This is a genomic window from Novosphingobium sp. DS6-6, from assembly GCF_057784975.1.
This window is the reverse complement of record NZ_JBYNTS010000009.1, coordinates 57,672-114,699: the sequence shown is the minus strand read 5'-3', so window position 1 is coordinate 114,699 and position 57,028 is coordinate 57,672. Positions and strand designations below refer to the sequence as shown.

General features: G+C 63.9%; 53 protein-coding genes (2 of these 53 only partly in view). 32 read left to right on the top strand and 21 right to left on the bottom strand.

Annotation, left to right across the window (positions count from 1 at the left end; all coding sequences use genetic code 11):
- The 3 genes from AC3EDY_RS12240 to AC3EDY_RS12230 form a co-directional block, all read left to right on the top strand.
- On the top strand, positions 1-736 hold the 3' portion of the coding sequence (locus AC3EDY_RS12240; RefSeq protein ID WP_488572782.1) for an MFS transporter. It extends 497 nt beyond the left edge of the window; the window shows 736 of its 1,233 coding nt (coding positions 498-1,233); the start codon falls outside the window, past its left edge; its stop codon occupies positions 734-736.
- A 249-nt stretch (positions 737-985) separates the two neighbouring features.
- The gene (locus AC3EDY_RS12235; protein ID WP_488572781.1) at positions 986-3,271 is read left to right on the top strand and encodes a TonB-dependent receptor; all 2,286 of its coding nucleotides are present in this window, start codon (positions 986-988) and stop codon (positions 3,269-3,271) included.
- 76 nt (positions 3,272-3,347) lie between these two features.
- Positions 3,348-5,327, top strand: coding sequence for a beta-galactosidase (locus AC3EDY_RS12230; protein WP_488572780.1), 1,980 nt, complete (start codon positions 3,348-3,350; stop codon positions 5,325-5,327).
- Between the two features lie 15 nt (positions 5,328-5,342).
- On the opposite strand, the gene AC3EDY_RS12225 is transcribed toward AC3EDY_RS12230, so the two are convergent.
- Both AC3EDY_RS12225 and AC3EDY_RS12220 read right to left on the bottom strand, forming a co-directional pair.
- Positions 5,343-6,602: an MFS transporter gene (locus tag AC3EDY_RS12225; RefSeq protein WP_488572779.1), complete on the bottom strand. Its 1,260-nt coding sequence runs from the start codon at positions 6,600-6,602 to the stop codon at positions 5,343-5,345.
- The gene (locus AC3EDY_RS12220) at positions 6,599-7,576 is read right to left on the bottom strand and encodes a nuclear transport factor 2 family protein (RefSeq protein WP_488572778.1); all 978 of its coding nucleotides are present in this window, start codon (positions 7,574-7,576) and stop codon (positions 6,599-6,601) included. Before AC3EDY_RS12220 ends, AC3EDY_RS12225 begins: the two co-directional genes overlap by 4 nt.
- 102 nt (positions 7,577-7,678) lie before the next feature.
- Here AC3EDY_RS12220 and AC3EDY_RS12215 point away from each other — a divergent pair, with 102 nt between their 5' ends.
- Both AC3EDY_RS12215 and AC3EDY_RS12210 read left to right on the top strand, forming a co-directional pair.
- A complete protein-coding gene (locus tag AC3EDY_RS12215; protein WP_488572777.1) occupies positions 7,679-8,743 on the top strand; it encodes an ester cyclase in 1,065 nt (354 codons plus the stop codon).
- Positions 8,743-9,603: an ester cyclase gene (locus AC3EDY_RS12210; RefSeq protein WP_488572776.1), complete on the top strand. Its 861-nt coding sequence runs from the start codon at positions 8,743-8,745 to the stop codon at positions 9,601-9,603. The genes AC3EDY_RS12215 and AC3EDY_RS12210 overlap by 1 nt, the downstream gene beginning before the upstream one ends.
- Positions 9,604-9,633: 30 nt before the next feature.
- Here the strand turns inward: AC3EDY_RS12210 and AC3EDY_RS12205 are convergent, their stop codons facing one another.
- Together AC3EDY_RS12205 and hisD are read right to left on the bottom strand one after the other, a co-directional pair.
- Positions 9,634-10,398 (bottom strand): SDR family NAD(P)-dependent oxidoreductase, encoded by a 765-nt coding sequence (locus tag AC3EDY_RS12205; RefSeq protein WP_488572775.1) that lies wholly within the window; start codon positions 10,396-10,398, stop codon positions 9,634-9,636.
- Positions 10,395-11,720: a histidinol dehydrogenase gene (gene hisD / locus AC3EDY_RS12200; protein WP_488572774.1), complete on the bottom strand. Its 1,326-nt coding sequence runs from the start codon at positions 11,718-11,720 to the stop codon at positions 10,395-10,397. Before hisD ends, AC3EDY_RS12205 begins: the two co-directional genes overlap by 4 nt.
- A gap of 124 nt (positions 11,721-11,844) precedes the next feature.
- On the opposite strand from hisD, the gene AC3EDY_RS12195 reads away from it, so the two are divergent.
- Positions 11,845-12,828: a cupin domain-containing protein gene (locus AC3EDY_RS12195; RefSeq protein WP_488572773.1), complete on the top strand. Its 984-nt coding sequence runs from the start codon at positions 11,845-11,847 to the stop codon at positions 12,826-12,828.
- Between the two features lie 51 nt (positions 12,829-12,879).
- On the opposite strand, the gene AC3EDY_RS12190 is transcribed toward AC3EDY_RS12195, so the two are convergent.
- Genes AC3EDY_RS12190 through AC3EDY_RS12175 form a run of 4 tightly spaced genes read right to left on the bottom strand, consistent with a single transcriptional unit; the run spans position 12,880 to position 16,510 of the window.
- Positions 12,880-13,632: an HpcH/HpaI aldolase family protein gene (locus AC3EDY_RS12190; RefSeq protein WP_488572772.1), complete on the bottom strand. Its 753-nt coding sequence runs from the start codon at positions 13,630-13,632 to the stop codon at positions 12,880-12,882.
- Positions 13,629-14,774 carry a cobalamin-independent methionine synthase II family protein gene (locus AC3EDY_RS12185; protein ID WP_488572771.1) on the bottom strand — a complete coding sequence of 382 codons (1,146 nt, stop codon included), beginning with the start codon at positions 14,772-14,774 and terminating at the stop codon, positions 13,629-13,631. Before AC3EDY_RS12185 ends, AC3EDY_RS12190 begins: the two co-directional genes overlap by 4 nt.
- Complete coding sequence (locus tag AC3EDY_RS12180; protein WP_488572770.1) at positions 14,756-15,484, bottom strand: alpha/beta fold hydrolase; 729 nt, start codon at positions 15,482-15,484, stop codon at positions 14,756-14,758. Before AC3EDY_RS12180 ends, AC3EDY_RS12185 begins: the two co-directional genes overlap by 19 nt.
- 6 nt (positions 15,485-15,490) lie before the next feature.
- The gene (locus tag AC3EDY_RS12175) at positions 15,491-16,510 is read right to left on the bottom strand and encodes a LacI family DNA-binding transcriptional regulator (RefSeq protein WP_488572769.1); all 1,020 of its coding nucleotides are present in this window, start codon (positions 16,508-16,510) and stop codon (positions 15,491-15,493) included.
- 272 nt (positions 16,511-16,782) lie between these two features.
- On the opposite strand from AC3EDY_RS12175, the gene AC3EDY_RS12170 reads away from it, so the two are divergent.
- The 3 genes from AC3EDY_RS12170 to ribH all read left to right on the top strand — a co-directional run bounded on the left by AC3EDY_RS12170 (position 16,783) and on the right by ribH (position 19,063).
- Positions 16,783-17,289, top strand: coding sequence for a homogentisate 1,2-dioxygenase (locus AC3EDY_RS12170; RefSeq protein ID WP_488572768.1), 507 nt, complete (start codon positions 16,783-16,785; stop codon positions 17,287-17,289).
- Between the two features lie 84 nt (positions 17,290-17,373).
- A complete protein-coding gene (gene ribB, locus AC3EDY_RS12165) occupies positions 17,374-18,639 on the top strand; it encodes a 3,4-dihydroxy-2-butanone-4-phosphate synthase (RefSeq protein ID WP_488572767.1) in 1,266 nt (421 codons plus the stop codon).
- Between the two features lie 4 nt (positions 18,640-18,643).
- A complete protein-coding gene (ribH, locus tag AC3EDY_RS12160) occupies positions 18,644-19,063 on the top strand; it encodes a 6,7-dimethyl-8-ribityllumazine synthase (RefSeq protein ID WP_488572766.1) in 420 nt (139 codons plus the stop codon).
- Positions 19,064-19,104: 41 nt separating this feature from the next.
- On the opposite strand, the gene eno is transcribed toward ribH, so the two are convergent.
- Positions 19,105-20,388 (bottom strand): phosphopyruvate hydratase, encoded by a 1,284-nt coding sequence (eno, locus tag AC3EDY_RS12155; protein ID WP_488572765.1) that lies wholly within the window; start codon positions 20,386-20,388, stop codon positions 19,105-19,107.
- 263 nt (positions 20,389-20,651) lie between these two features.
- Between eno and AC3EDY_RS12150 the strand changes: the two genes are divergently transcribed.
- From AC3EDY_RS12150 to AC3EDY_RS12130, 5 genes are all read left to right on the top strand, one after another.
- Positions 20,652-21,278, top strand: a complete 627-nt coding sequence (locus AC3EDY_RS12150) for a hypothetical protein (RefSeq protein ID WP_488572764.1) — start codon at positions 20,652-20,654, stop codon at positions 21,276-21,278.
- Complete coding sequence (locus AC3EDY_RS12145; RefSeq protein WP_488572763.1) at positions 21,271-21,678, top strand: phage holin family protein; 408 nt, start codon at positions 21,271-21,273, stop codon at positions 21,676-21,678. Before AC3EDY_RS12150 ends, AC3EDY_RS12145 begins: the two co-directional genes overlap by 8 nt.
- Positions 21,675-22,031 carry a hypothetical protein gene (locus AC3EDY_RS12140; protein WP_488572762.1) on the top strand — a complete coding sequence of 119 codons (357 nt, stop codon included), beginning with the start codon at positions 21,675-21,677 and terminating at the stop codon, positions 22,029-22,031. Before AC3EDY_RS12145 ends, AC3EDY_RS12140 begins: the two co-directional genes overlap by 4 nt.
- Positions 22,015-22,569, top strand: a complete 555-nt coding sequence (locus tag AC3EDY_RS12135; RefSeq protein WP_488572761.1) for a hypothetical protein — start codon at positions 22,015-22,017, stop codon at positions 22,567-22,569. The genes AC3EDY_RS12140 and AC3EDY_RS12135 overlap by 17 nt, the downstream gene beginning before the upstream one ends.
- Positions 22,570-22,697: 128 nt before the next feature.
- Positions 22,698-22,913 (top strand): DUF4170 domain-containing protein, encoded by a 216-nt coding sequence (locus AC3EDY_RS12130; RefSeq protein WP_488572760.1) that lies wholly within the window; start codon positions 22,698-22,700, stop codon positions 22,911-22,913.
- A 74-nt stretch (positions 22,914-22,987) separates the two neighbouring features.
- Here the strand turns inward: AC3EDY_RS12130 and greA are convergent, their stop codons facing one another.
- The 3 genes from greA to carA all read right to left on the bottom strand — a co-directional run bounded on the left by greA (position 22,988) and on the right by carA (position 28,157).
- The gene (gene greA / locus AC3EDY_RS12125) at positions 22,988-23,464 is read right to left on the bottom strand and encodes a transcription elongation factor GreA (RefSeq protein WP_488572759.1); all 477 of its coding nucleotides are present in this window, start codon (positions 23,462-23,464) and stop codon (positions 22,988-22,990) included.
- A gap of 118 nt (positions 23,465-23,582) precedes the next feature.
- A complete protein-coding gene (gene carB / locus AC3EDY_RS12120; protein ID WP_488572758.1) occupies positions 23,583-26,897 on the bottom strand; it encodes a carbamoyl-phosphate synthase large subunit in 3,315 nt (1,104 codons plus the stop codon).
- Positions 26,898-26,981: 84 nt separating this feature from the next.
- Positions 26,982-28,157, bottom strand: coding sequence for a glutamine-hydrolyzing carbamoyl-phosphate synthase small subunit (gene carA / locus AC3EDY_RS12115; RefSeq protein ID WP_488572757.1), 1,176 nt, complete (start codon positions 28,155-28,157; stop codon positions 26,982-26,984).
- A 159-nt stretch (positions 28,158-28,316) separates the two neighbouring features.
- Between carA and AC3EDY_RS12110 the strand changes: the two genes are divergently transcribed.
- From AC3EDY_RS12110 to AC3EDY_RS12065, 10 genes are all read left to right on the top strand, one after another.
- Positions 28,317-28,769 carry a GatB/YqeY domain-containing protein gene (locus tag AC3EDY_RS12110; RefSeq protein ID WP_488572756.1) on the top strand — a complete coding sequence of 151 codons (453 nt, stop codon included), beginning with the start codon at positions 28,317-28,319 and terminating at the stop codon, positions 28,767-28,769.
- Between the two features lie 8 nt (positions 28,770-28,777).
- Positions 28,778-30,646, top strand: a complete 1,869-nt coding sequence (dnaG, locus tag AC3EDY_RS12105) for a DNA primase (RefSeq protein WP_488572755.1) — start codon at positions 28,778-28,780, stop codon at positions 30,644-30,646.
- Between the two features lie 97 nt (positions 30,647-30,743).
- Complete coding sequence (rpoD, locus tag AC3EDY_RS12100; protein ID WP_488572793.1) at positions 30,744-32,744, top strand: RNA polymerase sigma factor RpoD; 2,001 nt, start codon at positions 30,744-30,746, stop codon at positions 32,742-32,744.
- A 237-nt stretch (positions 32,745-32,981) separates the two neighbouring features.
- Positions 32,982-35,294: a TonB-dependent receptor gene (locus AC3EDY_RS12095; RefSeq protein WP_488572754.1), complete on the top strand. Its 2,313-nt coding sequence runs from the start codon at positions 32,982-32,984 to the stop codon at positions 35,292-35,294.
- Between the two features lie 167 nt (positions 35,295-35,461).
- Complete coding sequence (gene rpiB, locus AC3EDY_RS12090; RefSeq protein WP_488572753.1) at positions 35,462-35,899, top strand: ribose 5-phosphate isomerase B; 438 nt, start codon at positions 35,462-35,464, stop codon at positions 35,897-35,899.
- 15 nt (positions 35,900-35,914) lie between these two features.
- The gene (gene glyA, locus AC3EDY_RS12085; RefSeq protein WP_488572752.1) at positions 35,915-37,228 is read left to right on the top strand and encodes a serine hydroxymethyltransferase; all 1,314 of its coding nucleotides are present in this window, start codon (positions 35,915-35,917) and stop codon (positions 37,226-37,228) included.
- Between the two features lie 4 nt (positions 37,229-37,232).
- Positions 37,233-37,706 (top strand): transcriptional regulator NrdR, encoded by a 474-nt coding sequence (gene nrdR, locus AC3EDY_RS12080; RefSeq protein WP_488572751.1) that lies wholly within the window; start codon positions 37,233-37,235, stop codon positions 37,704-37,706.
- A gap of 1 nt (position 37,707) precedes the next feature.
- Positions 37,708-38,451 (top strand): RNA methyltransferase, encoded by a 744-nt coding sequence (locus AC3EDY_RS12075; protein ID WP_488572750.1) that lies wholly within the window; start codon positions 37,708-37,710, stop codon positions 38,449-38,451.
- Positions 38,452-38,628: 177 nt separating this feature from the next.
- Positions 38,629-39,243 carry a 30S ribosomal protein S4 gene (rpsD, locus tag AC3EDY_RS12070; RefSeq protein WP_488572749.1) on the top strand — a complete coding sequence of 205 codons (615 nt, stop codon included), beginning with the start codon at positions 38,629-38,631 and terminating at the stop codon, positions 39,241-39,243.
- Positions 39,244-39,460: 217 nt separating this feature from the next.
- Positions 39,461-39,649, top strand: a complete 189-nt coding sequence (locus AC3EDY_RS12065; protein WP_488572748.1) for a hypothetical protein — start codon at positions 39,461-39,463, stop codon at positions 39,647-39,649.
- A gap of 23 nt (positions 39,650-39,672) precedes the next feature.
- Here the strand turns inward: AC3EDY_RS12065 and AC3EDY_RS12060 are convergent, their stop codons facing one another.
- Both AC3EDY_RS12060 and tgt read right to left on the bottom strand, forming a co-directional pair.
- Complete coding sequence (locus AC3EDY_RS12060) at positions 39,673-41,544, bottom strand: alpha/beta hydrolase family protein (RefSeq protein ID WP_488572747.1); 1,872 nt, start codon at positions 41,542-41,544, stop codon at positions 39,673-39,675.
- Positions 41,545-41,784: 240 nt separating this feature from the next.
- A complete protein-coding gene (gene tgt, locus AC3EDY_RS12055; protein WP_488572746.1) occupies positions 41,785-42,912 on the bottom strand; it encodes a tRNA guanosine(34) transglycosylase Tgt in 1,128 nt (375 codons plus the stop codon).
- Between the two features lie 66 nt (positions 42,913-42,978).
- Here tgt and AC3EDY_RS12050 point away from each other — a divergent pair, with 66 nt between their 5' ends.
- Positions 42,979-43,800, top strand: a complete 822-nt coding sequence (locus AC3EDY_RS12050; RefSeq protein ID WP_488572745.1) for a TSUP family transporter — start codon at positions 42,979-42,981, stop codon at positions 43,798-43,800.
- A 9-nt stretch (positions 43,801-43,809) separates the two neighbouring features.
- On the opposite strand, the gene queA is transcribed toward AC3EDY_RS12050, so the two are convergent.
- The 5 genes from queA to AC3EDY_RS12025 all read right to left on the bottom strand — a co-directional run bounded on the left by queA (position 43,810) and on the right by AC3EDY_RS12025 (position 47,407).
- Entirely contained in the window at positions 43,810-44,838 is a 1,029-nt protein-coding gene (gene queA / locus AC3EDY_RS12045; RefSeq protein ID WP_488572744.1) for a tRNA preQ1(34) S-adenosylmethionine ribosyltransferase-isomerase QueA, read from the bottom strand.
- Positions 44,839-44,895: 57 nt separating this feature from the next.
- A complete protein-coding gene (locus AC3EDY_RS12040) occupies positions 44,896-45,612 on the bottom strand; it encodes a peptidylprolyl isomerase (protein ID WP_488572743.1) in 717 nt (238 codons plus the stop codon).
- A 123-nt stretch (positions 45,613-45,735) separates the two neighbouring features.
- Complete coding sequence (coaD, locus tag AC3EDY_RS12035; protein ID WP_488572742.1) at positions 45,736-46,248, bottom strand: pantetheine-phosphate adenylyltransferase; 513 nt, start codon at positions 46,246-46,248, stop codon at positions 45,736-45,738.
- Complete coding sequence (locus tag AC3EDY_RS12030; protein ID WP_488572741.1) at positions 46,248-47,165, bottom strand: polyprenyl synthetase family protein; 918 nt, start codon at positions 47,163-47,165, stop codon at positions 46,248-46,250. Before AC3EDY_RS12030 ends, coaD begins: the two co-directional genes overlap by 1 nt.
- Positions 47,162-47,407, bottom strand: a complete 246-nt coding sequence (locus AC3EDY_RS12025) for an exodeoxyribonuclease VII small subunit (protein WP_488572740.1) — start codon at positions 47,405-47,407, stop codon at positions 47,162-47,164. The genes AC3EDY_RS12030 and AC3EDY_RS12025 overlap by 4 nt, the downstream gene beginning before the upstream one ends.
- 118 nt (positions 47,408-47,525) lie before the next feature.
- On the opposite strand from AC3EDY_RS12025, the gene purL reads away from it, so the two are divergent.
- Positions 47,526-49,667 (top strand): phosphoribosylformylglycinamidine synthase subunit PurL, encoded by a 2,142-nt coding sequence (purL, locus tag AC3EDY_RS12020; protein WP_488572739.1) that lies wholly within the window; start codon positions 47,526-47,528, stop codon positions 49,665-49,667.
- Positions 49,668-49,683: 16 nt separating this feature from the next.
- On the opposite strand, the gene AC3EDY_RS12015 is transcribed toward purL, so the two are convergent.
- On the bottom strand, positions 49,684-50,490 hold the full coding sequence (locus tag AC3EDY_RS12015; RefSeq protein WP_488572738.1) for a Coq4 family protein: 807 nt from the start codon (positions 50,488-50,490) through the stop codon (positions 49,684-49,686).
- Positions 50,490-51,374 carry a phosphoserine phosphatase SerB gene (gene serB / locus AC3EDY_RS12010; RefSeq protein ID WP_488572737.1) on the bottom strand — a complete coding sequence of 295 codons (885 nt, stop codon included), beginning with the start codon at positions 51,372-51,374 and terminating at the stop codon, positions 50,490-50,492. Before serB ends, AC3EDY_RS12015 begins: the two co-directional genes overlap by 1 nt.
- Between serB and miaA the strand changes: the two genes are divergently transcribed.
- From miaA to AC3EDY_RS11980, 6 genes are all read left to right on the top strand, one after another.
- A complete protein-coding gene (miaA, locus tag AC3EDY_RS12005; protein WP_488572736.1) occupies positions 51,367-52,347 on the top strand; it encodes a tRNA (adenosine(37)-N6)-dimethylallyltransferase MiaA in 981 nt (326 codons plus the stop codon). The two genes, serB and miaA, sit on opposite strands and share 8 nt — an antisense overlap.
- Before the next feature lie 164 nt (positions 52,348-52,511).
- Entirely contained in the window at positions 52,512-54,263 is a 1,752-nt protein-coding gene (ilvB, locus tag AC3EDY_RS12000) for a biosynthetic-type acetolactate synthase large subunit (RefSeq protein ID WP_488572735.1), read from the top strand.
- 10 nt (positions 54,264-54,273) lie between these two features.
- Entirely contained in the window at positions 54,274-54,792 is a 519-nt protein-coding gene (gene ilvN, locus AC3EDY_RS11995) for an acetolactate synthase small subunit (protein WP_488572734.1), read from the top strand.
- A 101-nt stretch (positions 54,793-54,893) separates the two neighbouring features.
- Positions 54,894-55,913 carry a ketol-acid reductoisomerase gene (gene ilvC / locus AC3EDY_RS11990; protein WP_488572733.1) on the top strand — a complete coding sequence of 340 codons (1,020 nt, stop codon included), beginning with the start codon at positions 54,894-54,896 and terminating at the stop codon, positions 55,911-55,913.
- Between the two features lie 193 nt (positions 55,914-56,106).
- Positions 56,107-56,487, top strand: a complete 381-nt coding sequence (locus AC3EDY_RS11985; protein ID WP_488572732.1) for an I78 family peptidase inhibitor — start codon at positions 56,107-56,109, stop codon at positions 56,485-56,487.
- A gap of 116 nt (positions 56,488-56,603) precedes the next feature.
- Positions 56,604-57,028: the 5' portion of a YceI family protein gene (locus AC3EDY_RS11980; RefSeq protein WP_488572731.1), read on the top strand. The gene runs 229 nt beyond the window's last position; only the first 425 of its 654 coding nucleotides appear in the window; the start codon lies at positions 56,604-56,606; its stop codon lies off the right edge, out of view.

The following is a 57,028-nucleotide window of genomic DNA, read 5'->3' as shown; positions in this document are numbered from 1 at the left end:
GGCAGGGCGCTACCTGCTCGATCGGGACTGGAAATTGCTGCTGTGGGTCGGGCTCGTCCCAGTCGTGATCGCGCCCCTCGCGTTCCTGTTCGTGCCGAACGACCGGCGCACGGTTCCGTGGGGCGGCGCCAGCCTCGGGGCACCGTCAAAGTTGCCGATCGCCCAGCTCCTTGTGCCCGGGTTGCGCCGGCAGACGATTTGCATTGTCGCCATGACCGGCATGTCGTTCTTTGCTTATCAATCGTTTATCGGCTGGCATACGACTTACCTCAAAGATACGCTGGGCCTGTCGGGAAACGTGATCGGCCGGCTGGTGACGGCAAACTTTGCCGGCGGCCTGGTCGGCAGCCTGTTCTGGGGCATCGTCGCCGACAGGACCGGGCGCCGGATGAACGCTTTTGCCTATGTTGCCGGGGCGGCGGCAATGCTCTTTTACCTGACGATGCCGCTTGGGATCGGCGGCAGGCAAGCCGTCATCTTCCTGTGCGGTTTCTTCATGGCAGCGGGCGTGATCTGGGGGCCATGGTTTGCAGAGCTTTACCCGACTCATCTCCGCGCCACGGCCGCCTCGCTGTTCAACTATGGGCGGATCATCAGTTTTGCGGCGCCGCCCGTTACCGCCTCGATATCCAAAGTCGCCGGCCTGGCGCCGACCATGATGATCGGCATTCCCGCCTGCCTGCTGGTGGCATTCTTTTGGCTGCGGCTGCCTGAAACGCTCTCACGCAAAAGGTGACGGGCCGCGCCCTAAACCGTTTAGCCGGGTTCCGGGCCGGCTGGCGAAGGGCATAAGGTCATTTCCTTTTTTGTGATCGTCACACAGATTCCGGGGCGCAAAGCGCCTGTGACTTTTGCGCAACAGCGGTATTATCGTGCAGGATCGATCACAAAACAGTTGTCGTTGCATTCGAAGTCAGTCACACTCTGGCAATAGCGAAGACGACAGGGGAGTATAAGAATGAGGGATAGCGCAAAGCGTCGTTGCATGGCTGCGATGTGCATCGGGGTTTCGGCCCTGGCACTGGCTGCCATGCCTGCGGCAGCCCAGACGGCCACCGCGACGGCCACCGCCGCGCAGGACGGCGCAGCAGCGGCGAACGATGGCGGCGTGGTCGATATCGTCGTAACGGCGCAGCGGCGCGAGCAGCGCCTGCAGGACGTGCCGATCGCGATCACCGCTTTCGGCCAGGATCAGCTGCGCAGCACCGATACCAACGACCTCAGCCGCCTTGGCCAGTTCACCCCCGGTTTCAACTTCGGCAAATCGGGCTTCGATGCCCGCCCGGCGATCCGCGGCGTGCGCACCGAGAACGTCGGCGGCAATGGCGATCCGACAATCGGCTTTTATGTCGATGACATCTACCAGAGCCGCGCGGTCCAGGCCGGCCAGCCGTTCGTGGACTTGCAGCGCGTGGAAATCGCGCGCGGGCCGCAAGGCACGCTTTTCGGCCGGAACACTTTCGGCGGTGCAATCTCGGTGGTGTCGGCCCTTCCCGGCGACACCCCCGAATACGCGGCGGAAGCCACTGTCGGCAACTATTCGCGCGTGCAGGCGCAAGGCCATCTCAGCCTGCCGCTTACCAAAAACTTCGGCATCCGCATCGCCGGCTTGAAGGAAGTGCGCGACGGTTTCGTCAGGAACATCGCGCTGCGCGGCAACGATCTTTACAGCAAGGACACCGGCTTCGCCCGCGTGACCGCCCGCTGGACGCCGACCGACAGCCTCGAAGTCATCATCCGCGGCAACTACTGGTCGGAAGGCGGCACCGGCGGCCAGGCCTTTGGTTACAAGCCGGCGGGCATTCTCTATGATCCGGTCAACCGTCGCCGCGATCTGTCCGGCACCCCTGTCTACAACGTCAACACGGTGCCGCTCGATGGCGTTCCGGATATCAACGGCATCGACGTCGGGACGGTGGTCAATTCCGATCCCTACGTGACGCAGACGCAGTTGCCGGCGCGCGCCGACCTGAAGCAGTACGCCACCTCGGCCCAGATCAAGTGGAGCGACGATAACATCTTCATCCGCTCCATCACCAGCTATCAGGATTTCAAGTACCTGAGCAATGCTGGGGACCCCGTGGGCGTCAGCGCTGCCGAAACCCTGCAGCGGCGCAACGCACAGTCGTTCAGCCAGGAACTGCAGATCGGGGGCGTGGAAACCAAGCCGTTGCAGTGGATCGGCGGTCTGTTCTTCTTCGATGACAAGGTCTTCGACGAATTCCGCTCCAATCGTCTGAACATCAATGACGGCGTAAACGGCAGTGCCTTCCCGGTCAATGCCAAGGTCAAGAGCTATGCGGCCTATGCCCAGGGATCGCTTCTGGTTACCGACAAGATCCGTCTGACCGCCGGTGGCCGCTATACCATCGACGACAAGACCTTTGTGTCGGACAACTACAACCTGGTGGTCGGCGTGCCGGTGCGTACGGGCGGCCTCAATACTTCTCGAACGTTCCGCAAGTTCACCTGGCGGCTTGGCGCGGATTACTTCCTGGCGCGCGAGAACATGCTTTACGCCAACGTTTCCACCGGTTTCCGTTCGGGCGGGTTCAACAGCGGCGCTGGCACCAATCCGCTCATCCCCGCGTCGTTCGAGCCGGAAACGGTGACGGCCTACGAAATCGGTTCGAAGAACCGGTTCGCCGACGGCAAAGTTCAGCTGAACATAGCAGCCTATCGCAACGACTTCCGCAATTTGCAGATCCAGAACCAGTTCCTGGTCAATGCCACGACGGTCTCGGCGATCCGCAATGCGGGCAAGGCCTATGCAACCGGCATCGAAGTCGAGGCGATTGCCCGGCCGACCCCGGCGCTGATGCTCAACGCCACGGCCAACGTGGTGCGCTCGCGTTATCAGGAGTACAGCACCGCTCGCCCGTCGGGCTATCCGACCCCAACCGGCGGAAACCCGATCATCAGCCTTGCCGGCAAGGAAATCCCTTACACGCCAAGACTGAAGTTCACGACCGGCGCGCGCTATGAAATCGCGACTCCGATCGGGACATTCACCCCGCAGGTGGACGCGATCTTCTCGGGCCGGTACTTCAATACCGACTACAACACAGTGCTCGACGTGCAGAAAGCTTACACCAAGGTCGACCTGCGGCTTGGCTGGCTTTCGACGAACAAGCGTTATGGCATCGACGCTTTCGTCACGAACGTTGGCAATATCGCTGTTGCCAACCGTGGCGTGTTCGGCTCTCAGGGCCTGAACAAGAGCTATGAAGAACCGCGGTTCTTCGGCGTGCGGTTCAGCGTCCAGAACTGAGCCGATCGATAATGACGGGGCGCCGGCACATGCCTGGCGCCCCGCTTTTGTTTGAATAGTGAAAGAGAACGCGGTCTTGTCCGAGCCACTCGATCCAGCGATCCGCTATGGCACGGCCTGGTATCCCGAACAACGCGCGGAGACGACCTGGGACGCTGACCTTTCCCTGATGCAGGCCGCGGGGTTCAACTTCGTGCGTATGGCGGAGTTCGCGTGGAGCAGGCTGGAGCCGGCCGAAGGGCAGTATGACTTCGCGTGGCTCGATCGGGCAATCGCGCGCGCGCGGGCCTATGGGCTCGATACCGTGCTCGGTACACCCACGGCCACCCCGCCGGCGTGGTTGACCACCCGCTATCCCGATGTCCTGCTCGCAGATGCGCAGGGACGGCCGGCGCGCCATGGCTGGCGGCGCCAATTTTCCGTTTGCAGCTTGCGCTATCGCGCCAAGGGCGCCGAAATCGCGGCCCTGATGGCCGCGCGTTACGGCTGCGCGCCCTCTGTCCTGGGATTCCAGATCGACAACGAATATGGACGAATGACCTGGGACACGGCAACGCGGCGTACGTTCCAGGATTGGCTGCGGGCAAGATATAACGAAATTTCAACGCTGAACGCGGTCTGGTCGACGATGGTGTGGAGCCAGGTCTATGATGACTGGTCGCAGATCGAAATTCCCGACACGACCGACAATCCGGGCCACTACCTCGACTGGATGCGCTTCTGGAGCGAAACGTGGCGGGACTATCAGCAGGTGCAGATCGATGCCATTCGCCCCCATCTTGGCGAAGGCAAATTCATCACGCACAATTTCACCGGCCCCTACGACAATTTTGATTTCAGCGTTCCGGCCGCCCGGCTCGATCTCGTATCGTGGGACTGGTACGTCGAAACACCCCGGCTCGATCCCGCAGAAGGGGGTCTCCAGCACGACCTTTATCGCGGATTCCTGGGGCGCAATCCGTGGGTGATGGAAACCGCCCCGGGACATATCAACTGGTCGGCCCGCAACTATACCATGCCGAAAGGGCAGGTCCGCGCGATGGCATGGCAGGCCGTGGGCCATGGCGCAGACGGCTATGCCTTCTGGGCCTGGCGGCCGTCCGAAAACGGGCTTGAGCAGTTCCACGGATCGCTGGTCGATGCCGGCGGGCGCCCGTTTCCCATCTATTCCGAAGCGGCGCAGGTCGGCCAGGAGTTGATGGCGGCAGGGCCCTGGCTTGCCGGCACGGCACCGTCTGCCGACGTGGCCGTCCTGCACAGCTATCCCAGTCGCTGGATGCTCAAACGGCAGCCGATGCATGCCGATTTCGATCCCTGGCGCCTCCATATCGATTTCTACCGCGCCGCCCGGCCAACGGCAGGCGATCTTGCCGTGTTGCGCGAAGACGGAAACCTGCCGCCCTACCGCCTGGTCATCGCGCCCAGCCTGTTCGTGCTTGCCGAGGCGGATGCGGAGCGCCTGTCGGCGTGGGTCCGCGAGGGCGGGCATCTGGTGATCGGGCCGCGATCAGGGGTCAAGGACGAGCACAGCCGTCTTTGGGAAGCGCCGCCGCTGGAGAGCCTCATCGGTGCCCGGGTCGATCAGGCGAACGTACCCCCTCCTGGCCCCGTCGCGCTCGAGGGAGATCTCGGCCCCGCAGAAGCCGCGCTCTGGGCCGAGCGGCTGGCGATCGAGGCGGACGATGTCACGACTCTGCTGCGTTATGCCAGGTCGGCCGGCGGCTGGCTTGCCGGCATGCCGGCTGTCGTCACGCGGCGATTTGGCGAGGGGCGGGTCACTTATGTCGGCGCGTGGCTGGATTCGCCCTCGCTTGCCAAAGTCATGCGCTGGGTGGCCACCCAGGCGGAGGTACGGCCGCGTCTTGCCGACATTCCCGACGGGGTGGAAGTCATGTCGCGCGTCGGGCCGGTAGGGCGCGTGCTGGTGGCGATCAACTGGTCGCAAACGACACAGCAGCTCGCCCTTCCCCGCCCGATGCACGACCGCCTGACCGGTACCACGGCCGCATCGTTTGACCTTCCCGAATTCGGCGTGGCGGTGTTCTCCGAAACCTAGCCGCTGCCCCAGCGGCTAAGCCCTGGGCTTCACCGTTTCAGGAATGCGCAACCAGACGAAGCCGGCGATGACGAAAGATACGCTGGCCAGCGCCATGCCGATGCCCAGCCCGAAATGATCGGCGACCGAGGCTGTTACCAGCGGCGCAAAGAAACTGATGATGCGCCCCCAGTTGAAGATCGAAGCGGCGGTCGAGCGCAGATGGGGCGGATAGAGTTCGGTCAGCCAAGGCCCCCAGACCACGCTGGACGAAATGGCAAAACCGTAGGCAAAGCCCGATGCGCCGAGGATCGCGACCGATCCCGGCACCCGTAGATACGCAATCACAATCAGGGCCGCGATGAAGAACCCGATCGCGCCCAACCGCCGGCCATAGCGATCGGCAAGCCAGCCCCAGGCAAAGCCGCCCGCGCAGCTCCCCCAGAATTGCCAGGAGACGATGACACCGATCGCTGTCCCGTCGAGCATCCGCACCGATTTCAGATAAGTCGTCACCCAGCCGGTAAAAGCCTGATAGGCAAAGAAGTTAAGCCCGCACATCAGGACCAGCAGCAGCGTCTGCCCTCTCACCTCGCGGGCGAACAGCTCTGCCACGGGCAGGCGGCCGGGCCTGGCCGGCGCTTCCTTGGCGCTGTGAGGAATAAGATGGCGGTCATCGGGCATCAGCGGGATCGCGGCAAACGCAAGGAGTGCCGGCACCGCACCGACATAAAGCAGGATGCGCCAATCGTGATCGAGCACCAGGGCGCCAGCCGCGCCAAGCAGGGCCACGGCGGCATTGTAGACACCCAGTGCCACACCGGCGAGGCGCCCGCGAATGGCAGGCGGAAACAGCGTCACGTAAATGCCGACGGTGATCGGATACATCGTGCCGGTGAAATAGCCCAGGGCGAACCGCTGCACGATCACCTGGACATAGCTCGTGACGAAAGCACCGCTGACAAGCAGACCGCCATAGGCCAGCATCACCACGACCAGCGCATTGCGCCGCCCGAACCGGTCGGCAAGCTGGCCGTTGATGAAGGCTCCCAGCAAAGCGCCCGCTGCCTGCGCGCTGTAAAGCGATCCGGCCTGGGTCAGCGACAGCTTCAGATCGGCGGCGATGTAGGGCCGCAGCACGTCAACCGTGTTCCATGTCCAGGCATAGCAGAAATACGCCGTCAGCAGGAACAGGAATGCCGGAATGCGGCGCGCCAGCGGCAGGGATTCGGCCCGGATGGCGGGCGTTCCCGCGATCACCGTGGTGCCTTCGGCAGGTCGACCGACGGCATTCATGCGCGGACGGGGGCCGGCGCCAGTTCGGCCATGCGCGCGAATATATCGACGCCCATCTGGAGCAGCAGGTCCGGGATATCGATGAACACCCAGTTTTCCACCAGCCTATCGCCCTCGCGCCGCCAGAAATCCATCACCCGCATGCCGATGCGCTTATCCGTCGGCGGCAACCCGAGCCAGCCGCCGCCGGTGTGGGTGGCACGCACGCTGGGCCAGCCGGTTGAGGCGACATAGCCGCGCTCGCCGATGCGGCACTTGTGATCGCCGCCGCGGCGATCGGGAAAGGCTTGCAGGAACGGACGCTGATGGCCGCGCTCGTAATCGGCATGGCCGCAAAAACTGCCGATCGGCGCCGGACCGAACCACCAGAAATCGTCAGACCAGAAATCGACCATGCGCATGCTGCCCAGCGATTGCCCGTCATAGCGCATGAGGCCCGCGATCATCGCCTCGACGAGATCGAGACTGCGGCGCGCTTCGGCCGGATCGCCCGGATCGGCCGCAACGCCATCGCGCGATGCCGGGCCGGGCGGCACGATGAAGGCACCCATTGGCCGGGCCAGGGGCCAGACACCCGCCTGGATCATCAGGCCGGGCAGATCGACAATGAGATAGGTTTCGGCGATCCGGTCACCTGTCCAGCGATCGAACCGTCCATAGCGCAGGAACGCGGGCAGGCCCGTTGCCGGAATGCCCCACAGCGGCCGCGAAAAGATGCCCGCGATGTGCCCGGTGCTGGCAGTCCACTGGTGATCGGCAAACCCGCCGCCGATCATGATATCGAGCCGGTCGCGCGCCAGGGAGAAACTGGCCGCCAAAGGCGCGAGCAGGGCATCGGCAAAAGCATCGCGCCCCTCCACCCGGTTCAGCGGATGCGGCCCGTTGAGAGCATAATCGTCGGCAAAAGCACCAGCCGCAGCCCGCAGTCCAGAGGCGTCAAGGCCCAGCGTCAGCCGTCGTGCACGAATGTCCATTGCCTTTGCTTCCTCCTCGCGTCACAATGATGACTTCGAATGCAATCGGCGGCAAGCGCTAAATGTTTTGCCGGCACGCCTGCGCAGATCGAGGATGCAAGAATGATGACGATACCGGGCGTTGACGGGCGCGACATCGCCGATCTGCTGGCGCCACAAGGGCCGCGCCGCCAGGCGATCGATGGCTTTGATCAGGACTATGCCGATATTGTCGATTATATCATCCGCTGTACCCATCGCATCTGGGAGCAGAAGGATATCGGGCTGATCGAAACGCATTATGCGCCCGATTGCCTGATGCACCTGATGACCGGCCCGATCCGTGGCGCGGCCGGCGTGATTGCCAATACCGCGCGCACTTTGACGGCGTTTCCCGATCGTACTTTGATCGGTGAGGCGGTGATCTGGTCCAGCCGGCCTGACGGTGCCTATCTCAGCTCTCACCGCATCACCAGCGTCGGCACCAACACGGGCACGTCGGAATTCGGCGCCGCGACAGGCCGCGTCGCGACGTTCACGACCATTGCCGAATGCGTTTGCGCGCGCAACCTGATCGTCGAGGAATGGCTGGTGCGCGACAACAGCGCGCTTGTCCTTTCCCTGGGCCAATCGCCGCGTGCGGTTGCGCGGGTACAAGCCGCGGCCGACCGCGCCGCAGGCTCGCCGGCCGAATGGCGCAGTGCTGCGATCGAGACGATCCGGGCCCGCCCGGCAACGCCCTTTCCTGACGGCGCCCTGCCCGATCCGGTGGCCGCACCCCATGAATTCGCCCATGCTTTCATCGACCAGGCCTGGAACCATCGGCGCATAGCGCGAGTCCATCTGGCCTATGCACCGGCGGCGCGCTGGTTTGGGCCGGGCGGGCGCGATCTGTTCGGCCGGGGCGAGATAGCCGGCTGGCTTATCGCCTTGATCGGCACGTTCGGCGACGCCCGCTTTTCAGTGGACCATGTCGCCGCAACCCCATGCGAAGACGGCATGGACATTGCTGTGCGATGGACAATGGCGGGGCAGCATGACGGCGGCGCGCTTTATGGCCCGGCCACGGGCCGTGACGTCTTCATACTGGCAGTCACCCACTGGCGCGCGCGGCACGGCCAGATCGTGGAAGAAGTGACGGTGTTCGATGAAGTCGCGCTGCTGCGCCAGATCGAAGGAGGATTGTGATGACCACGGCCACGACGCCTTCGAGCCCGGCAACACTGGCCGATCTCCTGATGCGCATAGAAAGCGCACAGGATCTGGCGGGGGTCGACGAAGCGTATCTCCATCGCATCGTTCGCGAGGATTCGCTGGGCCGGTTGCGTGGCAGGGACAGGCTGCGGGCCCAGCTGATCCGGGAACGGGCGTTTGCGTCTTTCGGCAAGGCACACATTCGTCACGATCTGGGCGACATGGTCGTGGTGGAGACAGCCGGCGGCTGGACAGCGCATCATTGGGCCACACGGCAGGGTGGCCGGATCCTGCACGAGACCGTGATCGCCGACGGCATTGCGCGGGCGGGTGCACTTGGCCTTGAAATCGACAGCGCGGCGGCCGAGTTGGCGGCAGGCATGCGGGTTCACGCCCCGCTCGGCGAACTGCGGCCGGGACAGGGACAACTGCCCATTGCCGATATGCCCGATCTGGCACCCGATTTTCCCGATGCGGCAAAACCCGCCGCGCGCTATCTCCATCGCTTCTGGAACATGCGTGCGCTCGCCGAAACGGCCGAAACCTGGCGCGGGCCGAGTGACGCAACCGACCAGCGCCGCTTCGCCATAGGCGTGCTGAACGCCCTGCCCGATGCGGTGCTGATGATCGAGCGGGCCATCGTCGCGCCGCACGCGGTAGCCGTGCTGTGGCGGTTGCACGGTCATCATCTGGGAGAGGGCCTGGGTCTGGCGCCTACCGGCCGGCGCGTGCGCGCGATCGGCAGCAGCGTGCTCACCCTGGACGACGGGCGCGTGACCGCGGAGGAATTGCTTATCGACATGCTGGCCATCCGCGCGCAGGTGCTTGCGCGGCCGGTCGATTACGGGCCTTGAACGCGGCGAGCGGCCAGACGGGGCGCCCGATCAGTCCGCCGTCCAGCCCCCATCGACCACCAGGCTCGTCCCGGTCATCAGGGCCGATGCGTCGGAGGCAAGAAACACGGCGGCCCCCATCAGATCCTCGACCGAGCCCAACCGCCCGAGCTTGATCTTGGCAAGCACGCTCGCCTTGAATGCCGCGTCAGCAAAGAAAGGCCGGGTCATCGGCGTTTCGATAAAAGTCGGGGCTATGGTGTTGGAGCGGATGCCATGCCCCGCAAGATCGAGCGCGAATGCCTTGTTCATGCCCTCTAGCGCCCACTTCGACGCGCAGTAGAGCGACCGGTTCGGCCCGCCGACGTGCCCCATCTGGCTGCCAATGTGGATCAGGCTGCCGGCAATGCCCTGTGCGATCATCGCGCGCACGGCCGCCTGCGCCACGAAGAACGCGCTTCTAAGGTTAAGATCGATCACGGCGTCGAAGTCCGCCTCGGTCACGTCCTGCATGGGCTTGGGCCGGTTCGTGCCCGCGTTGTTGACCAGCACGTGGAAGGCCGGCCTGGCGGCGAAAAAATCGGCGACCGCTGCCAGATCGCCGACATCGAGCACCGCATGGTCGGCGGCCCCCCCGCGAGCGCGGATCGCAGAGGCGGCGGCCGCTATTTCGTCTTCCGTTCGCGCCACAAGGGTTACGGCAGCGCCCGCATCGGCAAGCGCCGCCGCAAGAGCCAGGCCGATGCCGCGCCCAGCGCCGGTCACCACTGCATTGCGGCCGTCGAGCCGAAAGCTGGGCGTTGCCGGCAGGCTCATTCGGCCACGGCCCGTGGTTCCACTGCGCCGGCATAGGGCACGTTGCGCCCGCCATAGCGCCGCACGCGGATATTGGCCTGCTCGCCATGGCCGGCAAAGCCTTCGAGCGCGCAGAGCCGGCTGCAATATTCGCCGATCAAGGTCGTCGCTTCGTCGGTCAGGACCTTCTGATACGTGCAGGTCTTCAGGAACTTGCCCACCCACAGGCCGCCGGTATAGCGCGCGGCCTTCCTGGTCGGCAGGGTATGGTTGGTGCCGATCACTTTGTCGCCATAGGCCACATTGGTACGCGGCCCCAGGAACAGCGCGCCATAATTGGTCATGTTATCAAGAAAATAGTCCGAATTCGCGGTCATTACCTGAACATGTTCGTTGGCATAGAAATCGGCAACCTCGCGCATTTCCTCATAGCTGTCGCAGACGATGACTTCGCCATAATTGGCCCAGGCCTGCGCCGCGATCAGGGCCGTCGGCAGAATGGCAAGCAGCCGCTCTACTTCGCGCATCGTGTCCTGCGCCAGCTTGCGGCTGTTGGTGATCAGGATGGCCGGGCTTTCCGGCCCGTGTTCGGCCTGGCCGAGCAGGTCGGTCGCGCAGATTTCGCCATCCACCGTATCATCGGCGATGACCATCGTTTCGGTCGGTCCGGCGAACAGATCGATGCCGACCCGGCCGAACAACTGCCGCTTGGCTTCCGCCACGAAGGCATTGCCGGGGCCTACCAGCATGTCGACCGGCTTGATGCTCTGGGTACCGAGCGCCATGGCGCCGATCGCCTGGATTCCGCCGAGCGCATAGATCTCGTCGGCGCCGGCCATGGCCTGCGCGGCGACGATGGCCTTGGCCGGCTTGCCTTCGAACGGCGGCGCGCAGGTGATGACCCGCGGCACGCCTGCCACCTTGGCGGTGATGACCGACATGTGGGCGCTGGCCAGCAGCGGGTACTTGCCGCCCGGAACATAGCAGCCCGCACCGTTCACCGGGATATGCTTGTGCCCCAGGATCACGCCGGGCAGGGTTTCGGCCTCGACATCCTTCATGCTGTCGCGCTGGATCCGGGCGAAATTGCGCACCTGGGCCTGGGCAAATTCGATATCCTTTATGTCTTGCGGAGTCAGGGCATCGATGCAGGCCTCGATCTCCGCCGGGCTGAGGCGGTAATCTTCGCGATCCCAGCCATCGAACCGGATTGACAGGTCACGCACCGCGGCATCGCCGCGCGCTTCGATATCGGCAAGTGTGGCCTCGACCACGTCACGCACTTCGCGATCCGCTTCGGCGCGCACGTCGGCGGTTACCGCCCGCTTCAACCATTCCGCCATATCAGCACTCCATCACGTTCACCACGAGGCTGGCGCTACCGCCCTCTTCCCACGATAATTTGACTTCGAATGCAAAATGGATAAAGTCAAGCCGAGAACGACAATAAGCGACGGTCTGCCGACAATGCCATCCTTTGAACTTCCCGGCCGGATCGTCCGCTATGCGGATCTCGTGCCCTGTTACAACGCTTTCATCGATACCCGCACGCCCGGGTCAGACGCGAAGGAAAACTTCACGATCATCGGCCCCGGGGTGTCGGAAAATCCCGCCCAGCATGTGCATATTGCCGAGCCGCACGGCTTCAATATCGGCGGCGCGCGCCAGCCGCCGCATTGCGTGAATTCGCAGCATAGTCACGACACGGCGGAAACCTTCGTGATCCATAGCGGCAATTGGCGTTTCACGTTCGGCGAGCATGGCGACGATGCAGCGGTCGAGGCAGGACCGGGGGACCTTGTATCCTTCCCGACCCGCACGTTTCGCGGCTTCACCAATATCGGCAGCGACACGGGTTTCCTGTGGGCGGTGCTGGGTGGTGATGATCCGGGCCGCGTCACCTGGGCGCCCAAAGTCTTTGAAATGGCACGGGGATATGGACTGGTGCTGCTGGAAAACGGAGCCTTGGTCGATACCGCGGCAGGTGAAACCCTGCCCGCCGACGTGGCGCCGATGCGGCCGACCGACGCGGGCGATGTCGCGTTGCTTGACCGTGTCAGCCAGAACGTCGCGGAAACGATGGTGGCCCGCGCAGACTGGTGGGGCAACGCGCCGGCAAGCGCCATCCGCCAGACGACGCTGATTGGCGAAGCGGCGCCCCGGGAAGGGCTGGCGGCCGGGCTGTTCCCCTGGGCTCACGGGTACAGCGTCCGCAAGCTCGCGCTTATGGCGGGATCCTGCATCATGCCACACCGCCGACCCGGCGTGGAAGTCCTGTTCGTCCATCGCGGGGCGCTGTGGGTCGAGGTGGACGGCCAGACGGCAGAACTGAATACCGGCGACACGCTGACAGTGCCGAAGGGCACCCTTCGCGCTTATGCGGCCGATGGCGATACGCTGATCTTCGCCGTCCTTGGCGGCGACGCCCCTCCGCCGCCGGTCATGGCATGATGCGCCGGCCCGGGCGCTGACCCGCCCGGGCCGGGCGCCCCCGCAGGTGTTTCAATCCATTCCCGCCTGTTGCCGCGCCAAGGCTGCCCCGGCGCGCATGAAAGCGTGATCGGATCCTTGCAAAAACAGGGTGGCGCCCTTGGCGCGCCAGCCGGGAATGTCTTGATTGCGGGGTACGAACATGCCGACCGGGACCCCGGCCCCTTTCCCGGCAGCGATAATCCGATCGACCGCGGCGATCACCTCGGGCGCATCGGGCGTAGCGGCATCGAGCGCGACGGTCAGATCGATCCGGCCTACGAACAGCGCGTCGATCCCCGGAACCGCAGCAATGGCGGCAAGCGCGTCAAGCGCTTCGACATCCTCGATCTGGGCGATGACCACGGTGCGCGCCATGCTTGCGGCGCGGTGCTCGGCCATCATGGCCAGGCCATAGCGGGCCGCGCGCGACGACCCGGCATAGCCGCGCCCACCCGGCCGGTAATGCGCAGCCATGACCGCTGCCTCCGCTTCTGCGGCCGAACGGATGTGAGGCAGCAACACCCCGTCCGCTCCGCAATCGAGCGCGTTGAGGATATGCTCCGGCGCAGCGCTGGGGGGGCGGACGATGACCGGGAAAGCAGCCGCACGCGCTGCCATCACGCACAGGTCGATCGCCTGGCGATCGAACGGAGCATGTTCGGCGTCAAGACACAGCAGGTCGAGCCCTGCCGTCGCCAGAACCTCGACCAGGATCGGCGACGGCGTTTTCAGGAAGCTGCCGAACAATGGCACGCCGGCAGCGATCCGGTCTTTCAGCATCATGCCGGCACACGTCCGCTCGCCAGCGCGGCGCCTTCCGCCAGAGTCGCGAGCTTTGCCCAGACGATTTCCGGATCGACCGCCCCGAAGCCCGCAAACGTCGAGAACCCGCAGTCGGTGCCGGCAATTACCCGTTCCGCACCGACCAGATCGATGAACGGCCGCAACCGGTTGGCAACGACCCGCGGATGCTCGATGAAATTGGTGGTCGAATCGATCACGCCAGGGATCAGCACCTTGTCGTCCGGGATCAGGCCACGGTGTTCGACAAATGCCTCGAAATCGTGCTGGTGGCGAGGATTGGCGGTTTCGAACAGCAGGCCCGCCGGTTTCGCCCGCATCAGAACGGGTAGGATAACTGCCATTTCGACGTCGCAATGGTGCGGGCCTTCATAATTGCCCCAGCACACGTGCATGCGCACGCGATCGGCGGGCACGTTGCGCAAAGCATGATTCAGCACGGCGACGTTGCGTTCGATGCGGCGCAGATAAACGTCATCGGGCAGGCCCTTGAACATCATGTGGCGCCCGAGCCCCAGATCGGGGCTGTCGAGTTGCAGGATCAGACCGGCCGCGACAATGGCTTCGTACTCGGGGCGCATCGCCTCGGCGATGGCATCGAGATAGGCATCGTCATCCGGATAGAAATCGTTGGGCTGGAACAGGGCGATCACGCCGGGTGACGCCGCGTTCATGAAACCGCCGGCCGCCGGACGGTGACGGGCAAGCGCCGCCTGGAAACGGCGAAGATCGTCATGCAAGGGAGCAAGCGTCATCGCCTTGACTTCACCCACGCAGCGTGGCCGACGATAGCTGGGTGTGCCCCCGCCCTTGGCCTGACGTTCGAGGAAGCTGGGAAACGCCTCGAGATCGGCAGGCGCGCGGCGCGGGCTGTCGCCTGAAAAGCCGCTTATTCGGTCCTTGATATAAGTGGCGTAGCTGATTTTTGCCATTTCGCCATCGGAGACCAGCGCAACCCCGGCAGCGACCTGGCGCCGAACCGCATCATCCACCGCCGCCGAAACGACCGTATCGAAACGCGCCTGGTCTACCGCCTCGCCCCGTTCGGCCGCGAAGATGAGGTCGGTCACCTCGGCACTGCGCGGCAACGAGCCGACATGCGTGGTCAGGATGGCATGCGACATAGCGGGTCCTTCAGACAGACGCTCCAGCCGATGATCGCATCGGCAAGCGCGGCGGGTTGTTCGAGCGGCAACATGTGCCCGGCATCGGGCACGACATGGACCTGTGCCTGCGCCCCGATCATCGAGGCCCAGCGATTATGCCAGGCGGGGGGGCACAACTGGTCTTCCGCCCCGCATGCAAGCAGCACGTGAACGCCGATCGTCGGCAGCACGGGGCGCAGATCGTGGCGGGTGCGCAGCGCCTCGCTTTGGCGGATGAACACCGCATCGCCCAGGTCGCACGCCATGGCCATGGTCAGCTTGCGCAGGTCTTCATTGGTGCGATGAACCGTCGCCAGGTAATTGGGCTTCAGTTCGTCGGCCACGATCTGCGCCAGCCGCCCAGCACGCACGTCGGCCTGCTGGCGCGGGCGCACCGCCGCGCGTTCGGGGAGATCGGCCGTGGCATTGAAGCCGACCAGGCCCAGGCCCGCGATGCGCTCCGGCGCCTGCCGCCACATTTCCACCGCGACGATGGCCCCCATCGAAAAGCCAACCGGCACCAGGGAGCCGGTGCTTTGCGCCAGCATCGTCTCGGCCATCCTGGCGATGCTGGTCTGGGTGGAAAGATCGCCTGTCATGCATGAGGCGCCGGTGGCCTTCATCCGCGCGATCACCGGCGCCCAGAGGCGCACATCGCACATGTTGCCCGGCAGGAACAGGAACACCATCGGCGATCAGCCCAGCCTGGCCGTGCTGCCGGTGACGAGATCCCCCGAAAAAAGCCGCCGCTCGGAACCCATGGTCCTGTCCTCGATCCGCTCGATCAGCATCGAAACGGCCGCCTCGGTCATCCGTTCGACCGGCTGGCGAACGGTGGTCAGATCATAGCTTTCCCACCGCGCCGGCGCGACTCCGTCAAAGCCAACGACCGACAGATCTTCGGGCACGCGCAAGCCGCGGCTGTGGCGCGCCGCATCCATTGCGCCCAGTGCCATCACATCGTTGGCCGCGATGATCGCGTCGATCGGCCCGGAGTCGAGCAGGGCCAGGGCGGCGCGGTGGCCGGATTCATACGAATAATCACCGCGCAGTACAGGCACCTTGCTGATCCCCGCATGCCCCAGCCGAGCGAGCGCGGCAGCGACGCGGGCCTCGCCCACCGTCGAATCCTGCGGCCCGGCGATGATCCCGAAACCGCGCAGGCCGGCACGCACCATGCCACCGACCAGCGAAGCTTCGCCGGGCCCGGATTCGCACATGACCGAAGAGACCGGCGCGTCCTCGATCTGCCGATTGTAAAGGATCAGGGGAATGCCCGCCTCGTCGAAAGCGGCGGTCTGTTCGCGAGACAGGCGTGCGGCAACCACAGCACCATCGACACGGTAACGCCAGATCTGCTCGAGCACTTCATCGATTTCGCTCTCGCGCGACAGGCTGAACAGCAGGACGCGCACGCCGCAGCCTGACAAGCGCTGGGTCAATGCCGAAAGCACTTCGGGATAATGCAGGTTGGTGAGGTTGGAAATCACGACCGCGACAAGGTTCGATCGCCGGGTGATCAGCCCGCGCGCAATGGCGTTGGGACGATAGCCAAGCTCGGCCGCCGCGGCCATGATCTTGGCGCGTGTCTTGGGTGAAACCGAGCCACCTTTTCCGAAGCAGCGCGATACCGCCGACTGCGACACCCCTGCCAGCCGGGCCACATCATAAGAAGTCCCCGGGCGTTGCAGCACCGGCCGCGAAGAGCCAGCCATGGTTATCCTCCCAGGCCAAGGGGGTCCGTTTGATGATCAGCCGTAACCGGATTGATTTCGAATGCAAGTGCTATTCACGCAAAACACGCAGCTTCGCATCCCGGTTGCGCTGCTGATGCAGGCCCGCAGCGGTTGGGTGACAAAGGCGAATTCACCGCGACATCGCGGTTGCGGCGGCGTAGGTTGCCGGTCCCTACACAACGAGGACTCCAATGCCCACATGCCGCTCTCTGCGCCGTTGCCTGTCGGCATCCGCCCTGGCGTCTGCTGCCATGCTGGCAGCGCCCTTTGCCGGTGCCGCCGCCGTGCAGGAAGGCATGCCCGCGCCGGCTGCCGCAGCCTGCCCCGCAACGCCGGCTCCCCTTCCCGCGGCATTTTCCGCTTGGACCAACGCCACCACGCTGGAAAGCGCGAATGACCAGCCTGGCCTGGCCATGGCCAGAATCGCGCCTGGCGTAGCAGAGGCGCTCACGCTGCATCCCATGCCAGAGGTGCGTTATCTGCTGGCGCCCCGGAAACCGGGCGCGCCCGCCTATGGCGGCATGGTGGCCCTGCACGTGGGGAGTGCCGGGACGTATCGCATCGCATTGGGATCGGCTGCCTGGATCGATGTGGTGGCCGATGGCAAGCCGCTGCTTTCGACGTCACACGGCCATGGACCCGATTGCACCGGAATCCGCAAGATCGTGGATTTTGCGCTGCAGCCGGGTGATTACACTGTCCAGCTGTCCGCCAGCAGCACCACATCCATCACGATGCTGGTCGTCCCGCAGAACTGAAGCACAGCCCCGGGCATTATCAATGTGATAGGCAATGTGATAAACATGCTTGCATATCACATTATGATGTGAAATAAGAGGCGTATGTCAAATGACCTGATCGAACGCGTTCGCAAACTGGTGACCGAAGGTGGCATGTCGCGCGCGGGATTGGCGCGGGCGGCCGGCCTTCATGCCAACACCTTGCGCGAATGCATGTCGCCCGGCTGGAATCCCACTGCCGATACGCTGGCCAAGCTGGAAATCGTATTGACCGAGGGCGACGACAGCCCCGCCATCGTGCCGATCGAGGATATCATCGAAGAGGCACGCAACGGCCGCATGTTCATCCTGGTGGACGACGAGGATCGCGAGAACGAAGGCGACCTGGTCATTCCCGCGCAGATGGCCACGCCCGACGCGATCAATTTCATGGCTACCCACGGCCGCGGGTTGATCTGCCTGACATTGACCCGCGCCCGTGTAGAGGAACTGGGCCTGCAACTGATGAGCCGGGCCAACGGCACGCGCCACGAAACCGCGTTCACCGTTTCCATCGAGGCGCGCGACGGCGTGACGACCGGAATTTCGGCGCACGACCGCGCCCGCACGGTAACCGTGGCAATCGACCCGAGCAGGGGAAGCGGCGATATCGTCACCCCCGGCCACGTCTTTCCGTTGATCGCGCGCGATGGCGGGGTGCTGGTGCGCACCGGCCATACCGAAGCGGCGGTGGACATCGCGCGGCTGGCCGGCCTGAACCCGTCGGGCGTGATCTGCGAGATCATGAAGGACGATGGTACCATGGCGCGGATGGACGATCTCGTTCCATTCGCGCGCCGACACGGCCTGAAAATCGGTACGATCCGCGACCTGATCGAATATCGCCGGCGGAACGATCACCTTGTCCACAAAGTTGCCGAAGTGCCGTTCACGTCGGATTATGGCGGCGATTGGCGCGTGCTGACCTATCGCAACAAGGTCGATGCCACCGAAACGCTGGTGCTGCAAAAAGGCCATGTCGTGCCGGGCAAGCCCACGCTGGTGCGGGTCCATTCATTTTCGGCGTTCGACGATCTGCTGGGCCGCCCCGGGGCGCGCAAGCGCACGCTGCAGCGTGCGATGGCCGAAATCGGCCGCCAGGGCGCAGGCGTGATCGTGCTGCTGTTCCCCACCGCAGATACCGACCCGGTGCGTGGCGCAGAGCCGGGACAGGAGATGGATTTGCGCGTCTATGGCATCGGCGCCCAGATCCTGGTGGACCTGGGCATCAACGATATGGTGCTGCTCACCAATTCCCACCGCACGCTAGTCGCGATCGAAGGCTATGGCCTCAACATCGTTGGCGAACACCCGATTCTGGTGGAGTAAGCCCTTGGCCAAGTTCCTGATTGTCGAAGCCCGGTTTTACGAGCATCTGAACGACAAACTGATTGCCGGCGCCCGCGCCGCGCTCAGGGGGACAGGCCATCAGGCCGATGTCGTCACCGTGCCCGGCGCGCTCGAAATTCCCGCCGCCATTGCGCTTGCCGATCAGGGCGGCGATTACCAGGGCTATGTGGCCATCGGGGTGGTGATCCGGGGCGAAACCTATCATTTTGAAATCGTTGCCGGTGAAAGTGCACGCGGCATCATGGCGCTGACCATGGATGGCCTGCCTATCGGCAATGGCATTCTGACCGTGGAAAACGAAGCGCAGGCCTTGGTGCGCGCCGATCCGGCGCAAAAGGACAAGGGCGGCGAAGCGGCCAAGGCGGCAATCGCGCTTTACGATCTCAAGCAGAAGTGGGGGTAATGCCCCGCTCACGTCGGGGCATTACCCTTACCCATTGGCGATCAGGCCAGCCGGCCGAAGCATGCCTTGCCGGCATATCGCGCAGCCTGGCCCAGCTCTTCCTCGATGCGGATCAGCTGGTTGTACTTGGCCAGCCGGTCTGACCGGGCCAGCGAGCCGGTCTTGATCTGGCCGCAGTTGGTCGCGACCGCGAGATCGGCGATCGTCGCGTCTTCGGTTTCGCCGGAACGGTGGCTCATCACCGCGGTATAGCTGGCGCGCTGGGCGATGCTCACGGCTTCCAGCGTTTCGGTCAGCGTGCCGATCTGGTTGACTTTGACCAGCAGGGAATTGGCCAGGCCCTTGCCGATGCCCATTTCCAGCCGCCGGGGATTGGTCACGAACAGATCGTCGCCGACCAGTTGAACCCGCTTGCCGATCTTGGCGGTGAGCGCTGCCCAGCCTTCGAAATCATCTTCGGCCATGCCATCCTCGATCGACAGGATCGGATAGGCGTCGCATAGCGCGGCAAGGTAGTCGGCCATGGCTTCGGGGCTGAGCGAAAGACCTTCGCCGCTGATCTCGTACTTGCCGTTGCGGAAGAACTCGGTCGATGCGCAGTCCAGCGCCAGCACGATGTCCTCGCCCGGCTTGAAACCGGCCTTTTCGATCGACGTCATGATGAAATCGAGCGCGTCGCGCGTGCTGGCAAGATCGGGGGCAAAGCCGCCCTCGTCCCCCACGGCTGTGGCCAGGCCCTTTTCATGCAGGCCTTTTTTCAGCGTGTGGAACACTTCCGCGCCCCAGCGCACCGCTTCCGCCAGGGTGGGCGCGCCTACCGGCATGATCATGAATTCCTGGAAATCGATAGGGTTGTCGGCATGTTCGCCGCCGTTGATGATGTTCATCATCGGCACTGGCAGGACATGGGCCGATACGCCCCCGACATAAGAATAGAGCGGCAGGCCGCGCGCATCGGCAGCAGCCTTGGCCACGGCGAGCGAGGTGCCGAGAATGGCGTTGGCACCGATGCGGCTCTTGTTTTCCGTCCCGTCGAGTTCGATCATCGCCAGGTCGATGTCTCGCTGATCTTCGGCGTCCAGGCCAAGCAGGACTTCGCTGATCTCTTCGTTGACGGCGTCCACTGCCTTGGTCACGCCTTTGCCCAGATAGCGTGCCTGGTCACCATCGCGCAGTTCCACCGCCTCGTGGGCACCGGTCGAAGCGCCGGAAGGCACGGCGGCGCGACCGAACGAGCCGTCGTCAAGTAGGACGTCGACTTCGACAGTCGGATTGCCACGGCTGTCGAGAATTTCGCGGGCGTGAATATCGATGATCGCGGTCATGATCGGCTTTCCCTTGGCTTTCGGTGGCAGGCCCCCGGTGGGCCCGTTTCCAGCAGCGGACGACGGTGCAAGTTTCTCTGGACTTCACCGGCCTGCCGGGCTCCTATCGGGTGGAACCTTGGCAAGCAAGCGGCGTTGGCTTGCTAGATGGCATAGAGCGACAAATAACGCCGCAGGGGAAAACGTTACCCCGGCCCATCGCGTGCCGGGCATCAAGCATACGATCGTGGCATAAGCATTTGTCGAAAGAGAAAGGGATTCTCATGGCCGACGCCGCCTCTCAAAATCAAGAAGCCGAAACTGCGCTCAAGACTGCCGGCACCGATCTGGTCGATGCCGGCACGACCACCACGGCTGATTCCGCCGACGCTAAGGCGAACGATCTTGCCGTTGCCGCGCGCGATCTTGCCGAAAAGGCCAAGAGCCGTTTTGCCCAGGCCGTGGAAGATGCCCGCACGAGCGCCGAAACATTGAAAGCCGAAGCGCGGGAAAAGGGCCAGGTCTACAAGGACCGGGCTGCCGATACGGCTGCGCAGTGGTCTGAAGAAGCCAGGGCTCTTGCCGCGCAGGCCAAAGACAAGGGCGCCGATCTTGCTTATGAAGGCAAGGCCAAGGCCAGTGAAGCTCTTGCTGCCGTCAGCAAGGCGATCGGCGGCTCGGCCACCGCTATCGATGAAAAGCTGGGCGTGAAGTATGGCGATTACGCACGCACCGCCGCCCGGAGCGTGGAAGAAACGGCTGACCAGCTTGCATCGAAGGATTTTGTCGAGCTGGGCGAAGACGTGAAGACGTTCGTGCGCAAGAGCCCCGCAACCGCCCTGGGCATTGCCGCCGTTACCGGCTTTGTGCTGGCGCGCCTGTTCCGCGGCAGTGACAGCAAGGATGCCTGACGACAGCGAGGCCACCCCGCTGGCCGCGCGATTGGAGGCGCTGTGGCGCCAGGGCGAAGCTGTTTTCGACGCAGAATTGGCCTATCAGAAAGCGCGCGTGGGCTTCGGTTGGAGCCGGAGCAAACGTGTGGTCCTGTTCCTGGCGCTCGCTGCGGCGTTTGGTGGGCTGACTTTGGTGGCGGTGGTGGTGGGGCTGCTGATCGCGCTCGCCCCATTGCTTACACCTTGGGGAGCCCTGGGCGTCGTATGCCTGGCCCTTGCCGTGCTGAGCGCAGTGTGCTTTCGCGCTGCGGTCGGGGCGTTCCGCGATGCCCGCAACACCATGTTGGGGGATGCGGCCGCTACCAGCCTAACGGTTTCATCTGTTTCATCTGAACGCGAAACGGGGGAACAGGCATGAGCGACGAACAGCCTCTGCTGGCCGCCGCGCGAGCGCGTGCCGAGGCATGGCAGAACATGCGCGTGGAAGTTCTGGGACTGAAAGAGGATCTTGCCGTCCGCTCGCTGGGTCTGCGCCTGCGCGACCGGATGATCGACGAGATGGTCGAAGTGATCGATGGTGCCGGAACGGCGGTGCGCGACACCGCACCCGCGCTGTTGGCAACGGCTGCGGTGCTGGCGGGGTGGACGCTGCGCGAGCCGTTGCTGGCACTGGCTGACTGGCTGTGGAGCAAGCGCCCTGTTGGCTGGTTCGGCAAACCGGCGAAAGTGACGGGGCAGTATCCGGAGTATCAAAGTGAGCAAGAAGTCTAAACACAAGCCCGATCCTGCGCCGGCGGCGGCGCCATCGGCCAAGGGCAAGCCCGGTAACGACACCGCACCGGTGATTCTGAAAGAGGCTGAGCCCGACGTGGCCAGTGCCAGCCGGACGGCGCGCCAGATTGTGGAACGGCATCCGTTGGCAACGCTCGCCGGCGGTCTGGCGCTGGGTCTTGTCCTGGGCACGATCGCCAGTCGCGGACGCCGGGCAGTTGTTGCGTCGTCGCTGGCCGATCTGGCCGCGCCGGCCGAACAGGCGCTTGCCGGTCTCGGCAAGAAAGCCGGTACCCTCGCCACACTGGCTGCCGAACTGGCGGTGGCCTATGCTGCCAAGGCCGCCGAAGCCGGGCGCGAAGGCGTCCACAAGCTGGAAGACATCGGTAGCGAGGCTGGCGAGAAGCTGGCCGATGGCGCGGGCGAGGCACGACGGAAAGCTGGCGATCTGGCCGATCTGGCGGCAAGTCTGGCGCGCGAAGCGGCCGATCTTGCGCTTGCCAAGGCCGGCGATCTGGCAGGCCGGCTCAAACGTTGATGTGAAGCAAAGCCCGGATCACCCGAGCACCGCTGCGTCGGCCGCGGACCGTGATCCGTGCTCGGGCCTTGCGCAAACGCGAACAGTTTGCCATCGCGACGTGTGCATCCTCCCATGGAAGGGCCACAATGCAAAAACTTCACCTCGTGATGGGCGGGCGGGTAAAAGACCCGCAATCGCTCGATTTTGTCGATCTCAACGCAATCGATCTTGTTGGCATCTATCCGGATTATGCCTCGGCCGAAGATGCCTGGCGTGCCTGCGCGCAGCGCACCGTCGACGATGCTGAAATGCGTTATGTGGTGGTTCACCTTCACCGGCTGCTTGATCCCGGACAGGCGTAACCCGTCGATATTGAAAACCCCCGGAAACGGTGCTTCCGGGGGTTTTCAACGATGAAGCGCGGAATAGTGGCAGATCAGATGAACTCGATCTTCTGCACCAGATAGAACTTGTCTCCCGACGGCACGGTGACTTCGATCTCGTCATCCACCTTGCGCCCGATCAGCGCGCGTCCCAACGGCGAATTATAGCTGATCCGGCCGCGCTTGGCGTCGGCCTCGGCCTGGCCGACGATCTGATACCTCACAGGCTTTTCCTCGTCGTCGAGAAGAGTGACGGTAGCGCCGAACACGATGCGGTCGCCCGAAAGCGTGGTTGGATCGATGATATGCGCGCGGCTGATCTTGTCCTCCAGATCGGCAATCGTCGCTTCAACCTGCCCCTGACGTTCTTTGGCGGCATGGTATTCGGCATTTTCGGAGAGATCGCCGTGGGCGCGTGCTTCCTCGATGGCATCGACGATCCGGGGACGCTCCTCGCGCAGCAGCTTTAGCTCTGCGGTCAGCTTTTCATAGCCTTCCTGGAGCATCGGCAGCTTTTCGACACTGGCCATCCGTAATCCTTCTCTTTCAATTTCTGGCCCAATGGGTTCGGAGGAAAACCGTTCCCCGGCCGGGCTGAAAACCAGCCCGGCGTCGTTCAGCCGGTATGGGAGGGAAACCCTGGGACGATCAACGATAATAGTCTTGCAGGGCTTTCACTTCAAGTTCCGCACTGCGCAAAGCTTCGATCGCTTCGGCCACGGCGACCGATGCGGCCGCGGTGGTGAAGTACGGCACTTTGCCGCTGAGCGCCGATGCACGGATGGATTGCGAGTCCTTGTGGCTCTGCCAGCCTTCGGTCGTATTGAAAACGATGGCGATTTCCCGATCGATGATGCGATCGACGATATGCGGGCGTCCTTCAGCCACTTTGTTGACCTGCTCGACGCTCACGCCCTGCTCCGCCAGATAGCGGGCTGTGCCGCCGGTCGCCACGATCTTGAAGCCCAGCGCCGCCAGCTTGCGCACGCCTGGCAGCACCACCGGCTTGTCGGTATCCTTGACTGAAACAAACAGCGTGCCGGCTTGCGGCAAACGCGTGCCCGCGCCCAGTTGCGATTTGGCAAACGCCATGGCGAAACTGCTGTCCAGCCCCATGACCTCGCCCGTCGATTTCATTTCCGGAGACAGCACCGGGTCGACGCCGGGAAAACGCGCAAACGGGAAAACGGCTTCTTTCACCGCCATGTAATCGATGTCCCGCCGGATTGCGGGCAGATCGGCAAGCCGTTCTCCGGCCATGACGCGCGCGGCATACTTGGCCACGGGCTGACCCACCGCCTTGGCCACGAACGGCACTGTCCGGCTGGCGCGCGGGTTGACTTCGATCAGATAGACCTCGCCGTTCTTGACTGCGAACTGGATATTCATCAGCCCGCGCACTTTCAGCGCCTGGGCCAGCAAGACGGTCTGACGTTCCATTTCCGCAACGATTTCGCCAGGCAGGCTGTAGGGCGGCAGCGTGCAGGCGCTATCGCCGGAATGAATGCCGGCTTCCTCGATATGTTGCAGCACGCCGGCCACGCGCACGGTTTCGCCATCGGCCAGGGCATCGACATCGCACTCGATGGCGTCGCGAAGGTACTGATCGATCAACACCGGGCTGTCGCCGGAAACCTGCACGGCCGTGGCGATATAGTCTTCCAGTTGCGCCTGGCTGTCGACGATCTCCATGGCCCGCCCACCCAGTACGTAGCTGGGGCGGATCAGCACAGGGTAGCCGATACGGCTGGCAACGGCGATGGCCTCGTCGCGGCTGCGGGCAATGCCGTTGGCCGGCTGGCGAAGACCCAGTTCCTCCACCAGGGCGGCAAAGCGCTCGCGATCTTCGGCCAGGTCGATCGCATCGGGCGAAGTACCCAGGATGGGAATGCCGGCATCTTCGAGCGCCTGCGCCAGCTTCAGCGGCGTCTGCCCGCCGAACTGCACGATCACGCCCACAAGCTCGCCATTGCCGCGTTCGACGTCGAGTATCTCGAGCACGTCTTCGGCGGTCAGCGGCTCGAAATAGAGGCGGTCCGACGTGTCGTAATCGGTCGACACGGTTTCCGGATTGCAGTTGATCATGATCGTTTCGAACCCGGCTTCTTCCAGCGCAAAGCACGCATGGCAGCAGCAATAGTCGAACTCGATGCCCTGGCCGATGCGGTTGGGGCCACCGCCCAGAATGACGATCTTGCGCCGGTCGCTCGGCGCCGCCTCGTTTTCCGGCTCGCCGAACAGGCCGCTTTCATAGGTGGAGTACATATAGGGCGTGACCGCCTCGAACTCCGCTGCGCAACTGTCGATCCGCTTGAACACCGGACGCACGCCCAGCTTGTGACGCAGCTTGCGCACTTCGGCCTCGCTCGTGGCGCCGGCCATGGCCGATACCACATCGTGCACCAGGCCCGAACGCGCGTGGTTGGGGCTGCCGACAAGGCCGGCGGAACGCACCGCCAGCTTGGCCAGCCGCTTGTCGGAAAAGCCCATTGCCTTAAGGCGCCGCATGCCCTGCGCCGTGCGCGGCAGGCCATTGGCGATGACCGCTTCTTCCTCGGCAATGATTTCCGCGATATGGCGCAGGAACCAGGGTTCGTACTTCGTCACCGCATGCACGTCGTCGACGCTCAGGCCCTCGCGGAAGGCCTGGCCCACCACCAGCAGCCGGTCGGGCGTGGCACGGCTGAGCGCGGCATTGATCTCGTCGCGCGTTGCGCCTTCCAGCGCGTCGTAACGGTTGAACCCGTCAAGCCCTGTTTCCAGCCCGCGCAGCGCCTTCTGCAGCGATTCCTTGAGGTTGCGCCCGATTGCCATCACCTCACCCACGGATTTCATAGCAGTGCTGAGCAGCGGCTCTGACCCCTTGAACTTTTCGAAGGCGAAGCGCGGGATCTTGGTAACGACATAGTCGATCGTCGGCTCGAAGCTGGCGGGTGTCGCGCCGGTGATGTCGTTGGTGATTTCGTCCAGCGTGTAACCCACGGCAAGCTTTGCCGCGACTTTGGCAATGGGAAAGCCCGTTGCTTTCGAAGCCAGCGCGGACGAACGCGAAACGCGCGGGTTCATCTCGATCACGATCAGCCGCCCGTCCTTGGGATTGACTGCGAACTGCACGTTGGAACCACCTGTTTCTACACCGATTTCGCGCAGGACCGCGATCGATGCGTTGCGCATGATCTGGTATTCCTTGTCGGTCAGCGTCAACGCTGGCGCCACGGTGATCGAATCGCCGGTATGCACGCCCATGGGATCGACGTTCTCGATCGAACAGACGATGATGGCATTGTCGTTCCGGTCACGAACGACTTCCATCTCGTATTCCTTCCAGCCGAGCAGCGACTCCTCGATCAGCACTTCGGTGGTGGGCGATGCTTCGAGCCCGCCCCGGACGATCCTGATAAATTCGTCCTTGTTATAGGCAATCCCGCCACCCGTGCCGCCCAGAGTGAAGCTGGGCCGGATGATCGCAGGCAGGCCGGTCGTCTCCAGCACCGCCAATGCTTCGTCCACGCTGTGGGCCACGCCCGACCGCGCCGATTCCAGCCCGATCTTGTCCATCGCGTCGCGGAATTTCTGGCGATCTTCGGCCTTGTCGATGGCTTCGGCATTGGCGCCGATCATCGTCACGCCGAACTTTTCGAACGTGCCGTCGTTGGCAAGGGCCAGCGCTGTATTGAGCGCGGTCTGCCCCCCCATCGTCGGCAGCACCGCGTCGGGGCGCTCTTTCTCGATGATCTTGGCCACCACTTCGGGCGTGATCGGCTCCACATACGTGGCATCGGCCATTTCCGGATCGGTCATGATCGTGGCCGGGTTGGAATTGACCAGGACGATGCGATAGCCTTCTTCCTTCAGCGCCTTGACCGCCTGGGTGCCCGAATAATCGAACTCGCAGGCCTGGCCGATGACGATCGGTCCGGCGCCGATAATCAGGATCGAGGAGATGTCAGTGCGCTTGGGCATACGAGGGCCTTTTGTCTTTATCGTGCGTCCGCCATACCAGGGCATGGCCGATGATGTTAAACCATCCGCTTTATCGTCAGAGAGTTATCGCAGCATCTTCACAAACTTTTCGAACAGGTAAAAGCTGTCTTGCGGGCCGGGCGAAGCTTCGGGGTGATATTGCACGCCGAACGCCTTCTTGCCGGCGATTGCGATCCCGCAGTTGGAGCCGTCAAACAGCGAGACGTGGGTTTCGATCACCGATTCCGGCAGGGCGCCGGGCGCGTTGTCGACGGCAAATCCGTGGTTCATCGAAGTGATTTCGACAACGCCGTCTTCGTTGCGCCTTACCGGATGGTTGGCGCCGCGATGGCCCTGGTTCATTTTGGTCGTCCGCGCACCAGCCGCCAGGCCAAGCATCTGATGGCCAAGGCAGATACCAAAGATCGGCACGTCGGCGGCGAGCAGCTTCTGGATCACCGGCACGGCATAGGCACCGGTGGCGGCCGGATCGCCCGGACCGTTGGAGAGGAACACGCCCGCGGGCTTCAAGGCCATGATCGCGTCGAAGCCGGTCTGCGCGGGCACCACCGTTACGTCTGCCCCCGCCTCGACCAGGTTACGGAAGATATTGTCCTTGGCCCCGAAATCGACGGCGACCACGTGCGGCCGACCGGTGCCTTGGGGGCGGGTATAGCCCTCCCCCAGCCGCCAGACCGAACCCTGCCATTCTTCCTGCGTTTCGCGGCTGACCACGCGAGCGAGATCCAGCCCTTCCAGCCCGGGCCAGGTGCGTGCCTTGTCCAGCAGCGCGTCCAGATCGAACCGCCCCTCGGGATCGTGCGCGATCACTGCATTCGGGGCGCCTGACACCCGGATGCGGCGGGTGAGCGCACGCGTGTCGACCCCGGCAAGGCCGATGCGGCCCTGCCGCTCCAGCCACTGCTGGAAAGTACCCTGGGCGCGGAAGTTGGCCGGCGCGGTCACGTCCTCGCGCACCACGCAGCCCACCGCACCCGGCACGCCATGGCTTTCCATGTCTTCGGCATTGGTGCCGACATTGCCGATGTGAGGAAAAGTGAACGTGACGATCTGCGCCGCATAGCTGGGATCGGTCATCACTTCCTGATAGCCGGTCATCGCCGTATTGAAGCACACTTCGCCAACCCCCTCGCCAACGGCGCCAAAGCCTCTGCCCCAGGCGACCGAGCCATCGGCCAGAACAAGCACGCCCGTCGATCCTTCTGGCTGGGAGACGAGCGAAAGGGCGGGGTCGGCCATTATGGGGGCGCTCCGTTGGCGGGGATCTGGCGATGTTGCTAAGGCTCGGCCGCTACGCCCCATTGATCGCAGCGTCAACCTAGCGGTTCAAGAAAGTTTGCCCTAGGAGAGTGCCTTTGCCGCCTTGCTTGCGGCACCATCCACAGGAATGCGAGATAAATGATCCGCGATACGATCAAGGCCGCGCAGGTGGCCGCCATGAAAGCCGGCGACAAGGGACGCCTGGCCGCCATCCGCCTGATCCTGGCAAAGCTCAAGGACAGGGATATCGAACTGCGCACCGCCGCCAGCATCCCCGATGACGATGCCGTGGTGATCGACGTGCTGCAGAAAATGGTCAAGCAGCGGCGCGAATCGATTGCCCTGTTCGAACAGGGCGGACGCCAGGAACTGGCCGCCGTGGAGAAGGCCGAACTGGCGGTGATCGAGGATTTCCTGCCGGCACAGCTTTCCGAAGACGCGGTCAAGGCAGCCATTGCGGCGATCAAGGAGCAACTCGGCGCCACCGGCATGAAAGACATGGGCCGCGTGGTCGCCGAATTGAAAGCCCGCCATGGCACCCAGATCGACATGGGCAAGGCGAGCGGCCTCGTAAAGGCGGCTTTGGCTTGACGTAACCCATGAGCCTGACCCCGCAATGGCTGGACGAGCTGCGCAACCGCATTTCGCTTTCGGGCGTGATCGGGCGGTCGATCCGGGTGCAGAAGGCGGGGCGCGAATTCAAGGCGTGCTGCCCGTTTCACAACGAGAAAACGCCCAGCTTCACGATCAACGACGAAAAGGGTTTCTACCACTGCTTCGGCTGTGGCGCGCATGGCGACGTGATCCGCTGGATGACCGATCACCAGGGCCTGCCCTTCATCGATGCCGTCAAGGAACTGGCGGCGCAGGCAGGCATGGACCTGCCCGAGATGGACCGCCAGGCCGCGCAACGGGCGCAAGCGGCCAGGTCGTTGCATGACGTCATGCAGGCGGCCCAGGAATTCTTCGTCGCCAGCCTGAAAGGACCGGAAGGCCAGCACGCCCGCGCCTATCTCGCCTCGCGCGGATTTCCCCCACGCGTCCAGCATGAATTCGGTTTCGGCTATGCGCCGGACAGCCGCACCGCGCTCAAAGATGCGCTCTCAGCCTTTTCAGAAGCGATGCTGATCGAGGCCGGCTTGCAGATCGTGGTGGAAGACAAGGCGCCCTACGATCGTTTTCGCGGACGCCTGATGCTGCCGATCGCCGACCAGCGCGGCCGAATCATCGCGTTTGGCGGGCGCATCCTGACCGCGGAAAAGACCGATGCTCCCAAATACCTCAATTCGCCCGATACCCCGTTGTTCGACAAGGGCCGCACGCTGTACAACCTGCACCGGGCAGGGCCGGCGGCGCGTGCCGCCGCGCGGATCGTGGTGGTCGAAGGATATATGGACGTGGTCGCGCTGGCCGCTGCCGGCATCGCCGAAGCGGTAGCGCCGCTCGGCACGGCTTTGACCGACCATCAGATCGAACGCCTCTGGCGCGTGAGCGAATGCCCGACGCTGTGTTTCGATGGCGATGCAGCGGGCCAGCGCGCCGCGATGAAAGCGGTGTTGCGCGCCCTGCCCCTGCTCCGCCCGGGTCACTCGTTGCGCATCGTGACGCTGCCCGACGGCATGGATCCCGACGACGTGGTGAAACAGCGCGGACGCGACGCCATGCTCGATCTGCTGGGCACCGCGCGCAGCCTGATCGACGTGCTGTGGGAAGGCGAGCGCCGCGCCGCGCCGCTGGCCACGCCCGAAGACAAGGCCGGACTGAAAGCGCGGCTGCTGGCCCATTGCGAAACGATCCAGCATGCCGATATCCAGGCGCTCTATCGCCGCGAACTGCTCGATCGTTTCGGCGAACTGGCTTTCCCTCGTCGCGAGCGCCCGGCTTTCGCGCCGCGCCCGGGCGGCGGCCCTGCCGGACGTGCGTATGGGCGCGGCCCTTGGAAACCCGCACCACCGCCACTACCGGCGGAAGCCGCCAGCCGCCTGCAGCAGAAAGTGGGCTCGCGCGAGGCCTTGCTAGCCGCCGTGCTGGCAGGCCTGGTTACGCATCCGGCCGCGATCGTCCGCCATGGTGAGGCACTTTCTCATGTTCACCCTGCCAATCCAGCCATGGCCGCGCTGCTCGATGCTCTTCTGGCCCTCGCCGATTCGGGCGTGCCGCTTGAAAGCGCCACGCTGCGCCCCATATTGGCATCGCGGCAGCTACGGGTGCCACACGCGGATGATTATGACGGGCTGCGATTCGGCTTTCTGGCGGAAGCGAGCGCGACCGCGCTTGACGAATTGGCCGAAGCGATCGAGCTGATCGTCGATCTTCCGGCGGTGGAATCGGCGCTGGCGCAGGCGACAGAGCGCCTGGAAAACGACTTTTCCGAGGATAGCTTTGCCGAACAGCAACGATTGCTGCAACGAAGGCTAGCATTGCTGGCCCGGTTGGGGCAGATGGGTCGCACGCGTGCATCGTTATAATTGGCAGATATTATAATTCGCAGACAGGGATCGCCCCCAGCCGGCCGCGATCCTCGCAAAGCGCAGTGCACGACGTCAAAGGGTGGTATCGGGGTTAATGGCTTCCAACGACAAGAACGATAGCGGCGATGCCCCGCTGATCGACCTCAACGAAGCTTCGATCAAGAAGCTTATCGCCCGTGCCAAGCGGCGCGGGGTCATCACGTATGACGAACTGAACGAGGCGTTGCCCCAGGACCAGATGTCGTCCGAGCAGATCGAAGACATCATGGCTGCGATCTCGGAAATGGGCGTCAATATCGTCGAAAGCGACGAGGATGCGGTCGATCCCGAAGACCGCGAGGTTGAGGAAAGCGACGACGCAGATACCGGGATGGACGACCGCCCGGTGGTGGAAAAGCGCAAGGAGACCGTGGAGCGTACCGACGATCCGGTGCGCATGTACCTGCGCGAAATGGGCGCGGTCGAACTTCTGAGCCGCGAGGGCGAAATCGCCATTGCCAAGCGGATCGAGGCCGGCCGCGACACCATGATCATGGGCCTTTGCGAGAGCCCGATCACCTTCCACGCCATCATCCAGTGGTCCGAGGCGCTGAACGCAGGCGAAATGCAGTTGCGCGAGATTCTCGATCTCGATGCCATGCTGTCGAAAGAGCCGCAGCCCGAAAATCTTTCGGAAGATGGCGAGGAAGCCGACGCCGAAATCAGCGAAGCAACCGCCGGGCCTTCGTTCAAGGAAGAGGAAGAGGTCGAGGAAGAGGAGCCCGAGGAGGAAGACGACGAGCTGCGCGAGCGCCGCGCCCGCCCGGCCGAGGACGAGGAAGAGGACAACACGCTTTCCCTCGCCCAGATGGAAGCCACGCTCAAGCCGGCCGCGTTGGAAAAGTTTGCCGAAATCACGGACCTGTTCCGCACGTTTGAAAAGCTTCAGGCCGAACGTCTCGACGCTCTGGGCCTGGGCCTGCCGTTTCCCGCCGCCAAGGAAGCCGACTATCACAAGCTGCGCGAGGATCTGACCGCGCAGGTCGAAAGCGTGCAGTTTCACGCTTCCAAGATCGAGTACCTGGTCGACAATCTCTATGCTTTCAACCGCCGGTTGACGACGTTGGGTGGCCAGATGCTGCGCCTGGCCGAGCGCCACAAGGTAAGCCGCAAGGATTTCCTCGATCGTTACGTCGGGCGCGAGCTGGACGAAGGCTGGCTGCAATCGCTGGCCGGCCGCGACAAGAAGTGGGCGGCGTTTGCCGCCAACGAGGCGGCGGCCGTCGAACGAATCCGCGCCGAAGTGGCCGATATTGCGGCCGCCACCGGCATGCAGCTGGGGGAATTCCGCCGAATCGTGAACATGGTCCAGAAAGGCGAACGCGAAGCGCGGATCGCCAAGAAGGAAATGGTCGAGGCAAACCTGCGCCTGGTGATCTCGATCGCCAAGAAATACACCAACCGCGGCCTTCAGTTCCTGGACCTGATCCAGGAAGGAAACATTGGCCTGATGAAAGCGGTAGACAAGTTCGAGTACCGCCGCGGCTACAAGTTCAGCACTTATGCCACCTGGTGGATTCGCCAGGCCATCACCCGTTCGATTGCCGATCAGGCGCGCACCATCCGCATTCCGGTGCACATGATCGAAACGATCAACAAGCTGGTGCGTACCAGCCGCCAGTTCCTGCACGAACAGGGCCGCGAGCCCACGCCCGAGGAAATGGCCGAGCGTCTGTCGATGCCGCTCGAAAAGGTGCGCAAGGTGATGAAAATCGCCAAAGAGCCGATCAGTCTCGAAACGCCGATCGGCGACGAGGAGGATTCGCATCTGGGCGATTTCATCGAGGACAAGAACGCGATCATTCCGGTGGATGCCGCCATCCAGGCCAATCTCAAGGAAACAGTAACCCGTGTCCTTGCCAGCCTTACCCCGCGCGAGGAACGCGTGCTGCGCATGCGTTTCGGCATCGGTATGAATACCGATCATACGCTGGAGGAAGTCGGTCAGCAGTTTTCGGTCACGCGCGAGCGTATCCGGCAGATCGAAGCCAAGGCCCTGCGCAAGCTCAAGCACCCGAGCCGAAGCCGCAAGATGCGCTCTTTCCTGGATCAGTAAAAGTAAGCGGCGGGACTGCCGATCTTGCCACAAACCGAAATGAAAAGGCGTCAGGTCGAAAAACCTGGCGCTTTTTTGTGCATGGCAACTTGATGTGTTGCGCCGCCGCATCAGTATCGAATGAAACCGATCGACGCCATTACTATTTCGACACGAGTTTGTCACATATAGCGCATAGCGCCGCCCGGATCACATCAGCGTGGCCAAGGCCGCGACTACCTGCCCAGGGGAAATTCCATGCGTACTTTTCATTCTGTTTCCGCCCTGCTGGCGGGCGTTTGTGTTGCGGCCATGTCGCCTGCGGCGCTCGCCCAGGATGCCCCGCCCGTGGCCGACGCTGCAGCCGCCGATGCCGATGCCAACAATGCCATTGTCGTGACGGCCGAACGCCGCCAGGAAGACATCAAGTCGGTGCCGGTATCGGTCGCGGTGATCAAGCCTGATCTGCTACGCACGCTTCAGGCCGCGGGCGCCGATACGCTGCTGTCGCTGTCCGGCCGCGTGCCCAGCCTTTACGTGGAATCGACCACCGGCCGCATTTTCCCCCGCTTCTACATTCGCGGCCTTGGCAACATCGATTTCTACCTCGGCGCCTCGCAGCCGGTTTCGGTGATCCAGGACGACGTGGTGCTGGAGCATGTCGTGCTCAAGTCGAACCCCGCGTTCGACATCGCCCAGGTGGAAGTGCTGCGCGGCCCGCAAGGTTCGCTGTTCGGCCGCAACACCACGGCGGGCATCGTAAAGTTCGATACGGCCCAGCCCACAGCCACCTGGCAGGGCCAGGGCAGCGCCACCTGGGGCACGCGCAACGCGATCAACATAGACGCCGGCGTGGGCGGCCCGCTCACCCAGGACGGGCGCGTCAGCTTCCGCCTCTCGGGCCTTTGGCAGCACCGCGATAACTGGATCAGCAACACCTATACCGGCGTCAGCAACGATGGCACCGTTCCCGGCCGCAACGTGATGGGCGGGTTCGACGAACGCGATGTCCGCCTGCAACTGCTGGCCCAGGCCACCGATACGCTGTCGCTGCGCCTTTCCGGCCATTACCGCGATTACGACGGCACGGCTTCGATCTTCTACCGCGGTTCGATCCAGAAGGGCACGCGCTCCGTCCCGCAAAATCTGGATCTGAGCCAGGTTGCCTATGACGAAGCCCAGAACAATCCCCAGGCTTACAAGACCAAGGGCGTTTCGCTGCGGGCCATACAGGATTTCGGCGGCATAACCCTGACCTCGATCACTGCCTACGAAGCCTCCAACGGGTCGAGCCGGGGTGACACCGACGGCGGCGCGGCTGCCAATTTCGGTGGGACCGGCTATGGGCAGTCGCGCGGCGTCCTGCGCACACTCAACCAGTGGAGCCAGGAACTGCGCCTGGCCAGCCCCGACAACGCCCGCTTCCGCTGGCAGGTAGGCGGTATCTACTTCGACTCGCGCGATTATACCGAGTTCGATCAGCGCGGTTATTTCCTCAACCCCGGCACTCCGGGTGCCAACCCCAACAACTGGGTGTTGCTGCACAACGTCAACACCAGCTGGGCGGTGTTCGGGCAGGCCAGCTATGACCTGACCGAAAAGCTGCGCCTGACGGCCGGCGCGCGCCTGACCAACGATACCAAGACCACCACGCTGCTCAAGACGGCGGACACGGCGGCAGGGCTCGTCACTTTCCCGTCTACCGCGCCGCGCAGCGTGCGCCTGTCCGACACGCAGCCAAGCTTTGACGCCAGCCTGCTCTATCGCGCCACTTCCGATCTTTCGCTTTTCGCCCGCGTCGCGCGCGGCTTCCGCGGCCCGACGATCCAGGGACGCTCGGCCGTATTCAACTCGCCCTTCACCACGGCCAATTCGGAAAAGAACACGTCGTGGGAAGCCGGCCTGAAAAGCGCGTGGCTGGACAATGCCGTGACTTTCAATCTGACCGGCTTCTATTACACCGTCACCGATATTCAGCTTAACGGCAACGACAGCAACGGCAGCGGCGTGCTGTTCAATGCCGACAAGGCCATCGGCTATGGCGCGGAAGCCGAACTCGGCCTGGCTCCGGTCAAGAACCTGCGTTTCGACATCGGGGTGAGCGTGCTGCGCACCGAAGTGAAGGACAATAGCGTCTATGCGCAAGTGGGCGCCGCCGGGGGCGTTCTGTCGCAGACGGTGCTCAACCCGGTTCAGCGGGTGGGCAACAATTTCTACGCCCAGATCAACGGCAATCCGCTGGCCAACGCGCCCGATTTCAACCTCAACCTGGCCGGCCGCTATGACCTGCCGGTGAACGATGCGTTTCGCGCGTTCGTCGGCGCGGATTTCAACCTGCAGGGCTATACCATGTATGTGCCTTACAAGACGGTGGAATACGCTTCGAACGGCAATTACGAGCTTGGTGCCAAGGCCGGGGTTGCCTGGGGCCGTTATGAGCTGGCCGTCTTTGCCCGCAATCTGACCGACAGGCGCAACCTGGTCGGCGTTATCGACACGTCGAACTATCGCGCCGGAATCTACAACGATCCGCGCACGATCGGCGTCTCGCTGAGCGGGTCGTTCCGCTGATCCACCAGGACGGGGCGGCCGCGATGCCGCCCCGCCTTGTTCCATCAGGGCTTGCCTACCTCTGGGGGCAAGGGGTGGACTGTCAGCCCAATTAATGTGGCGCAGCGCGCGCAATGGGTTTAGGGGGACGGCAGAATCCCCGTTCGGGCAGCCGGAAAGCCAGACCCATGCGTATCGCCATTGCATCCGATCACGCCGCGCTCGCGCTGAAAGCCGATCTTGCGCAGTGGCTGGACGGGCTGGGGCACGAGGTCACCGATCTTGGTCCCCATGATGCAGACAGCGTCGATTATCCCGATTACGGTTACAAGCTGGCCGCCGCGATGGCCGCCGGCGAGGCTGAGCGCGGCGTTGCCCTGTGCGGTTCGGGCATCGGCATTTCCATCGCCGTCAACCGCAATCCCGCCGCCCGCTGTGCCCTGGTGAGCGAACCCTATTCGGCCAGGCTTGCGCGTGCGCATAACGATGCCAACGTGCTCGCAATGGGCGCCCGCCTGATCGGGCACGATATGGCCAAGGCCTGCGTCGAAGCGTTCCTGGCCACGCCTTTCGCCGGCGATCGCCATGCCCGCCGCGTAACCAAGCTTTCCCATCCCGCACTCTGAACAGGAGCCACACCGATGTCCACCGCTGCCACCGCATTGCCGGAAGTTCGCACGGCAGGCTTCTTTACCGAGCATCTCGCTTCGGCCGATCCTGAAGTCCATGCGGCCATCCAGGGCGAACTGAAGCGCCAGCAGACCAAGATCGAGCTGATCGCTTCGGAAAACATCACCAGCCTTGCCGTGCTGGAAGCAACCGGCTCGGTGTTTACCAACAAGTATGCCGAAGGCTATCCGGGCAAGCGCTATTACGGCGGCTGCGAATATGCCGATGTGGTGGAAAATCTGGCGATCGAACGCGCCAAGGCGCTGTTCGGCTGCGATTTCGCCAATGTGCAGCCCAACTCGGGCAGCCAGATGAACCAGGCGGTGTTTCTCGCCCTGCTTCAGCCCGGTGATAGCTTCATGGGGCTGGACCTGAATTCGGGCGGTCATCTTACCCACGGTTCGCCGGTCAACATGAGCGGCAAGTGGTTCAAGCCGATCCCCTATGGCGTACGCCCCGACGATCATCTGATCGACATGGACGAAGTTGCCCGGCTGGCGCGCGAGCACAAGCCCAAGCTGATCATCGCCGGCGGCACGGCCTATTCGCGTGTGTGGGATTTCCCGCGCTTCCGCGAAATCGCCGATGAAGTGGGTGCCTGGCTGCTGGTCGACATGTCGCACTTTTCCGGCCTGGTGGCCGGCGGCGCCCATCCCTCGCCTTTCCCGCACGCACATGTGGTGACCAGCACCACGCACAAGAGCCTGCGCGGGCCTCGGTCCGGCATCATTCTTACCAATGACGAGGCGCTGGCCAAGAAATTCAACACCGCGGTATTTCCGGGGCTTCAGGGCGGCCCGCTGGTGCATGTGATCGCCGCCAAGGCCGTGGCCTTTGCCGATGCGCTGCGGCCGGAATTCAAGACATACGCGCACCAGATCGTGGCCAATGCCCGCGCTCTGGCCGGCTCGCTTGCCGATGCCGGGCTTTCGATCGTGTCGGGCGGCACCGACAATCACCTGATGCTGGTTGACCTGTCGGCCAAGGACGTGACCGGCAAGGCCGCCGAAAAGGGCCTCGATCGCGCCTGGCTCACCTGCAACAAGAACGGCGTGCCGTTCGACAAGCGCTCTCCTTTCGTCACGTCCGGTATCCGCCTGGGCACCCCGGCCGGCACGACGCGCGGTTTCCGCGAGGACGAGTTCCGCCAGGTCGGCCAGTTGATCGCCCAGGTTGTCGAAGGTCTGGCGCGCAATGGCGATGAGGGCGACGGGCAAGTGGAACAGCGCGTGCGCGATGCGGTGGCCGACCTGTGCGCGCAGTTTCCGATCTATCCGGAGCTTTGAACGTTTGCGCTGCCCGTTCTGCACCCATGACAACAGCCAGGTGAAAGACAGCCGGCCGACCGAGGACAACACCGCGATCCGCCGGCGGCGCCAATGCGAAAGCTGCGGCGCCCGCTTCACCACGTTCGAACGCGTGCAACTGCGCGAAGTGCTGGTGGTGAAGAACAAGGGGCCGGACAGCGAGCCGCGGCGCGAACCGTTCGATCGCACCAAGATCGAACAGTCCGTTGCCCTTGCCTGCCGCAAGCGCCCGGTTTCGCAGGAACGGCTAGACCAGCTGGTTACCGGCATCCAGCGCCAGATCGAAACCCTGGGCGATGGCGAAGTGCCCTCGAAAGTGATCGGCGAGATGGTCATGGATGCACTGCGACAGCTTGACAGCGTAGCCTACATACGGTTCGCCAGCGTCTATCGCGATTTTTCCGAAGCCCGTGATTTCGAGGAATTCGCATCTTCCGTGCAGGAAGTGGCCAAGTAGCGTGCCTGCCCAGCCCATCATCGTTCTTGTGCGTCCGCAACTGGGTGAAAACATCGGCAAGGCCGCGCGTGCCATGCTGAATTTCGGCCTGACTGAGCTGCGCCTGGTGTCCCCGCGCGATGGCTGGCCCAATCCATCGGCAGGCCCCGCCGCTTCGGGTGCCGATGGCGTGCTGGAAAAGGCCCGGGTCTTCGCCACGCTGGCGGAAGCCGTGGCCGATTGCGCCCATGTCTATGCCACCACCGTGCGCAAGCGCGGCGTGACCAAGCCGGTCGTCACGCCCGAGGATGCCGCCCGCGCGATCGCGAGCGAGGAAGGCCGCAGCGCGCTGGTGTTCGGCCCCGAACGTTCCGGCCTTGAAACCGACGACGTAGCTTTGGCGCGCACGATCCTGACGGTGCCGATCAATCCCAATTTCGGCTCGCTCAACCTCGCGCAAGCAGTGATCCTGTGCGCTTACGAATGGTCGAAACATCAAGCCGCCGCCGGAGCCCTGGTCCAGCCGACGGTGGAGGAATTGCTGCCCCCTGCCCCCCAGGAAGAATTCGAAGGCATGTTCGCCCAGTTGTGCGACCTGCTGGAGCCGCGGGGTTATTTCCTTCCCGAAAGCCGTGCTGCCGCCACGCGGCGCACTTTGCGCACCATGCTGACCAAACCGGCATGGAACCACTTGGAAATCCGTACGCTGCGCGGCGTGCTTTCGACATTGCGGCGCGAACCGGGTGTGAACCCTGGCGGGGATTGAGCTTTTTCCTTGACTCACCGGGCACACCCTGATTTAGGCGCCACTTCGCAATTGGCCCCGCACGTCCGGTGAAGTGGTGGCCGCATCCGGCAACAGGCCTGATGGTGCGATTCCGGGCATTAACCAGAAAGGCTGCGGCCTTTCTCGCATGAAACGCAAATTGAAAGGAACGAACGCGTGTCGAAGCGCCATTCGTCCAAGTACAAGATCGACCGTCGCCTTGGCGAAAACCTGTGGGGCCGCCCCAAAAGCTCGGTCAACCGCCGCTCCTATGGCCCCGGTCAGCACGGCCAGCGCCGCAAGAGCAAGGTTTCCGACTTCGGCATCCAGCTGCGCGCCAAGCAGAAGCTCAAGGGCTATTACGGCGACGTGACGGAAAAGCAGTTCAAGCGGACCTATCAGGAAGCCGCGACCATGAAGGGCGATACCGGTCAGAACCTGATCGGCCTGCTCGAACAGCGTCTCGACATGGTGGTCTATCGCGCCAAGTTCGCGCCGACCATCTTTTCGGCCCGCCAGATCGTTTCGCACGGCCATATTCGCGTCAATGGCGTGAAGTGCAACATCGCCAGCCGTCGCGTCCGCCCCGGCGACGTGATCACGCTGGGCACCAAGGCCAAGGAAATGGCGTTGGTTGCCGAAGCCCAGGCGCTGCCGGAACGCGAAATTCCCGACTATGTCGCTGCCGATGGCGGCGACAAGGCCACGTTCGTGCGCGTGCCGACGCTGGATGAAGTGCCTTATCCGGTAAAAATGGAGCCGAACCTGGTCGTCGAATTCTATTCGCGCTGATCAGCCGCGGCTTCAAAGCGGAAGAATACGGAAAGGCGGGGGAAACCCCGCCTTTTTTCCGCAATGCCCGCATCCGGAACGGTTTCGTGATTGTGCTCTGACACAGACATGAAAAGCAATAAATTCAGCGATTTCCCGCAATAATCAGGTCATCGCAAACAGGATTGGAGCGCAGCATTCGCCGGGAACGGCATGTCTGCCCGGGCATTATCGCTGCATGCTGATGTACCGCTTCGTCACCCCGCATCGCTGCGGCAAATGGTATCCTGATCTGAAGACCGCCCAGGCCCAGGCCAGCGCGATCGGCGCCGGATTTCTCGACACCCGCACCGGCGAATTCGTGCAGTATCCCGGCACCCGATTGGAAACGCAGATGATCGTGCACGAGCCACAGATTGCGGCGTGATCGCGGCCTGATCGCGGCTTGCCTCAGGGCATCAGTTCCATCGCCTTGCGCAAAAACGCATCGCTTTGAGACAGCATCTGCGTCCGCGCGGTGCTGCTGTCCAGATCATGGCCCAGTGTCTTGAACTCGGTGTATTCCACCGCCCGGCCAGCCGCGCGCAGGCGGTTTGCCATGAGGCGGGACTGATCCACGGGAACGTTCAAATCCGCATCGCCGTGAAACAGCATGACCGGCACCGTGATGGCTGCGGCGTTTTGTGCGGGCGATCCTGTCTTGATGTAATCGCCATGTCCGATCTGACGATCGACGAGCAAGCCGGACGTATAGTTCTGGGCATTGTCGCGCAGACGCGCCAGGTCGGAAACCGGGGCGATGGCGACGATCGCCTTGAACAGGCCGGGATCGACCACGCCCGATTGCAGGGCGGCATAGCCACCATAAGACCAGCCCACGATGGCAAGCTGGCCGGGCGCGGCGATGCCTTGGGCCAAGAGCCAGCGCCCCGCATCGTCGATATCGCCGATTGCCTGGGGCCACGCCCTGAAGCCGTTCTTCCCCTGCCAAACGAGCCCGAAGCCGGACGATCCGCGATAATTGGGTTGAAGCACGGCATAGCCACGCGCGGCAAAAAACTGCACCAGCCAATCGAAACCCCACTCGTCGCGGGCACTCGGGCCGCCATGCGGCAGCACGATGGCAGGTAGGCCCTTGCCGCTGCTGTTCAGCGGCAATGTGAGATAACCCGGGATCATCGTCCCATCGGCAGCGGGATAGGTAACTGGCTTCATTGGCGCCAATCGAATGGCTTCCAGTTCGGGGCGCACCGCCAGCACTTTTTCAAGATGGCGGGTCTTCTTGTCGAAAACGTAATAGGTGCCTGAGTCGATATCCCCGCCAGCTAGCAAGAGTAGGCGGGATTCATCGGCCGAGGCATCGATGAAGGAAATCTGCGGCTGCCCGGGCAGCGCCTTGTGCAGCGCTGCTGCAAGCGTTTTAAGCCCCGGGTCGAAGAACTCCACCACCCGGGCCTCGGTGGCATAGCTGACACCCACGACCCGTTGATTGCGGCCGATCGTCACCAATTCGTCCACGTCGACATCATCGCGGTCCAATACCCTTTCGCGGGTCATAGAACCGTCAAGCCTGATGCGGTAGAGCGCCGTGCGACCATTTTCCCCGGCATCAAAACCATAGGCCACATCGGCCACAGGATCGACTGCATCGGGTTTGAAGCCGTGCGGCGCAACCCCTTCGCTGCTGTCGGTGCGCGTCAATGGAGACCAGTCGGACGACCCGGCCTTGCGATAGTACCATTGCGCTTTTCCGCTGGCATATCCTGTCGAACTGCCCAGCGATCGGGCCATCAACCGGACATGGCCCTGCCCGTCAGCCAGATAGGCGATAGCGTCAGACCGCGCTTTTTCCACCGTGCGCCGGGCAAGCGTGACGGCGTTCACCGATTCCACGGCCAAACCTTCGTCGGTGTTGGCAAGGTGCGTACCGACAGTCACGTCCGGAACGAAAACCCGCGTCATCAACACTTCGCCGGGTTTGTTACCCGTCCAGTCGATCACCCTCCCACCATGATAATCGAAGCCCAAGGCGCGATCGCTCTGCTGCTCGGTAACCACGGCCATGCGCTTGCCATCGCTATCCAATGCCACCATGCGGGCAAAGCGTATCGGCACCCCGGCATTCTGCGCATAGACATAAAGGCGGCAGAACAATCGCTGATTTGTGGGCCAGGTGCAACTGCCGATCGCCTCGTCGGCGCGCGTGCTGGCCAGGATCGCGCGGGGCGCGCCGCCGGCGGCAAGATCGGCCACCATCACTTTCTGGCCATTGCCATCGGGCACCAGAAAGGAAACGTGAGTGCCATCGGGCGACATGCTCATGGCTGAAACGCCGACGCGCGCGCCAAACGCCCTGGCCAACGCCATGCCGTCTTGCGGTGCCGGATCGGCGCTGACCCCAGGGCCCGTCAGGGAGATCGTTGTCACCGCCGCAAAAGAAAGCAGCCGGCCGAACCCAGACCGCATAAGCACCCCCGTAAAACCCATCGGCGTGCCGACATAGCAAAGAACAGCAGGAGTCGGATAGCCGGGTCTGAACGTTTATGACCGAATTTGCGTCACTTACCCCTTGTGCAGGTAGTCGCGCCTGAAGTCGGTCGCGAAGCCGGCAAGGCGGTTTTCGGTGATCGCCGCGCGCATGCCGGACATCAAGTCCTGATAGAACGACAGGTTGTGTTCGGTCAGCAGCATGGCCCCGAGCATTTCGCCCGACTTGAACAGATGGTGGAGATAGGCGCGGCTGTACTTGCGGCAGACCGGGCAGGCGCAGCGCGGGTCGAGCGGCCCGGAGTCCTCGGCGTGGCGGGCATTGCGCATGTTGACGGGGCCATGCCACGTGAACCCCTGGCCGTTGCGTCCGGATCGCGTGGGCAGGACGCAATCGAACATGTCCACCCCGCGTTCCACGGCGCCGACAAGATCATCGGGCTTGCCCACGCCCATCAGATAGCGGGGCCGGTCGGCAGGCAACTGGCCCGGCGCGAAATCGAGCGTGGCGAACATCGCCTCCTGTCCCTCGCCCACCGCAAGGCCGCCGATCGCATAGCCATCGAAGCCGATGTCGCGCAACGCATCGGCGCTGGCCTGGCGCAGGCCTTCGTCCAAGGCACCCTGCTGGATGCCGAACAGGGCGGCGCGCGGGGCATGCTCCTCGCCGCTGTCGAAGCCGGCGCGGCTGCGGCGCGCCCAGCGCATGGACATTTCCATCGAACGGGCGATCACGTCGCGCGGCTGATCGGCGCGTGGGCATTCGTCGAACGCCATGACGATGTCGGAACCCAGCAGGCGCTGGATTTCCATCGAGCGTTCGGGACTGAGCATGTGGCGCGAGCCGTCGAGATGGCTGGCGAACGTCACCCCTTCTTCGGTGATCTTGCGCAGGTCTGACAGGCTCATGACCTGATAGCCGCCGCTGTCGGTCAGGATCGGGCGGTCCCAGCCCATGAAAGCGTGCAGCCCGCCCAGCCGCGCCATGCGCTCGGCCCCGGGGCGCAACATCAGATGATAGGTATTGCCCAGGATGACGTCGGCGCCCGTGCGGCGCACATCTTCCACTTTCATCGCCTTGACCGTGGCGGCCGTGCCCACCGGCATGAAAGCGGGCGTACGGATCTCTCCGCGCATCATCGCGATAGTACCGGTGCGAGCCTTGCCGCAGGTGGCATGGATCTGAAACGAAAAGCGGGTCATCGAGCAGCGGTTTTCCGGGAACAACGAACAGTTGCGCCCCTTAGGAGCAAACGCCAAGGTGTGCAAATGACGGCGTTCTCTCATGATTTGTTCGCTTCGCTGGCAGAGACTACCGTTCATGCCGCGCCTTATGCGCCCGAGGCGTGGATGTTTCCGGTGCTGACCGCCGTTGCCGTGCTTGCCGGCCTGGTGGACGCGATCGCGGGCGGCGGCGGTCTTATCATGATGCCCGCGCTGATCACGGTTGGGGTGCCCCCGCATCTGACGCTGGGCACCAACAAGGTACAGTCGCTGTGCGGCACCACTATGGCCACCTGGCGCTACCGCCGCGCCGGGCTGTTCACGCTGGCTGGCAACCATGCGCTGGTGGCCGCCACCTTTGCCGGGGCGTTGACAGGCGCGCTGGTGATCCAGCATTTTGACGCGGAGGCGCTTTCGCTGATCGTGCCGGTACTGCTGATGGGCGTTGCGCTGTACACCGTGCTGTCACCCCGGATGGACGATGGTGACCGCCATCATCGCATCGGTGCGCGGGCATTTCTGCCGGTGACGGGCGGCGTGGGCTTTTACGACGGGTTTTTCGGCCCAGGTGCCGGGCAGTTCTATACCACCGCGCTTGTCAGCCTGCGGGGCATGGGCCTTACCCGTGCCACGGGGCTGACCAAATTGCTGAACCTGACCAGCAATGTCGCCAGCTTGATCGTCTTCGCGCTGGGCGGCCATATCCTATGGCTGCTGGGCCTGTGCATGGGCGCGGGCGCGGTGACCGGCGCCTGGATCGGCAGCCATTTCGCCACGCGTTTCGGCGCGCGGCTCATCCGGCCCTTGCTGATCGTCGTCAGCCTGGCGTTGACGGCGCGGCTCGTCTGGCAATGGGCGACAGGGTGACTGTCGCCGTCAGGGCAGCAGCAGGCTGGAATCGCCATAGCTGTAGAACCGATAGCCGCCGGCTATGGCGTGGGCATAGGCGGCCTGCATCGTTTCCAGCCCCATGAGCGCGGAAACCAGCATGAACAAGGTCGATTTGGGCAGGTGGAAATTGGTCATCAGCCCGTCGATCGCCTTGAAGCGATATCCCGGCGTGATGAAGATTTCGGTGTCGCCTTCGAAGGGATGGATCGTGCGCGCATCATCCGCCGCGCTTTCCAGCAGACGCAGGCTGGTGGTGCCGACGGCGATGATCCGCCCGCCCGCCGCGCGCACGGCGTTGAGACGGGCGGCGGTTTCCGGCTCGATCCGGCCCCATTCGGCGTGCATCCGATGATCGATGGTATCGTCGGCCTTGACCGGCAGAAAAGTGCCCGCGCCCACATGAAGCGTGAGTGTTTCGTGCCCGATGCCCGCCGCTGCCAGCCCCGCCATCAATTCCGGCGTGAAGTGCAAAGCCGCCGTCGGTGAGGCAACGGCGCCATCCTTCTGCGCGAACATCGTCTGATAATCGCTGCGATCCTGGGCATCGGTTTCGCGCTTGGCGGCGATATAGGGGGGCAAGGGCATGCGCCCTGCCCGTTCGAGCAGCACTTCCACGGGTTCGTCACCCGGAAAGAACAACGTCCAACTGCCGTCGTCATGCCGCGCTTGGGCCGTGGCGCACACACCGGCGCCGAATTCGATCGTATCGCCATCGCGCAGCCGCTTGCCGTTGCGGATGAACGCCTGCCAGCGGCGCAGATCCAGCCGCTTGTGCAGGGTCGCGCCGATCCGCGCCGCGCCGCGCCGGCCTTCGAGCTGGGCTGGAATCACCCTGGTATCGTTGAACACCAGCACATCGCCCGCGCGCAGCAGGCCGGGCAGATCGCGCACGATATGATCGGTCAGCGGCTCGCCGGCTGCCACGCGCAGCAGGCGCGCGGCATCGCGCGGGCGGGCCGGGCGCAGGGCAATGTTTTCGGGCGGCAATTCGAAATCGAAAAGATCAACACGCATGGGACATGCCCGCTACCGGCACGGGGGCGCCTCGGCAAGCCCCGCCGATCGCGCCGCTCAGTTGGAGCTGGACTTGCTCAGCATGTCGGCCGTGATGGCCGAAGCCGGCACGGCCACGGGTGGCGCCGGGCGCGGTTTGTTGTCGGCCAGGATAGAGGCCTGGACGATTTTTGTCGGGTTGCTGGGCGGCTCGCCGCGCACGATCGTGTCGACCGTGTCCATTCCGCTGATCACCCGGCCGAAATTGGTATACTTGTGATCGAGCGCGAAGCGCGGATAGAACACGATGAAGAACTGGCTGTTGGCCGAATTGGGATCGTTGGTGCGAGCCATGGAAACGGTGCCGCGCATATGCGGCGCATCGTTGAATTCGGACTGCAGGTCAGGCAGCTTCGATCCGCCCTGGCCGGTGCCGGTGGGATCGCCCGTCTGCGCCATGAAGCCGTCGATCACCCGGTGAAAGATAATGCCATCGTAAAAGCCCTGGCGGGTCAGCGTCTTGATGCGCTCTATATGGCGGGGCGCCCATTGCGGCATCAGACGGATAAGCACGCGGCCGCCGTTTGACAGATCAAGCGCCAGCACGTTTTCCGGATCATGGGCGGGATCGATATCGACCGCGTAGGGAATCTGGTGCTCGGGCACCACCTTGTCGAGCTTGAACGGCTGGGCCTGTTCCTTCTCTGGCGGTCGTTGCGCCATGGCCGGGCTGGAAACGAGCGCCGCGGCCAGCGCGGCACCCATCAGGGCCTTGGAAAACGAACGGGCGATCATCAATCCTGCGATCCTTGTCTTATGGAATGCAACGCCGATTAGGCCCGGCGCGCTGACACTGCAATGAACGATTCGGCAATCAATGATCCGGCGATGGTCGCCGCAGCGATCGCCGTCATGCGATCAATAGTCTCCCAGGCGCCCGATCCTGTCCACCCGCGCCACGACTTCGTCGCGCACCGTGGGGGTGACGAAGTGGGAGATGTCCCCCCCGAACAGCGCGATTTCCTTGACCAGTTTCGAAGCGATCGGCTGAAGGCTGACATCGGCCATCAGAAACACCGTCTCGATCCGGTCATTGAGCTGCTGGTTCATGCCGGCCATCTGATATTCGTACTCGAAATCGGCCACCGCCCGCAGGCCGCGCACGATCACGCTGGCTCCCTGCGCCTCGGCGAATTTCATCAACAGCGCGTTGAAACCCACCACGCTGGCATTCTCGATACCCTGCTCGTCCATCTCGCGGCGCACCATGGTCATCCGCTCTTCGGGCGTGAACATCGGGTTCTTCGAAGGATTGGTGGTGACGCCTACGATCAGCCGGTCGACCAGCTTGGCCCCGCGCCGGATGATATCGAGGTGGCCCAGCGTGACCGGATCGAACGTGCCCGGATAGATCCCCACGCGCTCGGCCATCAGTGATTCCTTTCCACGATGAACCGGGCGAGCTCGCGCAGCAGATCGGCCTCCGCGCCGTGGCCGGCAAGATGGGCAATCGCCTGTTCCACCAGAATATGCGCCTGTTCGCGCGCGCGGGCCACGCCCAGCAACGAAACGAAGGTTTCCTTGCCCGCCACCGCGTCCTTGCGCAGCGCCTTGCCAGCCGCCGCTTCATCGCCTTCGGCATCGAGCAGATCATCGGCGATCTGGAACGCCAGGCCGATATCGCGGGCATAGCCCCGCAGATGGGTGCGGCCCTCGGGCGGCAGACGCCCGAGGATAGCCCCCATTTCCACCGCCGTGGCCAGCAAGGCGCCGGTTTTCAGCTGCTGCAGCCGCGTCACCGTGGGTAGATCGAACGTGGCGGTTTCGGCTGCGATGTCCATCATCTGTCCGCCGGCCATGCCGTGAATGCCGCTGTTCGCGGCCAGCGCACGGATCAGTTCCACCCGTACGAACGGATCGCCGCTCATGATCGGATCGGACAAGACCTCGAACGCGAAATCGTGCAACGCGTCACCCGCCAGAACGGCCGTGGCATCGTCGAACGCCTTGTGCACGGTGGGCTTGCCATGGCGCAGATCGTCATTGTCCATGCACGGCAGATCGTCATGAATCAGCGAATATACGTGAATAGCCTCGATCGCGGTGCCGGCGCGAACCGCCGCCTGCCGGTCCACGCCATACATTGCGGCCGTTGCCGTCACCAGCAGGGGGCGCAGGCGCTTTCCGCCGCCGATCGTGGCATAGCGCATGGCCTCAACCAACCGGTCGCGCGCATCGCCGGGCAAAGGCAGCAGCGCATCGAAACTGGCGTCGATCTCGGCCTGGATCGCGGCGAGCGCCGGCTTGAGCAGGCCGAAGCCGCCCTCGGTCGTGGCCACGGCGTTCATGCTCCGTCGAAAGGCCGGGTGGCGATCGGGCGTCCCTCGCGGTCGGCCACGACAGCCTCGATTCGCGCCTGCGCGGCATCGAGCCGCGCCTGGCAATGCGTGCGCAACGCTTCGCCCCGGGCATAGAGATCGATCGACTCGTCAAGCGGTGCCTCGCCGCTTTCGAGGCGGCGGACCACTATTTCCAGTTCCTTGAGCGCATCTTCGAAACTGAGCGCGGCGATATCGGGTGTGCTTGCCATCGCGGCCAGCAATGGCCGGGCGCGCCGGGCCGGTCAAGCGGGGAACGCGCATGCCGCTGCCCGCCGGGGATGTTCTGCCCCTAGCCTAATCGCGCGCGCGCGGCTAAGGGCGCTGCTCATGTCCCGGATCACCGCAGAAATCGTCGCCGCCCATGGGCTGTCGGAAGAAGAATATGCCCGCGTGCTGGGCGCCCTGGGGCGCGAACCCAACATGGTGGAACTGGGCATCTTTTCGGTGATGTGGTCGGAACACTGCTCTTACAAGTCAAGCCGTATCCACCTGAAGAAGCTGCCCACCACGGCGCCGTGGGTGATCTGCGGCCCGGGCGAGAACGCCGGGGTGATCGACATCGGCGATGGCCAGGCCGCCATCTTCAAGATGGAAAGCCACAATCACCCCAGCTATATCGAACCGTATCAGGGCGCGGCCACCGGCGTGGGCGGTATCCTGCGCGATGTCTTCACGATGGGCGCGCGGCCGGTTGCCAATATGAACGCGCTGCGCTTCGGCCGCCCCGATCATCCGCGGATGAAGCACCTGGTGCAAGGCGTGGTGGCCGGCATCGGTGGCTATGGCAACTGCGTGGGCGTGCCCACCGTGGGCGGCGAAACCAATTTCCACCAGGCTTATGACGGCAACATCCTGGTCAATGCGATGACCGTGGGCGTGGCGGATACCGACAGGATTTTCTATTCGGCCGCCACGGGCCTTGGCAATCCGATCGTCTATGTCGGTTCCAAGACCGGGCGCGACGGCATTCACGGCGCCACCATGGCCAGTGCCGATTTCGACGAGAAAAGCGATGAAAAGCGCCCCACGGTCCAGGTGGGCGATCCGTTCACCGAAAAGCTGCTGATCGAGGCCTGCCTCGAACTGATGGCGACCGATGCCATCGTCGCGATCCAGGACATGGGCGCAGCCGGCCTTACCTCGTCATCGGTCGAAATGGCCAGCAAGGGAGGCGCTGGCATCCGGCTCGACATGAACAAGGTGCCCTGCCGCGAAGACGGCATGACGCCTTACGAGATGATGCTGTCGGAAAGCCAGGAGCGGATGCTCATGGTGCTCAAGCCAGGCAAGGAAGCCATGGCCGAAGCCATTTTTCGCAAGTGGGAACTGGATTTTGCCATCATTGGCGAAGTGACCGACACCGGTCATATGGTGCTGGAATGGAACGGGGAGGTGGTGTGCGACATTCCGCTCGCCCCGTTGGCCGATGATGCCCCGCTCTATGACCGGCCGCATGTGGCACCCCCCCGGCCCGCCCCGCTTGGCGACCTGCCCGAAAGCGCGGATCTTGGCGCGGACCTGGTCAGGCTGATCGGCAGCCCCGATCTGGCCAGCCGCCGCTGGATTTTCGAGCAGTACGATAGCCAGGTGGGCGCCGATACCTTGCAGAAAAGCGGTGGAGATGCCGCCGTGGTGCGCGTTCACGGCACGGACAAGGCGCTGGCGATCAGCACCGACTGCACGCCCCGCTATTGCTTTGCCGATCCCTATGAAGGCGGCAAGCAGGCCGTGGCCGAAACATTCCGCAATATCTGCGCCGTCGGTGCCACGCCGCTTGCCATCACCAACTGCCTCAATTTCGCCAATCCGCAACGCCCCGAGATCATGGGCCAGATCGTGGGCTGCCTGGATGGCATGCGCGACGCGTGCCGCGCGCTGGATTACCCGATCGTTTCAGGCAACGTCTCGCTCTACAACGAGTCCAAGGCGACCGGCGGCGGTTCCGCCATTCTGCCGACCCCCGCGATCGGCGGCGTGGGCCTGATGCTGGATTATCGCCAGATGGCCACGATCGCGTTCAAGGCCGCTGGCGAGGCGGTATGGCTGCTCGGCCCGCAGGGAACCCATCTTGGCCAGTCGCTGTATCTGCGCGAGATTGTGGGCCGCGAGGAAGGCGAAGCTCCGCCGGTGGACTTGGCGCTGGAACGCCGCAATGGCGAGCAGGTGCGCGAATGGATCGCCGACGGCGCGGTAACGGCCGTGCACGACGTGTCCGACGGCGGCCTGCTGATCGCGCTGACCGAAATGGCGCTGGCAGGAAAGATCGGCGTCATCCTCGATGCGCCGCTAACCACGGCGCAGGCCTTCGGCGAAGACCAGTCGCGCTATGTGGTGACAACGCCCGCGGGCGTCGAACTGAAAGGTGCCATCAGGATCGGCATGACGGGCGGGGAAACGGTTGCCGGCGTGCCGCTCGCCACTCTGCGCGACGCCAACGAGGCCTTTTTCCGCGACTGGATGGACGGTTGAAGCAAACCGGGGAAGCTTAAGCTGTCCCCAACCGTGCGCCCAGCAAATCGCGCGGATCGATGCCTTCCGCGCGCCACGCGGCGTGGGCCTGTTCATAGGCTGTGCCGGGCACGATCCCCAGCCGTTGCCGCGCCTGGTCCAGCGGCAGCGGCAGAAGCGCGCGTATCGGCTGTTCCATCAGGCGGGGGCAAGGCTTGCCGCGCACCCATGCCTCGCGCACGGCGGCAAGCACCGGGGCACGGCTTTTGCGGTGGAATTTCATGCGCAGGGCCGCCATCCAGGCGATGAACAAATGGCCGGGCGCGGGTTGCTGGGGAAAGGTGAACGCCAGCACGCACGCTTCGCCCAGCGCATCGCGGCCATAGCCGGTGAGGACATGGATAAGGTCATGCACGTCGCGCAGCCGGCTCATGTACCACTGAAAGCGGTCGTTATAGCGCGGGCGTCCGGCAAGGAAGCGTTCAGCCTCGTCCACCAGGCCCTGCGCCGTCAGGCCCTCGCGCTCCATGAAATCGCAATAGGCCTGGCCAAGGGAGCCGGGCGGCATGCGGCGCAGCGCGACGTGATCGTCCAGCACCGCGGGCAGCCAGGGCTCGGCCAGGGCCAAGGCATGGCCTTGCGGTGTCGACAGGAACGCCATGCCTGCCTTGCCCCCGCCGCGCCACGGCAGCGCGGCAAAGATGCCGAATACTTCCGCCGTGTTTTCGGTGTTGCGCATCAGGCGGCGAAAATGCCCGAATGCCGCCAGCGGCCGCAGGCGCGGCCTTTCGCGCGCAGAGTCGATCAGCGGCAGGGCGGCAAAATCCCCGGCAGTTTCGTTCATCAGCCGATTACCCAATCCTTTTGCGGGATACCGAACAGATGCAGGATCGATGTCAGGTCACCCCGTTCGATCCAGCCGTCGGCCGCTTCGCGCGCCTTGGGCTTGGCATGATAGGCAATGCCGTGGGTAGCGGCCTGGATCATCGGGATGTCATTGGCGCCATCGCCGGTCGCCAGGCTGGCGATGGCGGGGCCAAGCCGTGCCGTTTCTTCCAGTAGCACCGTCTTCTTGACGCTGCTGTCGACGATGCCGCCAACCAGCGCGCCGGTAAGGCGCCCGCCGGCGATCCCGAGCCGGTTGCCTACTACACGGTCGAATCCCAACTGCTCCGCCACCGGATCGGCAAAGGCATGAAAGCCCCCGGTCACCAGCACTGTGTGGCATCCGCGCGCCTTGAGCGTGGAAACCAGCGTGCGCGCGCCGGTCATCGGGCGGATGCGTTCATCAAGGCATTGTGCGATCGCGGTTTCCGGCAAGTCCTTGAGCAGGCCGACCCTTTCGCGCAAGGCGGACTCGAAATCGAGTTCGCCCTGCATGGCGCGCTCGGTAATCGCCGCAATGCGGCCTTTGAGCCCGGCAAAATCGGCCAGTTCGTCGATGCACTCGGCCGCGATCATTGTGGAGTCCATATCCGACACGAAAAGGCGCGGCGTTTCAATCGCGCGGTCGCTCAACAGAAAATCGCTGGCCGGAAAGCAACCGTGAAGGATAGCGCGCATCCTGGCGGCATCGCCATCGATCACTTCCATTTCCAGCACGGTATCGCAACCGTCCAACATGCCCGCCCCGGCCACTTCGGCGCCGGTCTCCTCGATCTGTTCCATGGCCCGCGCAAGATTGTCACCAAGCGTCTCCGGGTCTGCTATCAGACGGGCAATGAGCACTGAAACGTCCCTTTCCTTTTCCGGCCCCGCCGTGCGCCCCAGGGAGCGCCGGCCCCGGCTCGCGCTCATTGCAGGGCCGACCGCCAGCGGCAAGAGCGATCTTGCGGTGCGCCTGGCCCTCGCCGAACGAGCAGCCGGGCGCGCCGCCGTGGTGATCAATGCCGATAGCGCCCAAGTCTATGCCGATCTCGCCGTACTCAGTGCCCGCCCCCGGGCCGAAGAGATGCAGGGCGTGCCGCATCGCCTGTTCGGCGCGTGGGACGGCGCGCAGGCCTGCTCCGCCGCCGACTGGGCACAAGCGGCAAAGGCCGAGATCGCGCAGGCCCATGCGCGGGAAGCCCTGCCCATTCTGGTCGGCGGCACCGGGCTTTACATCCGCACGCTGCTCGACGGCATCGCGCCGGTCCCGCCGATCGATCCCGATGTCCGCGCCGCCGTGCGCGCGATGGTCGTGGAAGAAGCCTATGCCGCTCTCGCCCACGAAGATCCGGAACGGGCGGCCGCGCTGAACCCCGGCGACACGACACGCGTGGCGCGGGCGCTGGAAGTCGTCCGATCCACCGGATGGCCGCTGGCGCATTGGCAGGCCCGGCGCCAGGGCGGCATCGGCCCGGCCGTGGACCTGCGCCCACTGGTTCTTCTGCCCGATCGGGCGTGGCTCTATGCCCGGTGCGATCTGCGCTTTGAGCACATGTGGCATGCCGGCGCCCTGCCCGAGGTGGAGGCATTGCTGGCACGCCGGCTCGATCCCGATCTGCCGGTGATGCGGGCCATCGGCGTGCCCGAGATCGCCGCTTTCCTGCATGGCCGAAGCACTGCCGAATCCGCCATTGCCGCCGGTCAACAAGCCACCCGACGCTATGCCAAGCGGCAGTTCACCTGGGCAAAACACCAGTTTCCGGCCGATTGGCCCCGGGTGACGCACGAAAATTACCTTGACAAGCATATGCAAGCATTATTATTCCAGGAATAGTGGCTTGACACGAATGTTTGTGTCAACTAACCAGCCGTCGCTTGCTTGGCACCTGCCAGGTACCCGAGTAGGGAGAGACGGCCCGGCGCAGGCGACTGCAGCCGGGCCGCAGTTTTTGATATCTGGGCGTCACGTTATAGCCCGGCAAGTAATGGAGCAAGGTCGTGTCAAGCGAGCGCAGCGGCGCTGAAATCCTGGTCGAAGGCCTAGTTTCCAAGGGTGTCGAATTCGTGTTCGGCTATCCAGGGGGCGCCGTACTTCCGATTTACGACGCGCTGTTCGGGGATGAACGCATTCGCCATATCCTCGTCCGGCACGAAGCGGGCGCCGCCCACGCGGCCGAAGGCTATGCCCGCGCCACGGGCAAGCCCGGCGTCGTGCTTGTCACGTCCGGCCCAGGCGCGACCAATGCCGTGACCGGGATTGCCGATGCTTTTCTCGACTCGATCCCGCTGGTCGTCATCACTGGCCAGGTGCCGACGGGCCTGATCGGCTCCGACGCGTTTCAGGAAGCCGATACCATCGGCATCACTCGCCATTGCACCAAGCACAACTATCTGGTGAAAGACCCTGCGCAACTGGCTGCGGTGATCGACGAGGCGTTCCGCATCGCCACGCAAGGCCGCCCCGGGCCGGTCGTGATCGACATTCCCAAAGACGTACAGATCGCCACCACCCGCTGGACAGGCCACGCGCCGCAGATGCGCAATCGTTATGACCCGCAGGTGGAAGCGCCCGCCGAAGCGATCGCCCAGGCCGTGGCGATGCTGGCATCGGCCAGAGCGCCCGTGTTCTATACCGGCGGCGGCGTAATCAATGCCGGCCCGGAAGCGGCACGCCTGCTTCAGGAACTTCAGACGCTGACCGGCGCACCCGTCACTTCGACGCTGATGGGCCTGGGCGCTTTTCCGGCCGCACACCGGGATTGGCTGGGCATGCTGGGCATGCATGGCACTTATGAGGCCAACATGGCCATGAACCAGGCAGATCTGATCGTCTGCGTCGGCGCGCGTTTTGACGATCGCGTGACGGGCCGGCTTGATGCCTTTTCGCCCCTCAGCCGCAAGATCCACATCGATATCGATCGTGCGTCGATCAACAAGACCGTGCGCGTCGATCTGCCGCTGGTGGGCGATTGCGGCCGCGTGCTGCACCAGATCGTCGCCGCATGGCACGAGGCCGGGCACACGGCGCAGGACCTTGCCCCCTGGCACGCGCGGATCGACGGCTGGCGCGGGCGCAACAGCCTGGCCTACCCCAGGCCCAGCACCGGGGAAATCATGCCCCAACTCGCGATCGAGCGGCTTTACCAGCTGACCAGAGACCGTGCGCCGATCATCAGCACCGAAGTGGGCCAGCACCAGATGTGGGCGGCACAGCACTTCCATTTCGATCAGCCCAACAAGTGGCTCACCTCCGGCGGCCTGGGCACCATGGGCTATGGCCTGCCGGCCGCCATCGGCGCGCAGGTTGGCTGCCCCGATGCGCTGGTGATCGATATTGCCGGCGATGCGTCGATCCAGATGAACATTCAGGAAATGGGCACAGCCACCCAGTTCCACCTGCCCGTCAAGGTCTTCATCCTCAACAACGAATGGATGGGGATGGTGCGCCAGTGGCAGGAACTGACCTACGAAAGCCGTTATTCCAGTTCCTATTCCGACGCCCTGCCCGATTTCGTCAAGCTCGCCGAAGCCTATGGCTGGAAAGGCATCCAGATCGATACGCTGGACCAGCTCGACGACGGCATCCGCGCGATGATCGACCACCCCGGCCCGGTGATCGTCGATTGCCGCGTGACCAAGGAAGCCAACTGCTTCCCGATGATCCCCTCGGGCGCGGCGCATACCGACATGATCCTCTACGGCGACGAAGTGGCCGGGACCATGGATGACGAAGCCAAGGCCCTGGTCTGAAGACTGACTCATGATGAAAATGAAAACAGAGGCGCAGGAGCGCCATGTCCTGACCGTCACGGTGGATAACGAAGCGGGCATCCTGGCCAAGATCGCCGGGCTGTTCACCGCGCGCGGCTATAACATCGACAGCCTGACGGTGGCCGACATCACCGACAAGCACGATGTCAGCCGCATTACCATCGTCACGCACGGCCCGCCCGCGATGATCGACCAGATTCACGCACAGCTCGAGCGGCTGGTGCCCGTTCACAAGGTGTCCGATCTTACCGAGCTTGGACCTTATGTCGCCCGCGAACTGGCGCTGATCAAGGTTGCGGGCAAGGGCGAGAACCGCGTGGAGGCCTTGCGCCTGGCCGAAGTGTTCAGAGCCAAGGTCGTCGACACCACCACGTCGAGCTTTATCTTCGAACTGACCGGCGCGCCCGACAAGATCGATACGTTCGTCGGGCTGATGAAGGAACTGGGTCTTGTCGAAGTGGGTCGTACCGGCATTGCCGGGATGATCCGCGGCGCTGAAGCTGCTTGATTTGACTCTTATCGCAGACCCGGAAAACCCGGCGCCGGCACCGCGCTTTTCCTGCCCGATGGGTCTCCGTTGCGGCAGAACGATCAACCAAGGATGATACGATGAAGGTTTACTACGACGCCGATTGCGATCTCAACCTGATCACCGGCAAGAAGATCGCCATTCTCGGCTATGGCAGCCAGGGCCATGCCCATGCCCAGAACCTGCGCGATTCCGGCGTCAAAGACGTGGCCATCGCGCTGCGTCCCGGCTCGGCCAGCGCGGCCAAGGCAGAGGCGGCCGGCTTTAAGGTTCTGGCCAATGCCCAAGCGGCCGCCTGGGCCGACGTGCTCATGATCCTTGCGCCCGACGAACACCAGGCCGCGATCTATGCCGACGACATTCACGCCAACCTGCGCCCCGGCGCCGCGCTGGCGTTCGCCCACGGGCTCAACGTTCATTTCGGGCTGATCGAACCGCGTGCCGACGTGGACGTGATCATGATCGCCCCCAAGGGCCCCGGCCACACCGTGCGCGGCGAGTATGTCAAGGGCGGCGGCGTACCCTGCCTCGTGGCCATTCACCAGAACGCGACGGGCAATGCCCACGATATTGCTCTCGCCTATGCCTCGGGCGTGGGCGGTGGCCGCTCGGGGATTATCGAAACGAATTTCAAGGAAGAGTGCGAGACCGATCTGTTTGGCGAACAGGCCGTGCTGTGCGGCGGCATTACCCACCTGATCCAGGCCGGTTTCGAAACCTTGGTGGAAGCCGGCTATGCGCCCGAAATGGCCTATTTCGAATGCCTGCACGAAACCAAGCTGATCGTCGACCTGCTTTACGAAGGCGGGATTGCCAACATGCGCTATTCGATCTCCAACACGGCCGAATACGGTGACATCACCACCGGCCCGCGGATCATCACTCCGGAAACCAAGGCGGAGATGAAGCGCGTGCTGGCCGACATTCAGTCAGGTCGTTTCGTCAAGAACTTCGTGCTCGACAACCGTGCGGGGCAGCCCGAACTCAAGGCTGCGCGCAAGGCGGCCGCTGCCCACCCGATCGAAAAGACCGGGGCCCAGCTCCGCGCGATGATGCCCTGGATCGGCGCCAACAAGCTGGTCGATCAGACCAGGAACTGATGGTCCCTCTGCCGCTGCCCCGCCGCCCTCTCCGGCGGCGGGACCTCGGTTGCCATTCCGTCCGGCCAACGGGCGTCGCCGCTCGACAAACGACATGGCCAAGGCGGGCCAACCTGTTCATAACCATTCCGGACCTTATCGTCCCGAACCGTTCCTGCCTCGCAATCTGGCCTAACCGTCGATCGAGTTGCCCATGCCCTTGCCGCGACGCGTCGCTCTGATCTGCACTGCTGCCTGCCTGCTGGCGGGATGCCATGCCCAGACCTCCACGCCTGCTCCTTCGGCCGCAGCGACGCCTGGTGCCGTGGCCACGGTCGCGCCGCAAGACGCGGAAAGCACCGTGGCGGTGGATCCTGATGCCCTGCCGCCGATCAATTGTGGCGAAGGGCGCATGGCAAAGCTGATCAACCAGCCGGACAATGCGCAGACCCGTGCTGCCGTGATCGCGGCCGTGGGCCATCAGCGGGTGCGCTGGGTTCATCCCGGCGATGCCGTGACGATGGACTATTCGCCCGGGCGCCTCAACGTGATCGTGGACGAACAAGGCCGGATCGTGGCCACCCGTTGCGGTTGAGCCTGGCAATCGCCGATACCGTTTCATCGCTTGCCACGTGCCGATCGGTTTGGCATCCCCGTGAGCGGGCGCTGCCCCCCCTGCTGCGAACCAGCGGCGCCCAAGGGAGATACAACATGATCACCGTTCGTACCGCGTTGACCCTGGCCGCGCCGCTGGCTCTTGCCCTGGCAGCAACGCCCATGATTGCCCAGACCCCTCCCGTGCCCGGCCAGCCCGACAAGGCCCGCGTCACGGCTGGCAGCTATACTGCCGATCCCAGCCACTCGCTTATCGGCTGGAGCGTGAACCATCTGGGCTTCAACGATTATTTTGGCCTGTTCGGCGATGTCACCGGCACGCTCGTGCTCGATCCGGCCAATCCGTCCGCCGCCAAGGTGACGGCTACGATCCCGGTTTCCAAGGTTACCACGGCAAGCGCCGGATTGACCGCTCACCTGCTGCGCCCCGGCGCCGGCGGCAAAAAGGCCGATTTCTTCGGCCCGGCGCCGGCCGACGCCACTTTCACGTCCACCAGCGTAACGCCGGGCGCCGATGGCAC

Bases quoted from the DNA above. Each gene is read 5' to 3' on its own strand.
- rpiB (WP_488572753.1), top strand. From the start codon at position 35,462: ATGCGTATCGCCATTGCATCCGATCACGCCGCGCTCGCGCTGAAAGCC.
- glyA (WP_488572752.1), top strand. From the start codon at position 35,915: ATGTCCACCGCTGCCACCGCATTGCCGGAAGTTCGCACGGCAGGCTTC.
- AC3EDY_RS12150 (WP_488572764.1), top strand. From the start codon at position 20,652: ATGGCCGACGCCGCCTCTCAAAATCAAGAAGCCGAAACTGCGCTCAAG.
- AC3EDY_RS12180 (WP_488572770.1), bottom strand. From the start codon at position 15,484: ATGGTGTTCCTGTTCCTGCCGGGCAACATGTGCGATGTGCGCCTCTGG.
- AC3EDY_RS12030 (WP_488572741.1), bottom strand. From the start codon at position 47,165: ATGAACGCCGTGGCCACGACCGAGGGCGGCTTCGGCCTGCTCAAGCCG.
- AC3EDY_RS12065 (WP_488572748.1), top strand. From the start codon at position 39,461: ATGCTGATGTACCGCTTCGTCACCCCGCATCGCTGCGGCAAATGGTAT.
- rpoD (WP_488572793.1), top strand. From the start codon at position 30,744: ATGGCTTCCAACGACAAGAACGATAGCGGCGATGCCCCGCTGATCGAC.
- AC3EDY_RS12130 (WP_488572760.1), top strand. From the start codon at position 22,698: ATGCAAAAACTTCACCTCGTGATGGGCGGGCGGGTAAAAGACCCGCAA.
- eno (WP_488572765.1), bottom strand. From the start codon at position 20,388: ATGACCGCGATCATCGATATTCACGCCCGCGAAATTCTCGACAGCCGT.
- AC3EDY_RS12140 (WP_488572762.1), top strand. From the start codon at position 21,675: ATGAGCGACGAACAGCCTCTGCTGGCCGCCGCGCGAGCGCGTGCCGAG.
- AC3EDY_RS12210 (WP_488572776.1), top strand. From the start codon at position 8,743: ATGACCACGGCCACGACGCCTTCGAGCCCGGCAACACTGGCCGATCTC.
- carA (WP_488572757.1), bottom strand. From the start codon at position 28,157: ATGGCCGACCCCGCCCTTTCGCTCGTCTCCCAGCCAGAAGGATCGACG.
- AC3EDY_RS12185 (WP_488572771.1), bottom strand. From the start codon at position 14,774: ATGTCGCATGCCATCCTGACCACGCATGTCGGCTCGTTGCCGCGCAGT.
- AC3EDY_RS12060 (WP_488572747.1), bottom strand. From the start codon at position 41,544: ATGAGCATGTCGCCCGATGGCACTCACGTTTCCTTTCTGGTGCCCGAT.
- AC3EDY_RS12095 (WP_488572754.1), top strand. From the start codon at position 32,982: ATGCGTACTTTTCATTCTGTTTCCGCCCTGCTGGCGGGCGTTTGTGTT.
- coaD (WP_488572742.1), bottom strand. From the start codon at position 46,248: ATGGCCGAGCGCGTGGGGATCTATCCGGGCACGTTCGATCCGGTCACG.
- carB (WP_488572758.1), bottom strand. From the start codon at position 26,897: ATGCCCAAGCGCACTGACATCTCCTCGATCCTGATTATCGGCGCCGGA.
- AC3EDY_RS12235 (WP_488572781.1), top strand. From the start codon at position 986: ATGGCTGCGATGTGCATCGGGGTTTCGGCCCTGGCACTGGCTGCCATG.
- ilvN (WP_488572734.1), top strand. From the start codon at position 54,274: ATGATGAAAATGAAAACAGAGGCGCAGGAGCGCCATGTCCTGACCGTC.
- queA (WP_488572744.1), bottom strand. From the start codon at position 44,838: ATGCGTGTTGATCTTTTCGATTTCGAATTGCCGCCCGAAAACATTGCC.
- AC3EDY_RS12170 (WP_488572768.1), top strand. From the start codon at position 16,783: ATGCTGGCAGCGCCCTTTGCCGGTGCCGCCGCCGTGCAGGAAGGCATG.
- hisD (WP_488572774.1), bottom strand. From the start codon at position 11,720: ATGGCGGAATGGTTGAAGCGGGCGGTAACCGCCGACGTGCGCGCCGAA.
- AC3EDY_RS12015 (WP_488572738.1), bottom strand. From the start codon at position 50,490: ATGAACGAAACTGCCGGGGATTTTGCCGCCCTGCCGCTGATCGACTCT.
- AC3EDY_RS12050 (WP_488572745.1), top strand. From the start codon at position 42,979: ATGACGGCGTTCTCTCATGATTTGTTCGCTTCGCTGGCAGAGACTACC.
- AC3EDY_RS12110 (WP_488572756.1), top strand. From the start codon at position 28,317: ATGATCCGCGATACGATCAAGGCCGCGCAGGTGGCCGCCATGAAAGCC.
- AC3EDY_RS12040 (WP_488572743.1), bottom strand. From the start codon at position 45,612: ATGATCGCCCGTTCGTTTTCCAAGGCCCTGATGGGTGCCGCGCTGGCC.
- AC3EDY_RS12190 (WP_488572772.1), bottom strand. From the start codon at position 13,632: ATGATGCTGAAAGACCGGATCGCTGCCGGCGTGCCATTGTTCGGCAGC.
- tgt (WP_488572746.1), bottom strand. From the start codon at position 42,912: ATGACCCGCTTTTCGTTTCAGATCCATGCCACCTGCGGCAAGGCTCGC.
- AC3EDY_RS12205 (WP_488572775.1), bottom strand. From the start codon at position 10,398: ATGAGCCTGCCGGCAACGCCCAGCTTTCGGCTCGACGGCCGCAATGCA.
- dnaG (WP_488572755.1), top strand. From the start codon at position 28,778: ATGAGCCTGACCCCGCAATGGCTGGACGAGCTGCGCAACCGCATTTCG.
- miaA (WP_488572736.1), top strand. From the start codon at position 51,367: ATGAGCACTGAAACGTCCCTTTCCTTTTCCGGCCCCGCCGTGCGCCCC.
- AC3EDY_RS12215 (WP_488572777.1), top strand. From the start codon at position 7,679: ATGATGACGATACCGGGCGTTGACGGGCGCGACATCGCCGATCTGCTG.
- ilvC (WP_488572733.1), top strand. From the start codon at position 54,894: ATGAAGGTTTACTACGACGCCGATTGCGATCTCAACCTGATCACCGGC.
- AC3EDY_RS12025 (WP_488572740.1), bottom strand. From the start codon at position 47,407: ATGGCAAGCACACCCGATATCGCCGCGCTCAGTTTCGAAGATGCGCTC.
- greA (WP_488572759.1), bottom strand. From the start codon at position 23,464: ATGGCCAGTGTCGAAAAGCTGCCGATGCTCCAGGAAGGCTATGAAAAG.
- AC3EDY_RS12175 (WP_488572769.1), bottom strand. From the start codon at position 16,510: ATGGCTGGCTCTTCGCGGCCGGTGCTGCAACGCCCGGGGACTTCTTAT.
- ribB (WP_488572767.1), top strand. From the start codon at position 17,374: ATGTCAAATGACCTGATCGAACGCGTTCGCAAACTGGTGACCGAAGGT.
- purL (WP_488572739.1), top strand. From the start codon at position 47,526: ATGTCCCGGATCACCGCAGAAATCGTCGCCGCCCATGGGCTGTCGGAA.
- AC3EDY_RS12225 (WP_488572779.1), bottom strand. From the start codon at position 6,602: ATGAATGCCGTCGGTCGACCTGCCGAAGGCACCACGGTGATCGCGGGA.
- AC3EDY_RS12145 (WP_488572763.1), top strand. From the start codon at position 21,271: ATGCCTGACGACAGCGAGGCCACCCCGCTGGCCGCGCGATTGGAGGCG.
- AC3EDY_RS11985 (WP_488572732.1), top strand. From the start codon at position 56,107: ATGCCCTTGCCGCGACGCGTCGCTCTGATCTGCACTGCTGCCTGCCTG.
- AC3EDY_RS12195 (WP_488572773.1), top strand. From the start codon at position 11,845: ATGCCATCCTTTGAACTTCCCGGCCGGATCGTCCGCTATGCGGATCTC.
- AC3EDY_RS12220 (WP_488572778.1), bottom strand. From the start codon at position 7,576: ATGGACATTCGTGCACGACGGCTGACGCTGGGCCTTGACGCCTCTGGA.